Source organism: Luedemannella flava, from assembly GCF_039528515.1.
In the GTDB taxonomy this organism is placed as follows: Bacteria; Actinomycetota; Actinomycetes; order Mycobacteriales; family Micromonosporaceae; genus Luedemannella; species Luedemannella flava.
In genome coordinates this window covers 1-57,671 of sequence record NZ_BAAALT010000022.1, presented here as the reverse complement: position 1 = coordinate 57,671, position 57,671 = coordinate 1, and the positions used below count along the sequence as shown (strand labels likewise).

The following is a 57,671-nucleotide window of genomic DNA, read 5'->3' as shown; positions in this document are numbered from 1 at the left end:
AGTCGCGCTTCTCCTTGCACTTGACGCAGTAGCCGTTGTACGTCTGTGCCTTCTCGGCCACGGACTCCTCCTCCGACGGTTTCGTGTAACTCATGAAGTGTCGGGGTGGTATGCCCGAAATCGCCCGAGACACGCCGGTGGCCGAACGGTGGAATCTTTCGTCGAATAACCCTGCTAACCAGCTCATATAGGTTCAAGATCGCAGAGTTGCCCCTTGCGGAGGGTAGGCCACGGCGGGCTAGGTTGCCGAACGTGGGTGCTCATCCCCCGGTGCCCGCGCTGGCTCGCACCCTCGTGTCCGTGCCACGCCGGCCGGACGTAGAAGTGCGGCGCAGCCAGCGCCGCCGACGGACCGTGTCCGCCTACCGGGACGGCGAGCGCGTCGTCGTCCTCATCCCGGCCCAGTTCTCCGGGGCCGAGGAGCGCGAGTGGGTCGACCGGATGCTCGCCCGCCTCGACGCCCGCGAGCAGCGCAACCGCCGCACCGACACCTATCTGGCCGAGCGCGCCCAGCGCCTGATCGACCGGCACCTGTCCGACCAGCGCGCCGCCCAGGCGCCGATCTCGGTCCGTTGGGTCAACAACCAGCACGGCCGCTGGGGCTCCTGCACCCCCGCCGACCGCACCATCCGGATCTCCTCCCGGATCATGGACTTCCCCGAGTGGGTGCTCGACTACGTGCTCCTGCACGAGCTGTCGCACCTGGTCGTCCCGTTCCACAACGCCCGCTTCTGGTCGCTCGTCGCCCGCTACCCCAAGGCCGAGCGCGCCCGGGGTTACCTGGAAGGGGTGTCCGCCGCGGCCGGCCTCGGCATCAGCGAGGATTGACCCCGTGACCGAGCGCAGCGAGGGCATCATCGGGTCAGGTGTGGGTCATGTCGACGCCCCGCGAAGCGGGGCGTCGACATGACCCGCCGCGTCGCCGCCGCCGTGCTCACCCCGCCCACCTGGACCCCGCCCGGCATCGACCCGGTGGCCTGGCGCATCGCGCTGGCTGAGGACCTCCTCGACGTACTCGCCCTGATGGCCGAGGTCGAACCCGCGGTCGTCGTGCCGGCGTCCGAGGTCTGGTTGCGGTCCGAGGTCGGCTGGCCAGGACTTCCCTGGTACGCCGCGGCGAGCCCACGCCTGCCGGACCTGCTGCGGGCGGTGGCGGGCCCGCCCGTGCCGCCGGCCCCGAACCCGGCCGGCGCCCCGTCGGCCGCGGCCCCGCTGGATCAGGCCGCGCCCGCTGGCGGTGCGCCGGATCAGGTCGCGCTCATCGCCGCGGACGCGCCGGACCTGCCCGGTCTCGTCATCGCCAAGCTGCTGCGCCCCCTGACCACGCGCCCGTTCGCGGCGGCGCCGGCCGTGGACGGCGGCCCGGGCCTGCTCGGCGTCGCGTCCCGCCTGCCGGCCCCCGACTGGCTGCCCGACGCGGAGTTGGACGCCCTGGACGTGCTCACGGTCCGCCGCGTCGCCCCGCAGCTCACGGACGTCGTCTCGACGGCCGGCTGGCACCGCCTCCGTGGCCCCGAGGTCCTGGCCGCCCTGGACCCGCGCCTGGAGGGCTGGGACGCCACCCGGGCCCTGCTCAACGGATAGCGGCCGGCGACGCTAGCCCGCGTGCCGCGGTCCGACCCGCCCGGACGGACCTTGAGCGGCGAAGATCGCCGTTTGGGGATGCACAGTGCTGCTACAGCGCGGTCTGCATCCCCAAACGGCAATCATGCTCCCGCGGAACCCGACCCACCGGCACAGCCCGCCCGACATATCCGAAATATCCCACTCCCAGCGCGGGGCGCCAGGCAACAGGCCCGCCCGTTACGGCTTCGGGTCGGTGCCGGGTTCCGTGTCGTCGTCGGAGCGGTCGTCGGGAGGGGTGTTGAGGTCGAGGCCGCTGAGGTCGTCGGGGATGACGAAGTCGTCCTCGGCGGGGGTGCCGGCCGCGAAGCGCTCCGGGTCGGCGAAGTCGTCACCCGTGGGCAGCAGGTCGGGGTGCGCCCAGATGCCGTCGCGGCCCTCGACGCCCCGGGCGGCGGTGAGCGCCGTCCACAGGGCCGTGGCCTCGCGCAGGCGGCGGGGCCGCAGCTCCAGGCCGACCAGCGCGGCGAACGTCTGCTCGGCCGGGCCGCCGGCGGCGCGGCGGCGGCGGAACGTCTCGGCCAGGCGGACCGCGTCGGGCAGTCGGCCGGCCGCGGCCGCGTCCACGACGTGCGCGACCCAGCCCTCGACGAGCGCCAGGATCGTCTCCAGCCGGGCGAGCGCCGCCTGCTGGGCGGGCGACTCCTCCGGCGTGAAGATGCCCTCCAGCTGCAGGGTCTGCATCGACTCCGGGTCGGTCGGGTCGATGCGGCCCATGGCCTCCTCGATCGCCTCCCGGTCGACCTTGATGCCGGCCGCGTACGCCTCGACGGCGGCGAGGACGTGCCCGCGCAGCCACGGGACGTGACCGAAGAGGCGCTGGTGGGCGGCCTCGCGCAGGGCGACGTACAGCCGGATCTGGTCCTCGGGGATCTCCAGACCCTCGCCGTACTCGCTGATGTTCTTGGGCACGAGCGCCGCGGTGCCGGTCGGGCCGAGGGGGAGGCCGATGTCGCCGGCCGAGAGGACCTCGCCGGCCAGGGAGGCCAGGGCGGTGCCGAGCTGGCTGCCGAACACGGCGCCGCCGACCGAGGACAGCATCGCGGCCATCGGGCCGAGCTGGGCGCGCATCTCCTCGGGCACCAGGTCGCTCATGGCGTTGACCATGTGCTTGGCCACCGGGTCGCACAGCTTCTTCCACACGGGCAGGGTCTTGGTGAGCCACTCGGCCCGCCGCCACGCCTCGATGTGGCCGATGCCCGACGGCAGGGCCGACTGGGGCTCGAGCCACAGGTCGGCCAGCCGCAGCGCCTCGGCGGCCGCCTCGCGCGCCGGGCCGGCCACGGCCGGGTCGTCGGTGAGCTGCGACTGGGCGATCTGGGTGGCCAGGTCCCAGTTGACCGGGCCGCCCGATCCGGCCGCCATCAGCTGCTGGAGCTGGGCGAGGATGGCCTGCATCTGGGCCGGATCGTTCGGATCCGGCCCGCCCGGGCCGCCGGGGAGCGAGAAACCGAACGGCGGGTTGGTCACGCCGCCACCTCCCCGCGGTCGGCGTCGACATGACTGATTCGGTGCCAGCCGATTCCCTCGCTGCGCTCGGTCATGCCGTCCACCGTACTCGTCGAAGGCCCGTCCGACCCTGGCAGCAAGCTGTGTACGCCGCAGGCGAAACGCGAGCCGGCGCTGGGTAGGCTGGCTGACCATGAAGCGACGTACGACGACGGTAGTGGTCGGTGCCGTGCTGGTGGTGGCACTGACCTGGCTGGTGGGCAGCGCCGACGTGCCGTACGTCCAGATGGACCCGGGGCCGACCTACAACACGGTCGCGGCCAACGACTCGGTGATCTCGATCACCGGCACCGAGACCTCGAAGTCCGAGGGCCAGCTGCTCTTCGTGACCGTCCGCGTGCGCCCGCAGCTGACCCTGCTGGAGGCCCTGCGCGGCTGGTGGGACAGCGACTCGGCGGTGGTGCCGCGCGAGCTCGTCTACCCGCCGGACAAGACGGAGAAGGAAGTCGAGAAGCAGAACGCCGAGGACTTCGCGCGCTCCGAGTCCAGCGCCCAGCTCGCGGCGCTCGCCCAGCTCGGGTTCGCCGAGAAGGTCGCCGTCGACAAGGTGACCACGGGCGCGCCGGCCGACGGCGTGCTCAAGCCGGAGGACATCATCGTCTCGATCGACGGCACCCCGGTCACCACGACCGACAAGCTGCTCGAGCTGATCCGCGCGAAGCCCGTCGGCACCAGGCTCACGATCGAGGTCACCCGCGACGGCAAGCCGGTCACCGCGCAGGTCGCCACGGTGAAGGGCGAGGACGGCAACCCGCGGGTGGGCATCGTGCCCAAGCTGGTGCGGCCGCACCCGTTCACCGTGAAGATCCCGGTGGAGGACGTCGGCGGCCCGTCGGCCGGGCTCATGCTGAGCCTCGGCATCATCGACAAGCTCGACCCGGTCGACCTCACCGGTGGAAAGATCATTGCTGGTACGGGTTCCATCGACGAGAAGGGCGCGGTAGGCCCGATCGGCGGCGTGGCGCAGAAGGTGGTGGCCGCCAAGCGCGACGGGGCCGCCTGGTTCCTCACCCCGAAGGCCAACTGCGCCGAGGCGGTCGCCAACGCGCAGGAGGGTCTGCCGCTCGTCCAGGTGTCGACACTGACCGACGCGGTGACGGCGCTCAAGACCATCCGTGAGGGCGGTCAACCCCAGCTGTGTACTCGCTGAGAAAGGGCAATTCCCCGCGAGTCTGGACGGGTGGTGGAGGGGCCGGGGTAGCGGACACGCCGTAGTGTTGCCCCGTGGTGATGCGAAGCCCCCTGCCCCGAGTCAGCCGGCGCGGCCGGGTCACGATCGTCGTCCTGGCCGTGGTCCTGCTCGTCTTCATGTTCGCCGACCGGATCGTCAACCTGTGGACCGACTGGTTGTGGTTCGGCGAGGTCGGCTACACCAGCGTGTTCGCGGGCATGCTGCGTACCCGTCTGCTGTTGTTCCTGATCTTTGGCCTGGTCATGGCCGGGATCGTCTTCGGCAACCTCTACCTCGCCTACCGGACGCGGCCGCTGCTGCGCGCCAACTCGTTGGAGCAGCACGCGCTCGACCGCTACCGGGTGCTGCTCACGCCGCGCATCAAGCTGTGGACGGGGCTGATCGCCGGCGTCGTCGGCCTGTTCGCCGGCCTGGCCGCGCAGGGGCACTGGCAGCAGTGGCTGCTGTTCGCCAACGGCGGCAAGTTCGGGGTCACCGACCCGCAGTTCAAGGTGGACGTCGGCTTCTACGTCTTCGACTACCCGTTCTGGCGCTACCTGCTCGACTTCGGCTTCGCGGCGACCACGCTCGCCATCATCGGCTCGCTCGCCATGCACTACCTCTACGGCGGGGTGCGCCTGCAGGGCGCCGGCGACCGCATGACCACCGCCGCGCGGGTCCACCTCACCACGCTCATCGCCGTCTTCGTGCTGCTCAAGGCCGCGGCGTACGTGCTGGACAGGCGCGCGCTGCTGCTCGACTTCAACGAGGGCACCGACCTGTGGGGCGCCGGGTACACCGACATCAACGCGCTGCTGCCGGCCAAGGAGATCCTCGGCTACATCTCCGTGCTCGTCGCGGTGGCGATCATCGTCTTCTCCAACATGCGGGGCCGCAACCTCGTGTGGGCGGGCGCGTCGCTGGCGCTGCTCGGCATCGCCGCGGTCGCGATCGGCGGCGTCTACCCCGCGGCCGTGCAGTACTTCACGGTGAAGCCGAACATCCGCGACAAGGAAGCGCCGTACATCAAGCGCACGATCGACGGCACCCTCGCCGCGTACGGCCTCGACAAGGTGAAGACGCAGGCGTACGCGGCGAACACGCTGACGCCGCCGCCGTCGCTGACCACCGACACCACGATCGTGCCCAACATCCGGCTGCTCGACCCGGCGGTCGTGTCCGACGCGTTCACGCAGGCGCAGCAGATCCGCCCGTTCTACGACTTCAACGAGCAGCTCGACATCGACCGGTACACGATCGGCGGCAAGACCCAGGACTACGTCGTCGGCGTCCGCGAAATCAACTACAGCAAGCTGACCGGCCAGCAGACCAACTGGCAGAACCAGCACACGGTCTTCACCCACGGGTACGGTTTCGTGGCCGCGCCCGCGAACAAGACGGTCTGCAACGGCCTGCCGTTCTTCGTCTCCGGCGGCTTCCTGGGCGAGCAGACCACGGCGACCGGCGAGACCACGGGCTCGGGCTGCGCCTCGCCCAACGAGGTCATCTCGGCGCAGCAGCCGCGCGTCTACTACGGCGAGCTCGCCACCGACTACGTCGTGGTGGGCAAGCCCGACGGCGCGACGGGCGACAGCGAGTTCGACCGTCCGGCCGGCGAGAGCGAGCAGCACTACACGTACCAGGGCAAGGGCGGCATCGACGTCGGCTCGTTCGGCCGGCGCCTGCTGTACGCGCTGCACTACCGCGAGGGCAACTTCATCCTCTCGGACGTCTTCAACGACAACTCCAAGCTGCTCTACATCCGCGACCCGCGCGAGCGCGTCAAGAAGGTCGCCCCGTTCCTGCGCCTGGACGGCGACCCGTACCCGGCCGTGATCGGTGGGAAGATCGTCTGGATCCTGGACGGCTACACGACCTCGTCGACGTACCCGTACGCCCAGCGCACCGACCTGGCCGAGTCGACCACGGACGCGCTCACCGGCACCGGCGGCGTGGCCGCCCAGGCCAAGGAGAACATCAACTACATCCGCAACTCGGTGAAGGCCACCGTCGACGCCTACGACGGCACGGTGACCCTCTACAACTTCGACGAGTCGGACCCGGTCCTCAAGGCCTGGAACAAGGCGTTCGGCAGCGACCTGATCAAGCCGAAGTCCGCGATCCCGGCCGAGCTGGCGGCGCACTTCCGCTACCCCGAGGACCTGTTCAAGGTCCAGCGGGACCTGCTCTCGCGCTTCCACGTGAAGGACCCCAAGGAGTTCAACACCGGAGCGGACTTCTGGGCGGTGCCGGACGACCCGGCACGGCACGGCTCGACGACCGCGGCCGGCAAGCAGCCGCCGTACTACCTGCTCACCCAGTTCCCGGGCGAGGAGGCCACGACGTTCCAGCTCACGGCGGCGCTGACGCCCGCCCGGCGGCAGAACCTCGCCGCCCTCATGACAGGCCGGTACGTCAACGGCGAGCCACAGCTCGAGGTGCTCGAACTGCCCCGGGAGAACCGCATCCCCGGCCCCGGGCAGGCCCAGCAGAACATGGCCAACGACCCCAACACCCGCACCTCGCTCAACCAGCTCCAGGGCACGGGCAGCCAGTCCCAACTGGTCTACGGCAACCTGCTCTCCCTCCCGTACGGCGGCGGCATGCTCTACGTCCAGCCGGTGTACCTGAAGAGCAACGTGAGCAACTCCTTCCCGCTGCTGAAGAAGGTGCTCGTCAGCTACGGCGACAAGCTCGGCTACGCGGACACCCTCGACCAGGCGCTCGCGCAGCTGGTCAAGGGAGACACCACCGCCCCGACGACGCCCACGACGCCGACCACCCCGACGACGCCGACAACCCCGACCACGCCGCCGACGACGCCCACGGCCCCCGCCACGCCGCCGTCAGGCAACCTGGCGGAGGCGACGGCCAAGATGAACACCGCGATCCAGAAGCTGAAGGCCGCCCAGCAGTCAGGCAACTTCGAGGAGTACGGCAAGGCGCTCAGCGAACTGGACGCCGCCATCAAGGAGTTCGAGGCGGCCCAGGCGGCGGCGGGCGGCGGAACCCCCACGCGGTAACCGGTCAAACGGCGACAGATCGCCCGGCGGATCACTCCGCCGGGCGATCTTTATGTGGCCCCCGTCATCCTCTTTGCGGTTCCGGGGGTTCATGAGCTAGTGTTTCCGAGGCGACGCGGGGTGGAGCAGCTCGGTAGCTCGCTGGGCTCATAACCCAGAGGTCCTAGGTTCAAATCCTAGCCCCGCTACAAAATGAAAGCCCTGACCAGCATTTGCTGGTCAGGGCTTTCGCTTTTATCGATCTGGTTTTGAACCGCCCCCCGAAAACCCCCGGCTTATGCGATCTACAGTCAGGTTCGCGTCCAGACCGAAGCCAGCGTGGCCCGCTAGGCCGCTTCCTTGTCCCCGGCATCCTGACCGATGCCGACGCCCGTACCACCACGACCGGGTACGACTGGACGCTCCGCCAGCCGAACATCTCCACAGTCGACCCCTCCGGGCTGGCCCTGGCCACCCGCACCACATACGACTCCACGACCGGACTCACCACGTCAACCACCGCGCCAGCCGGCGGCACCAGCACCAACACGCCGGCCACCCGACAGTACGTCTACTACCGGGCGGGCACCGGATCCGGCTACAGCGAGTGCGACAGCCACCCCGAGTGGGCCAACCTCGTCTGCCGGACGCAACCCGGCGGTCAAGCGGCCAGCGGCCCCGAACTGAAGTGCCCTGAAGATTCCGGACAACGACCCCTAAATCGGGTCGTTGATCTTTCGGAGGAATCAGATGGCACGAGCGAAGAAGAATTTCACGTCGGCGTACCGGGACGAGGCGGTGAAGATGGTGATCGAGACGTCGCGTCCGATCGCGCAGGTCGCCCGGGAGTTGGGCATCAACGAGGGCACCCTGGGCAACTGGGTCAACACCTACCGGCGCCAGCATCCGGTCGACGAGGCGCCGCTGACGCTCAGCGAACGGGCCCGCCTGCGTGAGCTGGAGAAGGAGAACCGGGAACTGCGGATGCGCAACGAGTTCCTGGGAAAAGCGGCGGCCTTCTTCGCCCAGGAGTACCGGTGAGCAGCAAGTACGAGTTCATCGACGGCGAGAAGGCCCACTACCCGGTCGTGAAGATGTGCGCCTGGGCGGCCGTGTCACGGGCCGGCTACTACGAATGGCGCAACCGGCCGGCGTCGGCGACCGTTGAGCGCAGAACCGTTCTCGCGCAACAGGTCCGTGAGGTGTTCGCCGACCTCGACGAGACCTACGGTTACCGGCGGGTGTGGCACGAACTACGCCGCCGCGGCGTCGAGTGCGGCCCGGAACTGGTCCGCGACATCGTGCGCGAGCACAACCTCATCGCCTGCCAGCCACGCCCATGGCGCCTGACCACGGTGCCCGACCCCGACGCGCCGACCACACCCGACCTCGTCAGGCGCGACTTCACCGCGCAGGCGCCGGGCGTCAAGCTCGTCGGTGACATCACCTACATCGCGACGTGGCAGGGGTTCGTCTACCTCGCCACCGTCATCGACTGTCACACCAAGATGGTGGCCGGCTACGCCATCGCAGGTCACCTGAACGCGTCGCTGGTCTGCGACGCGATCACGATGGCCGCGCAACGGATCACCCTGGCCCCGCAGGCGATCTTCCATTCCGATCGCGGCTGCCAGTACACCTCGGCCCAGTTCCGTGCACAGTTGGCACGTCTCAACGTGCGGCCCTCCGTCGGGCGGACCGGTGTGTGCTGGGACAACGCCCTCGCCGAGTCGTTCAACGCCGCGTTGAAGAACGAGCGTGTGCACCGCACCGTCTACCCAACGAAGCGACACGCCGTCACGGACGTGACCCGCTACATCGAGTTCCACCGCAATAACCGGCGAATCCACTCAGGACTCGGATACCGGACACCCCAGGAAGTCCACGACGAGTACCTCAACCGGCAGCAAGCAGCCTAAATCCACAAATTCAGCTGTCCGGAATTGCCGGGGCACACCAAACTGCCTGTCGCTGTCACCACATACGACATGTTCAACCAGATGAGAACGCTTGTCGAGAAGACCTCCGCAGGCACCCTGCGCACCACAACCACCGCCTACGACGGCGCCGGACGGATCTACACCGTCGACGTCGCTGGCGCGTCCGGCACCGGTACCTCAGTGCCAACCCGCAGGACGGTGTACGACGCGGCCAGTGGTGTTGCCACTCGAACCCAGACCGTGTCCGGCGGCAGCGTGACAGCGGAAGTCGTGCGAACATACGACACCTGGGCCGGATGACCTCATACACCGATGCCGACGGCAGCACAGCGACGACGACGTACGACCTGGCCGGTCGAGTCGCCACCTCAGACGATGGCAAGGGCACCCGCACTTACACCTATGACGGTGGATCGGAGCGACGCGGTCTCGTGACCTCGGTAGCGGACTCCCAGGTAGGCACCTTCTCATCGGGTGTCTATGACTCCAACGGGGCGTTGATCTCCCAGACGTGGCCGAACGGCGTTGTTGTCGCCACGGCCCACGATGAGACGGGTGACCCGAGCGGGTTGACTTACACCATGGTCGGATGCGGTCAGACCGATTGCACCCTGTACGAGGAGAACGCCCAGCGGTCCGGGTCTACGGGTTCAATTCCGCCGGCGACCGCACGAGCCTCACGACTTACGCCGCCGCGTCTGATGGCGGCTGCCAGACGTCAACGGGAACCACGACAACGACGTCGTACGACACCGCCGATCGGATCACGGCGAGCGGGTTCGTCCACGACATTCTCAGCAGGGCTACCACCGTGCCAGCCGCATCCACCGGTTCTTCCGCGGGCGGCGACCTGTCCGTGACATACCACGTGACAGACCTCGTCCGCTCGCTGAGCCAGGCCGGCAGGACGACCACCTATACCTTGGACGGGAACGGCGACAGGGTTCGCAACTGGACCGACAGCGATGGAAGCACCACGACGACAAGAATCCATCACTACGCGGACGACACGGACAGCCCGGCCTGGACAAATGAGTCAGGCGGAGTAACGACCCGGTCCGTTGATGGCCTCGGTGGTATGGCAGCAATTGTTGCGACCAACGGAACCTCAAGCATCGGATGGCAGCTGTCAAACCTTCATAGCGACATCGTCGCCACCATGGAGAACGCTGATCTTGTGCCCGCCACCGTCGGTGAGACGACCGAGTACGGCCAGCCGCGGAATAACGATGACGTTGGGGCCCAGCGCTACGGATGGCTGGGGGAAAAGCAGCGAGCGGCCGATACCCCGTCGGGCGTCGTTCTCATGGGAGTCCGGCTCTACGCCACGGCCCTGGGCAGGTTTCTACAGGTGGACCCCGTCTTTGGGGGTAGCTGCAACGCGTACGACTACGCCTGTCAGGATCCTGCCAACAAGTTTGATCTCGACGGGCGTTGTGCGCATATGGGCTTGAAGGGCTTCCTGGTCCTTGGGTTCAAAAAATGCGTTCAAATAGCGGCCAAGGCTGCTGCGCCAAAGTGGGCCCGTGGATACATTAAGCTCAGCTGGGGTATCCGGAGTCTTCCGGGCGTCATATCCGCCACATATCGAAACTTCTGCGGCAAGTCGGCTGCGTACACCGTTCCTGTTGGCGCTGCCACCGGCGGATGGGTGAAGTGGCAGCAAGGCAAGGCGAGCAAGATGGTCAAGTCGGGGAGTACTTGGTCGATGGTTAATATGGGTCACAAGAAGCGTATTGCGCTGCGCCGTTTTGCTGGAATGGCCAGCGTCATCCTGGCGGTTATGGATCTCGGCTGCTTGTTCCTGTGAGGTGGATAGAGGATATGGTGGGGAGACCGCTGAAGGTTGGCTCAATTGTTCCGGTCGTGTTTGCGGTGGGTGTTGTCGTCGAGGTTTGCGTATTTCTGTTCGGCGGGGGCAATCATTTGATCTCCGGGATTTATTGGGCACTCGGTGCAGTGGCAATATTCACGTCTCCCACTATTGAGCGACTGTTGCATCGGCGGAACAGTGATCGTACGGAAGCGAACCGAAGCCAGCGGTTGGGCGACCACGATCTGAAATAGTGTTGAAGTGCCCCGGTGGCCCGACAGGTTGTTCGGGCTACCGGGGCAACTTCAGGCCGGCGTGTGCGCCACTTTTCTGACGCCGCCTGCGGGGCGACTGATCGCCCAGGTCGGCGCGCTGATCAAGGAGTTGGCCGGACGCGCCGCCGACGGCGACATCACCAAGTCGGTGGCCGCAAGAGCGAGCCCTCGCTTACCCCTCGGAAATGCCCTGAGCGCGACCCATCCAATGCAAGACGGATCTTTGAAGCTCTCCTTCGGCGCAGCTCAGGCACACTTCAGTGCAATTTGCCAGGCTGTCGATGGCGGCGATCTTCATCCAAGGATCCAGAGGTCCTAGGTTCAAATCCTAGCCCCGCTACTAGGAGAAACGCCCCCTCAGAGATCATCTGAGGGGGCGTTTTCATGCCTAGTGAAGCCAGAAGTGAAGCCAGCGCGGGTCCTTACGCGGCTTCCTCGTCCTCCTCCGGCGTCTCGGGCGCATGCCAGTCCTCGCCGAAGATCAGATCGGCGATCCGGGTGGCCGCGTCGCGGTCCCTGCCCACCGATCTGTGCGTGTAGATCTGCGCGGTGACGTTCATGTTGGCGTGCCCGAGGCGGTCACTGACCACCTTCAGGTCCTCGCCGTTATCGAGCGTCACCGTGGCGTACGTGTGCCGGACGTCGTGCAGCCTGATCCGTGGCACGCCCGCGCGGTCCACCAGCCGGTTGAACCGGCGCGTGATCGTGTCCGGATGGATCAGCCGGCCGTCCGGGTGGCAGAACAGCTTGCCGTGGTCCTGGTAGCTGTCGCCGAACTCCTTCCGCTCCTGGCGGAGCATCGCCAGGTGCCGCCGCAGGTACGCCACCGTCACCGGGTCGAGCGAGATCGGGCGAGAGAAGCTGCTGTCGGTCTTCCCGTCCGAGTCCTGAGCCTTGCCGTCGACCACCACGCGCGTGTCCTCCAGGGTTCGCTTTCATCTATCTGGTTGTGAACCATCCCCGAAACCCCTCGGCACGGGACCGTCATGTGGCCGCCTCGCGTCGCTGAACGAATGCGGAACCTGTGTCGCACTTTTTGTGCACCACGGAGTTTGCCGCGGCAGGCCACCTGGCCAGGTTCGCTCAGCTGGCGGCCGCGGTAGCTGGACCGTGGACGAGATCCGTCGCGGGGGGTGACCACCGCGATCCACAATCCACACTCACAACCGATCTTGGAGCTAATCGCGGGCTGTCTCGAAGTCGAGGTGGCAGTGCCCGTGGTTGGCTGGTCGGGAGGCGCTGTACCTGGCTCTTGATCGGCGTTTGGTGGGCGAAAGTGCAGGGTGCGCGCTCGTTGATCGCGATTCGTGTCCCGGAGTGGAGCTGGGCTACACCCTGGTACACGAAACGATGATGTTGACCACTGGGGCCCGTGACCTCGGAGTCGGGTACTTCGACACAGGCCCTAGCTCCAAGATCGACAGGCCGACGTCATGTGAGACAGGCTCTGACGCGGTCGGCAATCAGCACGCGAAGGTCACGTACTCCTTCGAGTACGGTGACGCGGAGTCACGGGGGCGAGGTAAACAGGTCCGGGGAGAGTATCTGAGGTTTGTGATGGGTCAGTTGACCGAGCTTTACGCCGCAGTGCGGGCTCTGTGGGCCGATGCGGAACTACTGTTTCCAGCTCCAGGCGTGCTCGCGGGTCTGATGCTGTCACCCGGGACGAACGCGACCCTGCGGCAGATCGGGATGCCCAGGGAGATGGGCGGTGGCGTGATGTTCGGTGCCCGCGAGCCCATGCTGCTCGAGTCCTCAACGGGGTCGCGGTATCTCCGCCTGGGAGTGGGTGCCCACGGGCAGTGTGACATCTGCATTGAGCTGGCGACCGAACGCGTCGTCTGCCCCTTCACGAATGGTGAGGACTCGGGTCCGGTCGGCTTCTATGTCAACCGCGACGTCACGACGTTCCTGGACTATCTCCAGTCCATGGAGACCTACTTCCGGGTGCTTGAAGACGGTGATGAGGATCTGATCGTCTCTGAGCGAGACCGGGTAAGGGCGCATCTGCGGTCGATTGACGAGCTCGCCCTTGGGCCGACAGCCTGGTGGACGGGCTACGTCGAGGAGATGGACATGGTGTAAGCGCCTGGTAGCTCATGTCGCGATAGCCCATAAGGAGAGCTTCGCGACTTCCCTACGCGAGAGAAGGCGGTTTAGGCCGGTCGCGGCGGTGCGGTGGACTGCCGCAGGATCAGGTCCGGTCGGAAGACCAGTTCGCGGTGGGTGTGGCCGTGGTCGTGTTCGGCGAGGAGCAGGTCGACGGCGGCGCGGCCGAGTTCGTGGCGGGGCTGGCGCACGGTGGTGAGCGCGGGTGACAGTTCTGACGCGAAGTCGACGTCGTCGTAGCCGACGACGGACATGTCCTCAGGCACGCGGATGCCGGCGCGGCGTAGGCCGCGCAGCACGCGGACGGCGGCGACGTCGTTGAAGCAGATGATGGCGGTGGGCCGCGGGTCTTGGTGGAGTAGCTGGGTTACGGCGGCTTCGGTGGCGCCACTGGACGTAGGTCGGCTCACGGGTAGGTCGATCAGGGCGCCGTCGGGGTCGAGACCGGCGGTGAGGCATGCGTGCCGTGCGCCGGCCTGGCGTTGGACGGTGGCGTTGACTGCCTCCGCGGTTCGCAGGAAGGCGATACGTGTGTGGCCGAGGGCGAGCAGGTGCTCGGCGGCGCGTTGCCCGCCGAGTGCGTTGTCCACGGTTACCGCGCACAGGGGTGCGCCGTCGGGCGGGTGATCCAGAAGGACCACCGGGACGCCGCGTCGGCTCAACTCGATGAGCGGGGTGAGGTCCTGGCGGACGGGGTTGACGATGATGCCCCGCACGCCGTGTTCCTCGAGCATATGCAGGTAGCGGCGTTCGCGTTCGGGCTGCACGTCGGAGCTGCACAGCAGGTGCATGCAGTCGGCCTCGGCGAGACGGTCCTCGATGCCGCGGGCCACCTCGGCGAAGAAGGTGTTGGCGGTGTCGAGGAGCACGCAGCCGATCACGGAGCTGGGCGCTCCCCGCAGCTGGCGGGCGGCCCGGTTGCGGACGAATCCGACGTCGTTCATCGCGCGTTCGACGCGCTCGCGGGTTGCTGGTGCGACGATGTGCGGATTGTTGAGGACGTTGCTCACGGTGGACTCGGACACCCCCGCCAGGTCGGCCACCTGCCGGATGCCGGCACGCCGGATGGGTCGCGGCGCGTCGACGGCCACAGACACCTCCTGTGCCGGGATCAGTGTGGCAGGGCGGGCAGGCGCCGAAGTCTATCGCAGGTTTTCGGGCGAATTTTGCTCGATCGACTGCGTGGCCGCTTCCGCTGGTAAAGCCGTGCGCGCGTCCGTTGTGTGGGAGGGCCACAGGAAGTCCTTCAGCTCGTCGGATCACCGTGGCGTCGGTGGCCGCGGGGACCGCGCCCACCGACGCGGCACTCAGCGCAGGTTGGGCACCTCATCGCGGGTGACGACGTAGGAGCTGTTGTAGACGGTGTTGACGAACGACGTCGGGTTGATGCTGGTGTCGCTGATGAACGTGGTGTGCCAGGTGTTGAACAGCACCCACCGGGAGCCGGCCGACTGCAGCTGGGCCGGGTCGGGGATGCGCCCGTTCTCATGCAGCGCGATCGGCATGCTGGTGCCGTAGACGTTTCGGCAGGCGTTGTACATCGACGTCAGGGGGCCGTGATCGCCGGCGTAGGTGTCGGCGCCGCCGATGTCGACATACTGCCTGCCCGGGTACCATGCGGAGTTCGGGGAGCCGTTGAACGGGTGCAGGTAGACCAGGTTGTGCACGCCTTGCGCCCGCATGTAGTTATAGGTGTAGATCCAGAGCCGGTTGTACAGGGCGGCGCCCTCCATGCTCCACCAGAACCAGGTGCCCGACGCCTCGTGCCACGGACGGAACAGGACCGCGCCGCCGCCGTTCTGGATGATCTTCAACTGGCCGATCCACTCGTTCAGCCGGGTGTTGAGCCGGCCGTTGTCGGCGGTACCGGCGGTGAGTGCGGCGGTGATGTTGCCGCGCATCCGCGAGCCGGAGTAGCCGTCCGTGCCCTGGTTCGTCGCGCCCATGTGATAGCCGACCATCGGGATGCCGCCAGCGTTCCACCAGGCCAAACCGCGTGAACCCCAGTCCTTCGAGTCCCCTTGGTCAGATCCTCGGATCGCGGGGAGTTTGCCACTGGCGCTGCGGATGATGTTCATCTCGTAGTCCGGACTGCCCATCCAGACCGACTCCTGCTGACCGGACAGGATGTGGTTGCCGTACTGGCTGTAGAGGTAGCACAGCAACCGCTTCGCTGACGCGGTCGCGTCCGGGTCGACCGGGTTCACCCCGCAACTGGAACCCGGACCGGCCGTGGTGGCGGGAGGTCGGCTCGTGGCCGGAGTTGTCGTGGTGGCCGGCGGGCGACTGGTCGGTGCCGCCGAGGTGCTGCCGCCTGTGGTGGTGCCGGTGCAGGTGGTGCCATTCATGGCGAAGCTGGTCGGAACAGGGTTGGATCCGTTCCACGCGCCGTTGAACCCGAACGCGGTGGTGGCGTTGGCGGCCAGTGTGCCGTTGTAGCTGACGTTGGTCACGGCCACCGCCGAGCCGGACTGTGACACGCTGCCGTTCCACAGTTGGGTGACCGTCTGCCCGGCCCCGAAGGTCCACGTGACTCGCCAGCTGGTCACCGGGTCGCCCAGGTTGGTCAGGTTCACGTTGGCGCCGAAGCCGCCCTGCCACTGGTTGGTGACGGTGTACTGGACCCGGCACCCGGTTGCCGCCCGCGCATTCACCGCCGTCACCACACCGGCGGTCACCAGCGTCGCGGTCGCCGTCACAAGGACGACCGCTCTACGTCTTGCTGTTCGCATGTGAACTCCATACAAAGTGGCGGAGTCAGGCAAGCCCGTACCTGGCTCGCATGCCAGACGGACATGGCGATGCCCGCAGCCGGCACAGGAATGGGAACCCAAAAACGATCTTCGAAACATCGACTCCCGCCGAAATGTTAAGCACGCCGATTCGACGCTCGCAACAGGCGGTTGCAGCGTCGCAATTCGATCAACCCGTCACGGTCGCTCGCGGCTGAACCTCGCGTCACCACGGTGTCTGGCAGTAAAAGAGCAGGTCATAAGGTGGCCGCACGGGCTCGGTGCGAATGACCGGCTCCGACCGACACGTGGTTGGTCGGGTGCTTCCCGCTTATGCCGGGCCACCGAGGAGCAATGGAAGTTTCAATTCCGGCCGATCGCCTTTCGAACGCGGTCTCTACTCGGTGGGGCCCTGGGGGCGTCCGGGCCCGGCGGCGCCGATCATACGTCGCTCTGAGCGCACCAATTAGCGAGGTGGGCCTTGCTATACAGTCCTGCGAGCACCCGGCGTGGTCGCTCACTGCATCGGGTCATCGACGCGACGCATACGCAAGGACGATCGTTGCGACGATGCAATTGCGCCCCGACGCTCACGCCTCCGCGGTTCCGTGGCCACGGTCGCAGGCGACACGTCAACCGTTGCAACGCGACCGGTGAGTCAGCCTAGCGAGTAAACCGGTTCGGCGGGCCGTGCGTCTTTCCTCGCCACTGTAAGCCTCGTGCGTCGGTGGTGTTACGAGAATGTTGACTGAACCGATTAAGTAGCCCACACTAGCCCGACGCATCGGAATTGGTCGATGCCATGAGGTGAGGAGATCGCGATGGTGCGTCGGATCGTGCTGCTCGCGGTGGCAGCGGTCGCTGCGGCGGCTACGACGATGGTCGCGTACACCGCGCACGCGGAAAACGCGTCCAACGGCTACCCGTACTGCGCCAACGGGTCGGCGAGTGACCCGGATGGTGACGGTTGGGGCTGGGAGAACAACGCGTCCTGCGTCGTGCGGGGCGGTAGGGCCGACCCGGGCGCGTCGAGCGGCGGTTCGGGCGGTACCGCGTCGAACGGTTACCCGTACTGCGTGAACGGGTCGGCGAGTGACCCGGATGGTGACGGTTGGGGCTGGGAGAACAACAGGTCCTGCGTCGTACGCGGCGGCAGGGCTGATCCGGGTGGCTCGGGCGGCTCCGGCGGCGGCAGCACCTCGGCATGCCCGAGCGGAATGTCGTGCGGCTCGTACACGGTCAGCGGCCTGGGCAACCGCAAGACTCAGGTCCGCAACGCGGGCGGGAACGTGCTCGATCTCGCGGTGGCGATGCTGGAGACCGACACCATGCGGGCCAACTACGCCTACGGGGACAACAAGTCCGGGGACGCCGCCAACTTCGGGATCTTCAAGCAGAACTGGCTCATGATTCGCACCGCGTGCAGTCAGTTCCGGGGACAGAGCGCCAGCCAGTACAACAACGGAGCGGCGCTCAACAGCAACCTGTCGGCCGACGTCTCGTGCCTGCACCAGAGCCAGAGCTACTACGGCACCAACACCTGGTTCGCCGGGCACCGCAACGGCTCCTCCGGCCTGGGCAACCCGAACACGACCGACATCAACAACTACCGCACCGCCGTGTACTGGATCCGCGACCAGCTCAACAGGAGTTCAGCCAACCTGAGCAACGACATTCGGTTCTGGGTGAGTGTGCCCGCGATCTGACCGTGGGTGCCCGCGGCTGGCTGAGCAAGCCGGCCGCGGGCGAACCGGGCAGGGTCGCGCTACCGGGTGTCAGTCGGGGGCGGGGCTGTGCTGTGGCGGACGACGAGGTTGGTGGGCAGTTCGACGCGGTCGTGCTCGAGGGCCTCGCCGGCGGTGACGCGGAGCAGGGTGGTCGCGGCGGCGGCGCCCATCTCCGCCAGCGGCTGGCGCACGGTGGTCAATGCCGGCGTCGACCAGCGGACGAACGGCAGGTCGTCAAAGCCCACGACGCTGAGGTCCTCCGGGATGCGTAGGCCGAGTTGGCGGGCGGCCTCATAGACGCCCAGGGCCTGCAGGTCGTTGCCGGTGAAGATGGCGGTCGGCCGATCGGGCCGGTCAAGGAGGCGACGCGCCGCCGCGATGCCGCCGTCGACGTACAGCGGCGCTGTCGCGACCAGGCTGGGATCGACATCCACACCGGCGGTCTCCAACGCGGCCCGGTAGCCGTCGAAGCGAGCCCGGCAACACAGGTAGCTGTCCGGTCCGTTGATCATGGCGATGCGGCGGTGGCCGAGGTCGAGCAGGTGGCGGGCGGCCAGCAGTCCGCCGTTCCAGTTCGTGGCACCGACCGACGGAATCGCGTGAGCCGGCTCGCCGGTGGGGTCCAGCGCGACGAGCGGAATGCCGCGGGCGCGCAGTTGAGCGTGCTGGCGCGTGGTCAGGTCAGCGGAGACGGCGATGACACCCAGGGGCCGACGGGTGAGCAGCTGCTCGGTCCACGCGCGGCCGGGAGTCTGGCGGCCCTGCATCTCGGTGAGTGCGACCGCGAGGCCACGATCGCGGATAGCCTGCTCCACGCCGCGGATGATCTCCAAAGCCCACAGGCTGTCGAGGGCCTGGAAGAGGATCTCCACGATCGGCACACTGACCGGCCCGGAGTCGGCGCGCTGGTAGCCGTGCTCGCGGATGATGTCCTCGATGCGTTGGCGGGTGTCGAGAGCGACGCCGGTATGCCCGTTGATGACCTTCGAGACCGTCGGCGCCGAGACGCCGGCGAGCCGGGCGATGTGCGCCACGGTCATCTCCCGTCGCGGTCGCCGGCTCGCGGGGGCGTCGGGGCTGGTCGCGCTCACGCACGCATCGTACGCGAGAACAGCCCTCCGCCCACCCAGCGATCGATCTTGGTCCTGGGTGCCGAATGGTTCGCGGAAATTTCAGAAACGTTCGTAGAGCACAGCCCTATGAACTGCAGAAATCTTATTGACACCTCGGATGTGATACCGCTGGCAACCGCCGGGGCCCAGGATCGGGCCTGCGACATTCACCGATCCCGATCACCCGCCGAGAAAGAGGACAACGTGAAACTCCACCTGACCCGCTTACGGCGACGCACGGTGGTCATCCCGGCCGCCGGCGCGCTGGCTGCCGCCCTGGTGTGCGCGATGCTGACCGCGCCGACCGCGGCCACCGCCGCGGACGCGTCAACGAAGTACCTCGGGGTGTTCCGCGAGACGAACCCCACCGCCATCGCGTCGGGCACGGCCAGCCGGTACGGGGTGACCCCGGCGAGCGTCTTCTGGTTCGATGCCTGGGCCACCGGCAACGCCTTCAACGTGTCGGAGGCCAAGGCGCTGTGGAGTCAGGGCATCATGACGCACTTCACCTGGGAGCCCTGGAACACGGCGCTCAGCGCGACCGACGCCAACCAGATCCACCTGCAGGACATCATCGACGGCAAGTGGGACACCTACATCAAGGCACGTGGCGCGGAGTTCGCCTCGGTCGGCGCACCGATCATGGTGCGCTGGGGGCACGAGTTCAACGGCAACTGGTACCCGTGGGGCATCGTCAACAATGGCAGCAACCCGGCCCTGTACGTCAGCGCCTACCGACGGGTGCACGACCTCGTCGTCGCGGCCGGGGGCACCAACGTGCAGTGGGTGTGGTGTTTCAACGCCAGTTCTACCCCCGATGCCTCCTACAACGAACCCGCGCGGTCCTATCCCGGTGATGCGTACGTCGACTGGGTCGGCATCGACGGGTACAACTGGGGTCTCGGTCCGTCCTGGGATCCGGCCGGTAACTACTGGACCGGCTTCGAGTCCCTGTACGCCAGCGCGTACGCGAAGGCACGTGCCGTCGCCCCCAAGCGCCCGGTGATGATCGGCGAGATCGCCTCCAGCGAGGACGGCGGCAACAAGGCGCAGTGGATCAACGACATGTCCACCGCCCTGCAGTCGGGTCGCTACCCCGACCTGAAACTGATCTCGTATTTCGACCAGGACAAGGAAGAGCTCTGGTCGGGCACCTCCTCGGCAGCCACCAAGACCGCCTTCACCACCTGGGTCAACCAGACCTACATGAAGGGAACGGGAACCGACCTCGCCCAGGTCGCCGCCCAGTACGAGGGAACAGCCACCACCGGACCGGCGGCCACAACGCGAGCCCCAGTGACAACCACCCGCCCGGTCACCACAGCCGCCGCGACCACCCGGCCGCCGGCCACGACATCGGCCGTCACAAGCCGGCCGCCCTCCACCACGACCGCGGTGACCACCCAGGCGCCGACGAGCATGTCGGCCGGTGCCTGCACCGCAACGTACGCGACGATCGGCTCCTGGCCAGGCGGTTTCCAGGGTGAAGTGACCGTACGCGCCGGCACCTCGACGATCGGCGGCTGGACGGTGCGCTGGACCCTGGCCGGCGGGCAGACGATCAGCCAGCTCTGGAACGGAACGCTGACCACCAACGGTTCCGCAGTGACTGTGAAGAACCTCAGCTGGAACGGCACCGTCAACGCGAACGCATCGACGTCTTTCGGGTTCCTCGGCAGTGGATCGCCATCGACGCCATCGCTCACCTGCACCAGCCCGTGACGCCGTAGCCGCCAACCAAGGCCTGTCTCGAAGTCGAGGTGGCGGCTCCCGCGGTTGGCTGGTCGGGAGGCGCTGTGCCTGGCTCCTGATCGGCGTTCGGTGGGCGAAAGTGCAGGTGCACGCTCGTTGATCACGAAATGATGATCTTGATTATCGCGCCGCGTGACGGCGGAGTCGGGTACTCCGAGACAGGCCTCAGGAATAGCGGCCCCTCAGGTGTTTGTCACGTGAGGGGCCCCTCCATACGGCTCGTCGGACTGACGGGGGCGATCGCCGCGTTTAGGGTGACGCTGTGAGCCTGGGTTTCGGACGGCACTGCGCCGAGATCGTGCAGCGGGCCGAGCTGATGCGGTCGCACATCGCCGGCGCCGACCTGTCGACGGCCGTCCCGACCTGCCCCGGCTGGACCCTCAACCAGCTGGTCCGCCATCTTGGCGGCGGGCTCGGGTGGGCTGAGGAGATCGTCCGCGACCGGGCACTCCAGCCGCCCTCGGACGCCCACTTCCGCGACCTGTCGCGGTACGTCGGTGAGGATCCGGCCGTCCTGGGCGACTGGCTCGTGACGACCGCCGGCCAGCTCGACCAGACGCTGCGCGCCGCCGGCCCCAGCGTCCGGCTCTGGACCCCGGTGACCAGCGGATACGCGGCCTTCTACGCCCGTCGCTTCGCCCATGAGACGCTGATCCACGGAGCCGACGCGACCCTGGCGCTCGGCAGGTCGTTCGCGGTCGATGACGACGTGGCCCGCGACGCGATCGACGAGTGGCTGGACCTCGTGTCGCCGCCCGAGATGCGGGAGTACCAACCGCGCTGGCGGGAGCAGCTCGGACCCCGCCGCACGGTCGCCCTGCACGCGACGGACGTGCGCGCCGACTGGCTCGTCGACCTGTCGGGCGGCGAGATCGTCTGGCGGCACGGCCCGGCGCTGGCCACGGTCGCCGTCGCCGCCCCGGTGGCCGAGCTGTTGCTGATGATCTACAAGCGGCGGCCCACATACGGCGACGGGATCGAGGTCACCGGCGACGCCGGCATGCTCGACTTCTGGCTGGACCGGGCCAGCTTCGGTTGACGCCGGCAGCTGACCAGGCTTTTGTGAGCTGTCGGCTTAGCGATGTATCTGGCCGCCGTCGCGGGCTCTCTGCACGGGTGGAGGCAGCAATCTGCCTCGACCAGTCACAGGGAGGTCAGATGTACCGGCACACCACCACGATCCTGACCGATGAGGTGCTCAGCCCGAAGGACGCCGCGGAGCGGTACAAGATCGAGGCCGATGTGATCATGACGGCCACGATCCTGGGCTTCACGGCCTCGCGGTTCGCGGTCGGGCACCCGGTCGAGTTCGCCGTCGACCCGACCCCGGCCCCGAACGAGGACCCCGAGGACAGGCTCGCCGAGCTGCGGGAGGCGTGCGACCGGATCAACGGGGCGCTGCACCACTACCGGTTCGGCGGCGAGGCGCGCGCGGTCTTCGCGCCGGACTGGCACAAGGGAGCGCTGATCACCGGGGCGGTCGGATCGTCGGCCCGGCCGTTCGCCGCCCGGCACGCGGTCGAGAGCGAGGCGACCGCCTCGATCCTGCGCGAGCTCGCGTCGGTCACCGGCGCCACGTCGATCGGGTACCAGGGCCGTGGCGCCTACACCGGCTTCGTCGACGACCCGGTCGGGAAGACCCCGAGCATCCAGTCCACGATGCGGTTCACCGTGCCGGACCGCCACCCCGAGCTGTACGGCGAGCGCTGGCTGCCGAGGCACTTCGCCTACAGGACCGAGCCGGACGCGCCGGCCCGCGACAACAGCAACACGCCGTGGGGCCTGATCGGCGGCCGGACGGAGATCGACGGCATGGTCGACCAGCCGGCCGGCGCGGGTGACGTGGTCGGCTACACGCACGGCATGATCCAGGCCATCTACACCTGCGTGCAGCGCGGCCCGTGGTGCACGCCGTTCGAGATCGCGGCCGGTTCCGAGACCACGAAGATGGCGTCGTGCTTCCCGTGCACGCTGCTCATGTACGCGGCCGGCTTCCCGCCGTCGGCGATCCACCTGGGCCGCGGCGAGTCGTGGGTGCCGTTCTACGAGCTGCCGCCGGGGGTGGAGACGGCCACCGGCAAGCACTCGCCGCGCATCGACGCCGCCATCAACACGGTCAACACCCGCTGGCGCATCGAGTGCGGCCAGCACCTGGACCTGGGCATCAGGATCCTGAGCCAGGGGGAGATGGCGAACGTGGCAAAGAGCCACCGGCCGGCGGTCACCCTGCTCGCCGGCTACCTGGCGCGGCGCGCGAACGACGTGTTCGTCGCCTCCGGTCTGATCCTGGACGCGGTCACCGTGCACGAGAGCGAGACCGCCCGGGTCACCCGCACGCTGCTCGGCGAGGACGTCGACTGACGCCTCAGCACGGCTCATGAAGGCCCTCGGGGATCAGCCGAGGGCCTTCATGAGTGGCTGAGCGCCCGGGCGAGCAGGTCGGCGTCGATCGTGCGGACGGCGATGTCGTGCGCCCCGTCATCCGTCACCAGAGTCAACGCGGTCATGCTGCGGAAGGCCGCCTTCCGGTCGGACGGCCGCAGCGCGGCTCCGGCGGGGATGGTCAGCTCTTCGGATCCGCCGGTCTTGCGCCAGACGAGGTCGCGGTCCTTCGTCAGGGAGAGCCAACCGCCCCTGGCGTTGGTCTTGCCGGGCGTCCAGAGGAGGCAGAGGACCTTGAGGGTCCGGCCTTCGTCGAAGGCGGCGCGGTCGGCGGCGGGATCGCGCCGCTTGACCCCCCAGCTGTGTAACCACCCCTCAAGCGGCGTGTACGAGCCAGCGGAACGACGAGGTTTGGCAGTCATAGGACAATTGTCGTACAAGACCCATAAGGGTCACCGGACGTTGGCGAGGGCGGCCAGCAGGGCCTCGGCGCGGTCGATGACCGGGCGGTCGCCCAGCTCGACGGCGATGGCCTGGGCGCCGCCCGCGTGGGTGCGCGCCTCGTCCGGCCGGTCGGTGGCGGCGCACAGCTCGGCGAGGCCCACGAGCGCGCTGGCCATCCGCCGGCGGTCGTTGACCTCGACGGCGATGTCGAACGCCGCGGCGAAGTCGGCTTCGGCGGCATCCGTGGACCGGGCGTCCCGGCGCAGTAGAGCGCGGACCTCCAGCGCCTCGGCCTCGCCCGGCCGGTCGCTGATCTCGCGGGCCACCGCGAGCGCCTCCTCGGCACAGCTCAGCGCCTCGTCCGCGCGGCCCATCAGGCGCAGCGAGTTGGCCAGCCGCGCCTGCGCCTGGCTCGCCAGGATGTGGATGCCGGTGACCCGGAACAGCTCGTACGAGCGTTGGCGCAGGGCGAGGGCCTCGGCGTGGCGGCCCAGGTGCTCGTACGTGGTGGCGAGGTTGCCCTCGGCGCGGGCGGCGGCCGGCTTGTCGTCGATCTCGACGGCGATGGCCAGGGCGCGCTCGCCGTACGCGGCGGCCTGTTCGTAGCGGCCCCAGTCGTTGTGCAGGCCGGTGAGGTTGGCCAGGGTGATGACCATGGCGCCGCGCTGGCCCAGCTCCTCGACCATGCGCAACGCGTTGTCCAGGTGCGGCAGCGCCTCGGCGAACTGGTTCTGTTGCCAGAGGAACGTGCCGAGCAGGTTCATCGCCTGCGCCATGGCCAGCCGGTCGCCGAGCCCGGTCGCGAGGTCCAACGCGCGGCGGGCGTGCTCGGCGGCGAGGTCGAAGCGCCGGATCCGGCCCCGGATCACCGAGAAGTAGCGCTCGCAGTTGGCCTCGCCGGCGCGGTCGCCGCGGGCGCGGGTGACCCGCAGCGCGTGCTGGTGCACCTCGACGGCCGCCTCGAAGTGCGCGCCGTTCTCGAGGAACCGGCCGATGATCGTGGCCAGCTGCGTCGCGTGCTCCGGCCAGCCGTTGTCCGCCGCGAAGCCCACCGCCGCCACGAGGTTGGCCAGGTTGGCGGTGAGCCACGCGCGCGACCCGGCGGCGTCCGCGACCGCCGGGTCGGGATTCTCGGGCGCCGTGACCGTGGGCCGGCGGGCCCACTCGGACGGGATCAGCACGTTCATGGCGAGCGCCGCGTGCGCGCGGTAGTGGTCGAGCAGCCGCGTCAGCGCCGCGCGGCGCTCGTCCTCGGCCAGCTCGTCGGCCCGTTCGGCGGCGTACGCGCGGAGCAGGTCGTGCATGTCGAAGCGGTCCGCGCCGACCGGCCGGACGAGGTGCCCGCGGATCAGGGCGTCGAGCTGGCGGGCGGCCCCGGCGGGCGGGCCGCCGAGCAGTTCCGCCGCCGACCGTCGGTCGAGGTCGACGCCGAAGTGGGCGCCGAGCAGGCTGAACGCCCGCGCCTGGTCGGGCGTCAGGCTCCGGTAGGACCAGGCGAAGACCGTCCGCAGCGCCGTCTGCTCGTCGCCGTCCGAGTCGAGGACGTCCAGCCGGCGTCGCTCGTCGCGCAGCTCGTCGGCGAGCGCGGCGACCGACAGGTACGGCCGGGCCACCAGGTGCTCCGCCGCGATCCGCAGCGCGAGCGGCAGGCCCGCGCACGCGGCCGCCACGGCGGCGGCCGCGGCGGCGTCGCCCGGAGCCGCCATCCGNGGCGGCGGCGCCCGGAGCCGCCATCCGGTCGCCGATGAGCGCGCCGAGCAGCCGCACCGACTCCGCCTCCGTCATCAGCTCCACGACGAGGCGCTGCGCGCCGTGCCGGGCCACGAGCGCCGCCAGGCTGTCGCGGCTGGTGACGACGACGCAGCAGGTCGCTGTGCCGGGCAGCAGCGGCCGGACCTGCTCCACGTCGGCGGCGTTGTCGAGCACCAGCAGGACCCGCCGGCGGGCGAGCATGCTGCGCAACAGCGCGGCCCGTTCGGCGACGTCCTCCGGCACGGCCGTCGGCTCGACGCCGAGCGACCGGAGAAAACCGCCCAGCACCTGCCCGGCCGGCACGGGCCGGTCCGGCCCGTACCCGCGCAGGTCGGCGTAGAGCTGGCCGTCGGGGAACCGGGCGGTCGCCCGGTGCGCCCAGTGGACCGCGAGCGCGGTCTTGCCCGCGCCGGCGGTGCCCGACAGCGCCGAGATGACGATGGCGGGCACGCCGCCCGACCCGGTACGGGCGGTGAGCGCGTCGAGCTGGGCCAGCTCCGCCGTCCGCCCGGTGAACTCGGCGACGTCGCCGGGCAGCTGTCGGGGCACCGCCACGACGCCCTCCAGCGCGCTGGCCCGGGTGCCGACGAACTCGCCGCGCAGGATCGCCGCGTGCACGGCGCGCAGCTCCTCGCTCGGCTCGACGCCCAGCTCGTCAACGATGCGACGGCGGGCGACCGCGAACGTGTTGAGCGCCTCCGCCGCGTGTCCGGACAGGTACAGCGCCCGCAGCAGCGCCGCGATCAGCGGCTCGGCCAGGGGATGACGCGCGACCGACGCGCGCAGGACCGTCACGGCCTCGTCGTGGCCGCCGATGTCGAGCTGCAGGCCCGCCCACGCGGCGGTCGCGTCGACCCGCTCGCCGGTCAGCGAGACGCGGGCGCGGTCGGCCCAGTCGCCGGGGACGTCGGCGAGCGGGTCGCCGCGCCACAGGTCGAGCGCGGCACCCAGCGACGCCGCCCGCGACGCCGTGTCGAGCCGGGTGTCGCGGCCGGCGGCGACGAGGCGACGGAACCGGAACAGGTCCACCCGGTCCCTGTCGAGCTCCAGGGCGTACCCACCGGATTGGCGGACGATCGCGGCCTGGACGCCGCTGGCGGACGCCGCGGTGGCGATGACGCCGCGCACGCGCGCCAGGTAGCTGTACAGAGCGTTACGGGCCTCTGGTGGTGGATCGTCCCCCCAGATCCGTTCCATGAGGGTCTCCGCCGTGACCGGCGAACCCGCGTCGACCAGCAGTGCGGCGAGAACGACGCGGTGTTTGGGCGGTCCGGTGGCCACCGGCTGGTCGTCAACGCTGACAACCACGGGCCCGAGCAGGCGAAACTCCATCGCCGGTTCCCCATTTCCCCCCGGAGTGTCCGACCACAAGGAATCTACAAGGCGCGATCAATACGGTCTGCCCGACGTATCGACAGTGACCGTGCGTGACGCGACGGGGCGCATGTGTGGTCGTCGATGGGGGACGCCGGCGGTCGAAGAACCGACGGCTGGAGGGGGATCACACAGATGAGTGCGAGACCAACGAGACGGGTCGCGCTGTGGCTGGGGGCCGCCGCCGTCCTGGCCGCCGGCGCGCTGGTGCCGGTGGTGCTGGCGCGGGCGGCGGACGCCGCGGCCGTGCCGGCCTGTCCGGCGGCCGTGGCCAAGCCGGACGAGGCGTCGAAGCGGGCCCGCGAGTGCCGGGGCAAGGTGGAGATCACCGACCTGACCACCGAGACGGCGTTGACGGTGGCGAACCCGGACGGTTCGTTCACGCTCCGGCAGGACCTCAGCCCACAGCGGGTACGCCGGGACAACGGCTGGGTGCCGGTCGACACGACGCTGCGGTTCGCGGCGGACGGCTCGGTGCGGCCGGCCGCGACCGGCACCGACATCCGGTTCTCCGGCGGCGGCGACGCGGCACTGGCCAGCCTCGGCAAGGACGGCAAGGAACTCGCCCTGGGCTGGCCGACCGCGCTGCCGAAGCCGACCCTCGACGGCGACACGGCCACCTACGCGGAGGTGCTGCCCGGCGTCGACCTCACGGTCACCGCCGACGCGCACGGCTTCTCCGAGGTACTCGTCGTGAAGACGCGGGCGGCGGCGAAGAACCCGGCGCTTGCCGCGCTGACGTTCCGGACAGCGACCAAGGGCGTGAGCCTGCACCGCCGCGCCGACGGCAACGTGGACGCGCGCGACAGCGCCGGGCGGACCGTGTTCGGCTCCTCCGACGCGCTCATGTGGGACTCGCCCCGGCCGGGCAGCGGCGCGCCGGACCGGCCGCACCGCACCGTGAAGATGCCGCAGAAGCTCGGCAAGGGCACGCTGACCGTGGTGCCGGACGCGGGCGTGCTGACCGACCCGCAGACCGTCTTCCCGGTCTACATCGACCCGTCGTTCAGCGCGAACCGGACCGGGTACACGGTGGTCAACAAGGCGGCGCCGGACACGTCGTACTACTCCTCGGGCTACCGCAACGCGCTGCGGGTGGGCCGGGAGTACGGCTCCAGCAACACGTGGCGCAGCTTCTTCCAGTTCGACATCTCCAGCCTGTTCGGCATGACGGTCAAGTCGGCCGGGGTGTTCCTCACCCTGGACCACTCCGCGTCCTGCACGGCGACGCCCGTGCAGCTGTACTCCTCCACGAAGGTCTCCGACTGGGCGCCGCTGACCTGGAACAACACCAAGTCGCGGATGGTCAGCCTGATCCAGACCAAGTCGATGCACGCCAACGAGTCGAGCTGCCCGCAGCCGGACCACCTGGCCGAGTTCGCCTCCTCGGGCGTGGCCAAGCTGGTGCAGAAGCAGGTCGACGCGAAGATCAACCGGGCCGCGTTCGCGCTGCGCGCGTCGGATGAGACCGACCAGACCCAGTGGAAGAAGTTCTACGAGGGCGCGGACCGGACCTTCCTGCAGGTCAGCTACAACCGGCCGCCGAACAAGCCGAGCCCGCTCAGCATCAGCCCGTGCGACTCCGCGTGTGCCAGCCCGGCGGTCGTCAGCAACCGGGCGCCGAAGCTCATGGCGAAGGTCTCCGACCCCGACGGCGGCACGCTGTCGGTGAAGTACGAGGTCTCCTTCACCTCGTCGGGGAGCGTCGTGCGCACCGCCACGGTCACCGGCGTCGCGTCGGGCGCCACGGCGGCGTGGACCGTCTCGCCCACGTTCAGCGGTGACGCGGGCTACCGGTTCCGGGTCCAGGCGTGCGACGCCTACGACTGTGGCGCCTGGTCGAACTACTTCAACTTCACCACCGACATGGTCAACCCACCGCCACCGAAGGTGGCCCCGGTGAACCCGGCCCTCTACTTCGAGGACGACGACTCGGGCGAGGCGTCGGGCGGCATGGGCGTCGCGGGCCAACTGCAGATCACGCCCAACGGCGGCAAGGACATCGTCGAGTACGAGTGGTGGCTCGACGACACGAAGAAGCACACCATCACGACGAGCCTGGACACCAACAAGGCCGCGAAGATCACCGTCAAGCCGGTGAAGGACGGGCCACGCACGCTCACCGTCCTCGGCCGGGACGCGGCCGGCCGCTCCTCGTCCGCGTCGACGTACACGTTCCGGGTGGCCAGCGCCGAGGTCTCGGCCGGCATCTGGAGCCTCGACGAGGCGGCGGGCGCGACGGTGGCCGTCAACGCCCTGCGTCAGCCCGAGGGTGAGACCGTCCCCGACCTGCGGTTCCTCAACGGCAGCGTGCTCGGCGGGGTCGCCTTCGGCACGGCCCGGGGCACCGAGGACCGGGGCGCCACGTTCGACGGCAGCACCGGCTACATCGCCACCTCCGGGCCGGTGCTGGCGACCGACGGCTCGCCGGACCCGTACGACACCACCGCGGAGCCCGATCCGCGCGGCTTCTCGGTGGCGGCCTGGGTCTACGCCGCCGACACCGCCGACCGGGTCGCCGTGTCGCAGAACGGCTCGCTGCACAGCATCTTCCGGCTGGGCCTGTCGGGCGGGAAGTGGTGCTTCACGGTGGACACGGCCGACACCTCGGCCGGCACCAGCGTGAAGGCGTGCTCCACCCTCGCCGTGAAGACGAACGCCTGGGTGCACCTGACCGGCGTCTACGACGCGGCGACCAAGCAGATCCGGATCATGGCCTTCGACGCCGACTGTACGGCCCCCAACGCGGCCGCGACCGCCTTCACCACGGCGCCGTGGCACGCCATGGGCGCGTTCGTGATCGGGCGTGGCCTCAACGGGAGCGGCGTGGCCGCCAACTACTGGAAGGGCGCGATCGACGAGGTGCACGCCTACGAGCGGGCCGTCCCCGAGGTCGAGGGCGTCAACCTCTGCCTGAACTGAGCAGGTCTGCCACCCGGGTCGGCGCCGTCGCCGGCCCGGGTGGCCCCGTCGCACGTACTCCTTGATTTCGATCTTCATTTTTTGGGGGAGCGCCATGGGCGCACACTCGCGCGGGGGTCCGCGCGACAGATCGGCTGGGCACGGATGGTTGCGCGGGCTCAGCCCGCTGACGAAATGGGTGGCCAGCGGCACCGCGCTGGCGGTCGTGGCCGGTGGCCTGGCCGTCGTGGTGGCGGTCAACCGGTGGCAGCCGCCCGCTGCCGGTCAGGTCGACGGCGTCGACGTGGTGCCGGTGGCGGCGCCGAAACGCGCCACCCCGACCGCGGACGGTTCGGCGTACGGGGGCGGGTCGGTGACGTGGCCCGCCGCCGGGACCAGCACCGTTGACGTGTCCGCCGGGGCGAAGGTCGGCGGCGCCATCACCGTGCGCGCCGGCCGGGTCACGAGCGCGTCGGGCGCCATGAGCGGCGCGTCCGCGGTCCGACGCGCGACCGTCGCCGACGTCGACATGGCCGCCGCGACGGCCGCCGCCGTCTCGGGCGTGCTCTTCTCGGTCGCCCGGGCGGCCGCGACCGCGGCTTCCGGGGACGTCGCCGTCGACGTCGACTACGCGGGCTTCGCCAAGGCGTACGGGGCGGACTGGGCCACCCGGATGCGGATCGTGAGCCTGCCGGAGTGCGCGATCACCACGCCCACGGTGGCCGGTTGCACCACGGCCACGCCGGTCGCCAGCACCAACAACGCCGCCAAGGGGACGGTCACCGCGCAGGTCACGCTCGCCGCGAGCGGCGCGGTCACGCTGGCCGCCGCCGCGGCGCCGGCCGGCGACAACGGCGACTACCGGGCGACCAGCCTGTCCGCCGCGTCCACGTGGCAGATGAACCAGCAGGCCGGCGACTTCAGCTGGAGCCTGCCGATCGAGGCGCCGCCGGGCGTCGGCGGGCCGGTGCCGGAGCTCGCCCTGTCGTACTCGTCGGGCGCCGTTGACGGGCTCACCTCCGCGTCCAACAACCAGGGCTCCTGGGTCGGCGACGGGTGGGACACGTGGCCCGGCTACATCGAGCGGCAGTACCGCGGCTGTGCCGAGGACACCGACGAGGTCGGCGGCAAGGCGCCGAACAACGCCAGCAAGAAGACCGGCGACCTGTGCTGGCACTCGTACAACGCGACGCTCTCCTTCGGGGGTTCCACGAGCGAGCTGATCAGCGTCGGCGACGGCCTCTGGAAGAGCCTCTCCGACGACGGCCTGCGCATCGAGCGCGTCCTGAACACGGGGCTCGGCAACGGCGACAACGACGGCGAGTACTGGAAGGTCACCACGACCGACGGCATGCAGTACTTCTTCGGGCGTAACCACCAGGTCGGCTGGGCGTCGGGCAACCCGGAGACCAACTCGGTCTTCACGGCGCCCGTCTACGGCAACCACCCCGACGAGCCCTGCTACAACGCCACGTTCGCGTCGGCGGTGTGCACCCAGGCGTGGCGGTGGAACCTCGACTACGTCATCGACACCCACGACAACACCATGACGTACTTCTACGCCAAGGAGACCGGCGCGTACGGCAAGGAGGCCGACCCCGCCAAGCGCGCCACGTACGTGCGCGGCGGTTACCTGACCAGCATCACCTACGGCACCCGGCAGAGCACCGAGTTCACCGCCACGCCGGCCGCCAAGATCGTCTTCGCCACGGACGACCGCTGCCTGTCCTCCTGCGGCACCGCGCCGAGTTCGCCCACGACGGCCAACTGGCCGGACACCCCCTGGGACCAGTACTGCAAGGCGACGCCCTGCACCGACCAGCTCAGCCCGACGTTCTGGACGGCCAAGCGGCTCACCGCGATCCGGGCGCAGATCGCCACCGGCACGAACGCCTTCCGCACCGTGGACACGTGGACGCTGCGCCACCAGTTCCTCGACGCCGGCAACAACGAGGGCAAGCCGATGTGGCTCAGCGGGGTCACGCACAGCGGCTCCGGCATCCTCAACTCGACGCTGACCGAGCCGGAGATCGTCTTCGCGCCCGGCGCCGACCCGAAGCCGAACCGCGTCGACGGGCCGGCCGACAACCGGACCGGGCTGAACCGCTTCCGCATGGCCTACATCACCACGGAGACCGGCAACCAGATCTCCATCACGTACGCCGGGGCCGACTGCACCCGCACCACGCTGCCGGACCCGGAGACCAACACCAAGCGCTGCTACCCGCAGTACTACGCGCCGCCGGACACGGGGCAGGACCCGAAGCTCGACTGGTTCCACCGGTATGTGGTGACCCGCCTCGACGTCTGGGACGCCACCGGCGCCTCGGACAACCAGCAGTGGAACTACGACTACCTCGACACGCCGGCCTGGCACTACACGTCGAGCCTGGTCACCATCCCGAAGCGGCGCACGTGGGACCAGTACCGCGGGTACTCGAAGGTGCGGGTCCGCAAGGGGCTCACGACCGGCACCCAGTCGGCCACGGAGTACCTGTACTTCCGTGGCATGGACGGCGACCACCGGTCGTCGGGGACCCGTTCGGCCGCCATCGTCGACTCGCAGGGCACCTCGGTGACCGACCGCGAGGCGCTCGCCGGCCAACTGCGCGAGACGACCGTGCTCAACGGGGCGGGCGGATCGTGGATCTCCGGCACCATCACGAGCTACTGGGTCAACGGGCCGACCGCGAAGGTCGGCGCGCGCGAGGCCTACATGGTGCGCCCGTCCCTGGTGCGCAACCGCACCAAGCTGGCGAGCGGGTCGACGCGGTGGACGCGCACGGACTACACGTACAACGCCGACGGCCTGGTGCTCACGGAGGACGACCTCGGCGACACGGGGACGGCCGCCGACGACATGTGCACCACCACCTCGTACACCCGCAACGAGACGCTGTGGATCCTCGACCGGCCGTCCAAGGTGGAGACCGTCGGGGTGACGTGCGACGACCCGCCGACCTACCCGGGCGACTCGTTGTCCCTGCTACGCCACTACTACGACGACGCGAGCAAGGCCTGGGGCACCGCCCCCACCAAGGGTGACGTCGTCAAGACCGAACGCGCCACGTTCAGCGGCAGCACCCCCAGCTGGACCACGACCAGCACCACCGCGTACGACACCAACGGCCGGGTCACCAACCTCGCCGACGCGCTCGGCCGGGCCACCTCGACGACCTACACGCCGTCGCTGACCGGGCCGGTCACCCAGGTGGTGACGAAGGACCCGGCGGGCTACAGCACGACCACCGTCGTGGCGCCCGCGTTCAACCAGCCCACGAGGATCACCGACGCCAACGGTGCCGTCACCGACCTCGTCTACGACAGTCTGGGCCGCCTCACCGGCGTCTGGCTGCCGGGTCGGACGATGGGCAGCCAGAGCGCGAACTACACCTACGCCTACGACGTCCGCAACACGGCGCCGACGGCGGTGACCACGAAGACGCTGCTGCCCACCGGTGACGCGTACCGCACGTCCATCACGCTCCTTGACGGGCAGCTGCGCACCCGACAGGTGCAGACGCAGGCGCCGGGGGGCGGTCGCACGCTGACCGACACCCTGTACGACTCGCGGGGCCTGCTCGTCAGCCAGTCCCAGCCCTACTACGACGCCTCCAACACCGCGCCGAACAAGACCCTGGTGACCGCCGTCGGGCAGCCCGTCGTGCCGGCCGTCACCCGGTACGTCTACGACGGCGCGGAGCGCCAGACCGCGCAGATCCTCGTCGCGCTCGGCCTGGAGAAGTGGCGCACCACCACCGCCTACGCCGGCGAGCGGACCAGCGTCACCCCGCCGGCCGGCGGCACGGCCACGACCACCGTCACGGATGCCCGTGGCCGCGTCACCGAGCTGCGGCAGTACCACGCCGCAGGGAACGTCGGCAGCGACACCGCGTCCACCTTCGACCGGACCCGCTACACGTACACCGTCGGGGGAAGCCTGGACACGGTGACGGACCCGGTCGGCAACGTCTGGAGCCACACGTACGACCAGTGGGGCCGGGAAACCACCTCGGTGGACCCGGACGCGGGCACGACGATCCGGACGTACGACAAGGTCGGCCAGCTCGTTACCACGAAGACGGGCGACACCACGCTCGCCTTCACCTACGACAAGCTGGGCCGCAAGACGACCGTCCGGGACGGCTCGACCACCGGCGCGAAGCGCACCGAGTGGTTCTACGACAAGAAGCCCGACGGCACGGCGTTGGCCAACGCGATCGGACGGACCACGGGGGTCGTCCGCTACTCGGGGTCGGCGACCGTCTACAGCGCCGCCACCACGTCGTTCGACGTGGCCGGGCAGCCCTTGACGGATCAGCTGGTGATCCCGGACGCGGAGACCGGCCTGGCCGGCACCTACACGACGTCCTACACCTACCGGGCCGACGGGCAGCTCGCCAGCAAGACACTGCCGGCCGTGGGGGACCTGACGTCCGAGAAGATCGTGTACGGCTACAACGACGTGGGCCTGCCGCTCTACTCGACGTCCGGTCTCACCTCGTACGTCTACGACTCCGTCTACGACAAGCTCGGGCAGCTGACTCAGCTCGCGCTGGGTGCCTACGGCAGCCGCGTCTTCGTGAACTACGGCATCGACGAGCCGACCCGTCGCCTCACGGGCACGACGGTCTCGCTGGAGAACAAGCCGACCCCGGCGAAGTACGCCTACACGTACGATCCGGCCGGCAACCTCACGAAGGTCACGGACTCGCCGTACCAGCAGGCGGTGGACACCCAGTGCTACCGCTACGACCACCTGGCCCGGATGACCGAGGCGTGGACCGCCGGTTCCGGCGACTGCGCGGCCGCGCCGAGCGTGGCCGGTCTCGGCCAGTCCGCGCCGTACTGGCACAGCTACACGTTCGACGAGACGGGCAACCGGACGAAGGAGGTCCAGCACGGCGCGACGGACATCACCCGCACCTACACGTACCCGGCCGCGAAGGCCGACCAGCCGCACACGCTCACGTCGGTGACGTCGGGCTCGGCAACCGTGGCGGAGTTCGACTACGACACGCGGGGAAACACCACGAAGCGCACGGTGGGCGGGACCGTCCAGACCCTGACCTGGGACGCGGAAGGCCATCTCGCCGAGCTCAAGGAGGGCACGACCAGCACGACGTACACCTACGACGTCGACGGCAACCGGCTGATCCGCAACGACGGCACCGGCAAGACGCTCTACCTGCCGGACGGCAGCGAGCTGCGCTACACCAAGTCGACCGGCGCGAAGAAGGGCACCCGCCACTACGAGGACTCGCGCGGCGAGACCATCGCGGTACGCACGGGAGCCGGGCTGCACTGGGTCGTCGGTGACCACCACGGCACCGCCGAGGTGACGGTCGCCAGCGGCGACCTGACGGCGAGCCGGCGCCGGACGCTGCCGTTCGGGGCGGTGCGGGGCACCACCTCGGCCACCTGGCCGGCCGCGCTGGACAAGGGCTTCGTCGGTGGCACGCTGGACCCGTCCGGCCTCACCCACATCGGAGCCCGGGAGTACGACCCGGCGATCGGCCGGTTCATCTCCGCCGACCCGGTCGTCGACGTCCACGACCCGCAGCAGATGAACGGGTACGCCTACGCCAACAACGCGCCGCCGAGCAAGGCGGACCCGACCGGCCTGCTGTTCGGATTCGTCAAGAAGATCGTCAGTCACGTGGCGGAGCACGCGGACCGCTACTCGTTGGCGCTCGGCATCGCGGCGATCTTCCTCGCCGGCGTGCCCGGTGTGGGCGTGGGCCTGATGTACGCCTCCGCCGCACTGGGCGCCTACGACGCGGGCAAGTCGTTCGCCAAGGGTGAGATCGTGGACGGGGTGATCGGCGTCGCGGCCATCGTCCCGGTTGTCAAGATTGCCCGGATCGGCAAGCTGCCGGAGAGGGCGCTGAACGCGGCTGACGAGGTGGCGGATGCCGCTAAACCGCTGACCTCCAATCCGGTCCGCAAGCTGCCCAAGGGCACGCCGGGGCGGCGGGACGCCAGAAAGGCTGCCTACCAGCAGAAGATGGAGAGGATGGAGAGGCAGACCTATCTGGACATTTCCCAGACCACGCACGCCTTCGGCACCAACATGAGCGGTGTTCGTGCCACCTGGGATGTCATGGGCAATAGCTTCCTCGCGGCGGATGGCCTGTTCCAGGGTTGCAGCTTCGCGGGAAGGTGCGCTGACTCGCTGCACACGCAGATCTTCGGCGCGCCGGCGTTCCAGCCGAAGCCGGCACCGCCGAAGCCGGCCGAGAAAGCCACGCCGCCCGAGACGAGGCCCTTGTTCAATCCGCCGGTGCCGGGCCTCAAGCCCAAGCCAAATAACGACTATCCCACCGTGCGGAAGAGCAACCCGTTCACGCCGCAGTACGTCTGATCGCCGCGACGGCTCCGGTGTGGATCTTTCAGCCACACCGGAGCCGTTTCGGCTCCGCGTTATCCTGGCGGCGGCAATGCCGTGATGTGCGTCGATGGGAGGCGGGCGTGCCGGTTCCTGGCACCGGGTCCGACGGGCGGCACGGACGGTCGGAGACCCGTCCCGGCGACCCGTACCGGTCGGTCACCATCGCGTTCATCGCGGAGCAGGCGGGCGTGTCGATCCCGACCGTGTCCAAGGTGATCAACGGGCGGTCGGGCGTCGGTGTGGAGACCCGCGCCCGTGTCGAGGCGCTCATCAACGAGCACGGCTACCAGCGCCCGGAGCCGACGAACCGCTCCGACATCATGGAGCTCGTCATGGGCGAGCTGGAGAGCCTGTGGGGCCTGGAGATCATCCGGGGCGTCGAGCAGACGGCCCGCGAGCACCAGGTCGGCGTGGTGCTGTCGGACTTCGACCAGCGGCCCAACGAGACGCGCGGCTGGGTCGAGGGCGCGCTCGCCCGCCGGCCGCGGTGCGTGGTCTCGGTGGCGCAACTGTCGAAGGCGCAGCGCGACCAGCTCATCGCCCGCAACATCCCGTTCGTGGTGTTCGACCTGGCCGCCGACCTGCCGGACGACGCCCCGTACGTGGGGGCAACCAACTGGATGGGTGGCCGCAGCGCGACGCGGCACCTGCTGGAGCTCGGCCACCGCAGGATCGCCATGATCAGCGGGCCGGAGCACGTGCTGTGCTGCCGTGCGCGGTTGGACGGCTACCGCTCCGCGATGGACGCGGCGGGCGTCCCGGTCGACCCGGAGCTGGTCCGCCGCGTCGACCTCAACCACGAGGAGGGCTACGCCGCGGGTCGCGCGCTGCTCGCCCTGCCCGACCGGCCGACGGCGATCTTCGCGGCCACCGACGTGCAGGCCATCGGGGTGTACCGGGCGGCCCGCGACGCCGGGCTGCGCATCCCCGAGGACCTCAGCGTGGTCGGCTTCGACGACCTGCCGGTCGTGGCCTGGGTCGACCCGCCGCTGACCACGGTGCACCAGCCACTGGCCGAGATGGCCGCCGCGGCGACCGAGCTGGCGCTCGCCCTCGGCCGTGGCGAACGGCCGGTCCAGCGCCGCATCGAGCTCGCCACGACGCTGACGGTCCGCGAGAGCACCGGTCCACCGCCCACGATCACGGGTTGATCGCGAGCACCAGAAAGGCCGCGAAGACCACGAGGTGCACCCAGCCCTGCAGCACGGTCGCGCGACCCGGCACGACGGTGAGGATCCCGACGACGACGGTGAGGGCGAACAGGCTCATCTGCGCGGGGCCCAGGCCGAGGATGAGCGGGCCCGTGAGCCAGAGCGACGCGAGCGCGATGGCGGGGATGGTCAGCCCGATGCTGGCGATGGCGGAGCCGAGCGCGAGGTTGATGCTGGTCTGGATCCGGTCGCGGCGCGCGGCGCGCACGGCCGCGATGGTCTCCGGCAGCAGCACCAGCAGCGCGATGACCACGCCGACCGCGCTGAGCGGCAGGCCCAGGAAGGCCACGCCCTTCTCGATCGCCGGCGAGACCGCCTTCGCGTCGCCCACCACGGCGACGAGCGCGACGAACAGCATCAGCGCGCTGACGGCGGCCGCCCGGGCGGGCGGCGGTGCGGCGTGGTCCTCCTCGACCACCGCCGCGTCGCCGTGCCCGGTCTCGTTGACCGGGAGGAAGTAGTCGCGGTGGCGCATGGTCTGGGTCATGACGAACACGCCGTACAACAGGATGGAGGCGACCGCGGCGAAGGTGAGCTGCCCGGTGGAGAACTGCGGGCCGGGCTTGCTGGTGGTGAACGTGGGCAGCACCAGCGACAGCGTCGTGAGCGTGGCCACGGTCGCCAGCGCCGCGCCCGAGCCCTCGGGGTGGAACACGGCGACGCGCCGGCGCACCGCGCCGACCAGCAGGGAGAGCCCCAGGATGCCGTTGCAGGTGATCATCACGGCGGCGAAGACCGTGTCGCGGGCCAGCGAGGCGGCCTTCTCCCCGCCGCTGGCCATGAGGGTGACGATGAGCCCGACCTCGATGACGGTGACCGCCACGGCGAGCACCAGCGACCCGAACGGCTCGCCCACCCGGTGCGCGATCACCTCGGCGTGGTGCACGGCGGCCAGCACGGCCCCGGCCAGCAGCACGGCGACCAGCAGGACCACCGGCCCGGCGAGGTGGCGTCCCCACACGAGGGCGAGCACCACCACCGCGAGCACGGGCACCACGACCGTCCACCGGGTGAGCGCCCGCCAGTTGTTCGTCATCCCGCCATTTTCTGGCAGAACACCCCGGTTAGCGCGGTTGGCGCGGCTTGCTGCCGAGTTCGACGGGCCGGCTGTCGTGGGTCAGCGACCCGTCGCGCGCCTTGCCCCGGCGCAGCAGCCGGGTGAGGAACCACAGCGCCCCGCCGAGCACCGTCACGTCGTCGAGGTAGATCGGGTCGGGCAGCACGTCGATCGGGAAGATCGTGTAGATCAGCGCGCCCCAGAACACCAGGTTGCCCTTGGCGCCCATGGCCTGCAGCGACTTGCGCACGGTGAACAGCCGCGACAGCAGGCGGATGGCCCACACGAGGGTCACCACGGCGACGACGACGGCGATCACACCAACGACGATCCACGCCTCCCGCGACATCGGCCGCTCCCTTCGTCTGTCCCCATGTAATACCCGCCCGCCCCGTCCGTCGAACACCAAAACTTTCGGGGTACGGGCGACCGCACGCAGGCCGGGCCGATCTCGCCGGCGCCGGAACTTCCGGGCACGCCGAATGTCATTTCGAAGCATTGAACGCCGCGAAAACATGTCGCTAACATCCCGGAATGGGTTCTGACGCAGCGGGCCCATCGACTACCTGCCGGGGCGACCGGGCGGGCCGCGCGGGCTCGTGGCCCGCCTGACCCTGGAGAGCATCCGCCGGAGGACCATGGACGCGCACTGGGTGGCCACCTGGGCGGCCATGCCGCAGTTCACCGAGCCCGACAACCTGCCGCCGCACGTGGCCGGCGGTCGCGCGTTCGTCGACGTCACCCTGCGGCAGACCGTCCGCGTCTCGGTGGGCGGCGAGCGGGTCCGGCTGCGGCTGACCAACGCGTTCGGCGACGTGCCGCTGGCGATCGCGGCGGTGAGCGTCGCGCTGCCGGCCGGCGGGGCGGCCGGCGTCAGCGCGATCCGGCCGGACACGGCCCGGGCCGTGACGTTCCACGGGCAGCGCTCGGTCGTCGTCCCGGCCGGCGCCCTGATGGTCTCCGACCCGCTCGACGTGCCCCTCGCGCGCGGGGCGAACCTGACCGTGTCGGTGCACCTGGCGCAGGGCCACCCCGCGGACGCGCTCACCTCGCACCCCGGCTCGCGCACCACGTCGTACGTGCTGGGCGGCAACCGGGTCGCGGACGCCGACCTGCCGGGGGCCGACCCGGTCGACCACTGGTACCTGCTCGGCGCCGTGGAGGTGTGGGCGCCGGCGACGACCGGCGCGGTCGCGCTGCTGGGCGACTCGCTGACCGACGGGCGGGGGTCCACCACCAACGGGAACGACCGCTGGCCCGACCGGCTGCTCGACCGTCTGCCCCCCGGCGTCGCGGTCATCAACCAGGCGGGCGGCGGCAACCGCGTACTCCATGATGGTCTTGGACCCAGCGCGCTGGCCCGGCTGGACCGCGACGTCCTCGCGCAGAGCGGCGTGCGCTGGCTCGTGGTCTTCGAGGGGGTCAACGACCTCGGCACGGCCGCGCCGACCGAGGCCGCGCAGAAGCAGGTCGCCGCCGACCTCATCGCGGCCTACGAGCAGCTCGTCGCCCGGGCGTACGCGCGCTGCGACCGCGTCTACGGCGCGACGATCACGCCGTTCGGCGGGAGCGACCCCTACGACGACCCGGACGGTCGACGCGAGGCCGCGCGGCAGGAGGTCAACCGGTGGATCCGGACCGGCGGCCTCTTCGACGGTGTCCTGGACTTCGACGCGGCCGTCCGCGACCCGGAGCGCCCGCACCGGCTGCTCGCCGCCTTCGACGAGGGCGACCACCTGCACATCAACCCGGCCGGCTACCAGGCGATCGCCAACGCGGTGCCGGACGGGCTGTTCCGTTAGGGAGACCGGCCTTCCTGTGGCGCGTGTCGCAGATCCATCTTGCCAAGATACATAGGGCGCCTATGTATCTTGGTGGACATGGCTCATGAGGACGCCGACCGGCTCGCCACCGAGCTGGTGATCTACGCGTCGCGGCTGGTCCGGGCCGTGCGTCGGCACGCGGGCGACGAGGTCGCGCCGGAGACGCTGCGGCTGCTGGCCCAGATCGACCAGCGCGGGCCCATCGGTATCACGCAGCTCGCCCAGGTGGAGAACTGCGCCCAGCCCACCATGTCGGCGGCCGTGCGCCTGCTCGCCGAGAAGGGCTGGGTCGAGCGGGCCGCGGACCCGCGCGACGCGCGCGCGTCGCTGGTGGCCCTCACCGCGGCGGGCGCCGCCGAGCTGCGGCGTGGACGCGAGCGCTTCGGCCGCGTCGTCGCCGGGTGGTTCGCCGTCGGTCCGCACACCGACGCGGACCTGCGCCGGGCCGTCGACCTCATGAAGTCCCTGGTCGCCCACGAGGCGGGCCAGTGAGCAAACCCCTGTGTCAGTGAGGAAGTCGCACCACCATGAGCACAACCCGAGTGGCCCCCGCGCCCGTGACGGCGCCGCCGAGAGCGTCCATCCTCAAGCAGCCCCGCGCCGTGTGGGCCGTGGCGTTCGCCTGCGTCATCGCGTTCATGGGCATCGGTCTGGTCGACCCGATCCTCAAGCCCATCGCCGAGGAGCTGCAGGCCAGCCCGAGCCAGGTCTCGCTGCTGTTCACCAGCTACATGGCCGTGATGGGCGTGGCCATGCTGATCACCGGCGTGGTGTCCACCCGCATCGGCGCCAAGCGCACCCTCGGCCTCGGCCTCGCCCTCATCGTCGTCTTCGCGGCGCTCGCCGGCTCGTCGGACACGGTCGGCGGCATCGTCGGCTTCCGCGCCGGTTGGGGCCTGGGCAACGCGCTGTTCATCGCCACCGCGCTGGCCACCATCGTGGCCTCGGCCAGCGGCTCCGTCGCGCAGTCCATCATCCTGTTCGAGGCGGCGCTCGGCGTCGGCATCGCGGCCGGCCCGATCATCGGCGGCCAGCTCGGCGAGATCTCCTGGCGGGCGCCGTTCTACGGCGTGGCCGTCCTCATGCTGATCGCGTTCGTGGCCACGGCCGTCTTCCTGCCGAAGACCCCGCCGGCACCGCGCAGGACGTCGCTGATCGACCCGTTCAGGGCGCTGCGCTACCCCGGCCTGCTCACCGTCGCGATCACCGCGCTCTTCTACAACGTCGGCTTCTTCGCGCTGCTGGGCTTCGCCCCGTTCCCGCTCAACATGACCGCCTCGCAGGTGGGCTGGATCTTCTGCGGCTGGGGCGTGCTGCTCGCGTTCACGTCCGTGGTCGTGGCCCCGTGGCTGCAGCGGCGCTTCGGCACCGTGCCGGTGATCGCGGCCGCGCTGTTCGGCTTCGCTCTCGACCTGGCCGCCATGGCCATCTTCACGGAGCACAGGCCGGTCCTGGTCGTGGGCATCATCGTGGCCGGCGCGTTCCTCGGTGTGAACAACACGCTGATCACCGAGGCGGTCATGGGCGCCGCGCCGGTCGAGCGGCCGGTGGCGTCGTCGGCGTACTCGTTCGTGCGGTTCTCCGGCGGAGCCGTCGCCCCGTGGGCGGCCGGCAAGCTGGCCGAGCACGTCAACGTGCACGCGCCGTTCTGGATGGGCACCGCGGGTGTGCTGGTCGCCGTGGCGACCATCCTCGCCGGCCGCCGCTTCCTGGTCGGCGCCCACGCGCCTGCACCCGGCAGCACCGCCGAGGCGGAGGCCATCGCCGTCGGTGACGCCGACTGACCGCACGACCCGCACTGGTGACGCGGCGGACGCCGCCACCCCGCCTCCTGGTGGGTGGCGACGTTCCGGATACACCACGTGTGCACATCTGGCGAGATATCCCACGCCGTGCCCGCCAGGTGTGCGCTTCTGGTGGCGCGGGGAGGTCGTGTCGTCGCCAGATGTGCACATGTGGCGGGCCCAGGGAGGTCGCGCCGCGCCAGATGTTCACATGTGGCGGGCCGGAGGCGCTTCAGGCTCGCCAGAAGTGAGCATCTGGCGGGCCGAGCAGCCTTCGACCTCGTCAGATGTGCACTTCTGGCGGTCGGGGCCGGTCTCGGGTCTGCCACATGCGCACTTCCGACGCGCGGGGTAGTGCACGGGTTCGGCGCGGGCGCTCCGGCACGCGTTCGCGCCCACGGCGCCGGAGCCGACGCGACCCCGACGGTCGTTACCGCAGCGACCGGGGAGCGGCAGCTGGTCGCCGCCGCCCCCCGGTCGTGACCTGTCAGGACTGTACGAACACCGCGACGGTGCGGGGCGGGACGGTGAACGTGCCGGTGGCGCGGTCGAACCCGGCCCCCGTCACGTGCAGCGCCGGGTGCACCGCGACCGTGGCGCCGGCCAGCGCCGGCACTTTCTGGGTCGCAACCGACGGCGTGGCGTTGAAGACCACCGTGATGGACCTCCAGCGCTTGTCCAGCCGCCCGCCCGGGCCCGAGTCCTTGAGCAGCATCGTGATGACGCCCGGGGTCTCGGAGGCCGTGCCCGACAGCGGGAACGACAGCCGGGCCTGCACCTGCCCGGCCGAGGAGAGGCTGAACAGCGGCGAGGACCTCTTGACCGCCAGCAGGTCGGCGTAGGCCGACGACGCCGCGTCGACCGCGGCGCAGTCCGGCACGATGGCCGGGTTCGCCAGCAGCGGCTGGGCGAACGACCACTTCGACCCGTTGTCGGCCGCCGGCGGCAGCCCGCGCCCGAACCCGTTCCCGGCCGAGCAGTCCCACTGAATCGCGTTGAACCAGTCACCCGAGTCGTACGAGTTGCGGTCGAGCGACTTGGACCGCAGCCGGTCCGACCCGCCGGCCGCGAACCCGACGCCCTGGCTGAGCGTCGCGAAACTCAACGCCAGCACCTGCATCTTCGCGCGGTCCGAAGCCGACGTGCCCGCCGGCAGCTTGTACGCCAGCGCGTCGAACAGGATCTCGTTGTCGTGCGCGTCGACGTACGTGACCGCCTCACCGGGCGCGCCGGTGTAACCGGCCGGCGAGCCGTTGTAGTCGACCTGCGACCCGGTCACCCGGTTGCCCGACGAGTCCACGAAGGAATAGTCGGCCAGGTTCCCGGCCAGCCCCACCTTGATCAGGTCGCTGTAGTGCAGCAGCCGGTCGCGTTGCGCGGCGGCGGACCCGTTGACGGGGTCGCCGTTCGGGTCGGTGTAGAGGCCGGACGCGAAGCCCTGCAGGCGCGGGTTGCCGTCGAACGGCCCGCCCCCACGCACCGCGTCGCGGAGCCGGTCGTTGAACGTGCCGATTCCGGTGCCGGCCAGGTTGGCCTGGGTGGCCTGGACGAAGCGGGCGTTGCCGGCCACCTCGCCGAAGTCCCAGCCCTCCCCGTACACGTAGATCTTCCTACCGTCGACGCCGTCGCGAGCGAGCGTCAAGGAGTCCAGGGCTGAACGCACCGCCAGGATGTTCTCCCTGGGGTGGTGGCCCATCAGGTCGAACCGGAAGCCGTCGACCTTGTAGACGCGAGCCCAGGTCACCACCGAGTCGACGACCAGTTTGCCCATCATGGCGTGTTCGGGCGCCGTGTTGGCGCAGCACGTCGAGTTGGCAGGAGTGCCGTCGTCGAGCAGCCGCTGGTAGTAGCCCGGCACGAGCTGGTCGAGCACCGAGTGCGCGTCGGTGCCGGCCGCGCTCGTGTGGTTGTAGACCACGTCGAGCACCACCCGCAGCCCGGCGCCGTTGAGCCCGGCCACCATCTGCCGGAACTCCCTGCTCCGCGCGGCCGGGTCGACCGCGTAGGAGCCCTCCGGCGTCGTGTAGTGCCACGGGTCGTAGCCCCAGTTGTAGCCGTCCCTGGCCGCGATGTCCGCCACGCACGCCTGCTGCTTGTCGGAGTCGGCCGGCAACGCCGCCAGGTCACACCCGGGCTGAGCCTGGTCGGACCGCTTCTCGGGCGCCGACGAGAAATCAAAGACAGGCATCAGGTGTACGTGCGTGAGCCCGGCCTTCGCGAGCGAGGAGAGGTGGGTCATGCCGGCCGCGCCCGGCCTCGCGAACGCGAGGTAGGTGCCGCGCTCGGCCGCCGGGACGGTGGTGTCCGCGATGGAGAAGTCCCGTACGGACAGCTCCTGGATCTGGATCTGACCCGGCGCCGTCGCCTTCGGCTTGGCCAGCGACGCCCAACCGGCCGGCGCCGTCGCGGCGTCGGTGAGGTCGACGAGCTGGCTGTGGGTGGAGTTGACGGCGAGCGCCACCGAGTAGGGGTCGGTGACCGACGCGGTGACGACCTTGCCGGCCGCCGGCTGCCAGACGCTGACCCTGAACCGGTAGAACTTGCCCTTCCACGACGCCGGCCCGCTGATCCGCCACACGCCGCTGGCGTCGTCGCGGGACATGGTTTTCACGGTCGGGTCGGCGCTCGGGCTGTCGAACAGCTCCAGCTCGACCGACGTGGCCGTCGGCGCCCACACCGCGAGGTTGGCCTTGCCGCCGCTGAACGTCGGCCCGAGAGTCGCCTTCGTGGCCGCGGCCGCGTAGATGTCGTCGAGCACGCCCGGCAGCTGCACCGAGGTGGCCGACAGCAGCTTGCCGGCGTCGTCGCGCTCGACGGCGACCACCTGCGAGCGCAGCGCCTCGCGCAGCTTGGCGACGTCGCGCGGGTCGACCGCGAAGGTCGGGTACTGCCACAGGTGCGGGAACGTCTTCCGCTGCGCCTCGGTGAGCCCGTTGGCGTTGGCGGACAGCCGGATGACCCGCTGGTCCCCGGTGAGCTGTCCGTCGGAGATCTTCAGGTCGCCGTCGGGGGAGTAGACCAGCGAGTAGGAACGCCCGTCCGTCGGACCGGCCTTCCAGGCGACCGTCGAGCGGTCGATCCACTGGGCCTTGGCCTTGCTCAGGTCGAGGTCGGCGGTGACCTTCTTCGCCTGGGGGAGCAGGTACCCGTTGACGCCCGAGAGCAGCCAGACCTCCCGGCCGGTGCCCACGAGGTCCAGCGACTGGTCGGCCGGCAGGTCCTTGGTGTCTCCCTTGTGGACGATGTAGGACAGGCTAGTCGCGCCCGCGGCGAGCGGCACCCGGTAGACGGCCCCGAACGCGTCGATGCTCGTCGGCAGGAACGGGGAGCCCCAGTCGGTGCCGTTGGCGGCCCCGGTCCACAGGTGCAGGCCCCAGCCGTCGTAGTCGCCGTCGGCCCGGTGGTAGTGCAGGACGGCGACATTCGGGTCAGGCGCCGGCGGGGCCTGGCCGGTGGCCTCCTGGTAGGACGTGTAGACCTTAGGGTCGCCCTGCTTGAGCCAGATCTCCCCGTGCGCCGTGGGGTCCACGGACCGGTCGGACTCGACGTCCTTGGTCCCGAACTTGTCCACGACCAGGAAGCCGACGCTCTTCGCGCCCGGCTTGAGCTTGATCCAGGAGAACCGGCCGTAGGCGTCCTCGCCGCTGAACGGCGCCCCGCTGGGCCAGCTCATGCCGGCCTCGATGTCGCCCCACGCGTAGGTGCTCCACGGGTCGTAGGAGCCGTCGCCGCGCAGGTAGTGCACCACCAGGTTGTCCGGCGCGCCGCCGGCCAGCGGCGGGGTCGCCACCGTGGCCGTCGACGTGGTCGACGTCAGGCGGCCGGCCGGGTCGCGGACCACCGCCTTGTACGTGAGCTTCGCGCCCGCCGGCAGCCCGGTCAGGTCGTGGAACACCCGGTACGGCGCCCGGTCGGCGGTGCCGAGCAGGCGCCAGCCGCCGTCGCCCACCTTCACGGCGAAGGTGACCTGCGCCGGGGCGTCGGTGCCCACGGCCGCGACCACCTCGGCGCGCGAGGCGACACCGCCCGTCGGTGAGGTGATCTTGATACTCGGTGACGCGTCGGCGGCGCCCACCGGAGCCGCGGCCTTGAGGGCCACGGCCGACAGGGCCGGGACGGTGACGGTCAGCTTCTTGTCCGCGTCGGTGGACGCGGTTCCCCCGCCGGTCGGGTAGACCTGCGCGAAGGACATGCCGGCCGAGAACGTCGGCACGGACACCGTCTGTGCAGTTGTGGCGTTGTTGACGGCCACCACGTACTCGACGGGGTTGGCCGGATCGAAGCGGCTGGCAGCAAAGACACCTGGTCCATCGGCGGCGAACCGGGTGACCTGAGCCCCGTCGGCCAGGACGGGGTGCGCGCTGCGCAGCGCCGCCAACTCGGCGATCGCCTGGTAGATCGGGTGGGACGTGGTGTAGTTGGCCACCGCGTGCGTGCTGCTCGTGCCGATGAGCGGCTGCGACAGGTAGTCCGCCGTCTTCGACGCGAACATGTCCTGCCGCGAGTCCTTGTCGCCGCCCGCGCCGGTGAAGCCCTGCTCGTCGCCGGAGTAGACGACCGGCTGCCCCCGGGTGAGGAACATCAGCTGCTCGGCGAGGATCGCCCGCTTGAGCTGGGCTTGAGGGTCGGTGCCGGCCACCCCGTTGCGGATGAACATGCCGATGCGGCCCATGTCGTGGTTGCCGAGGAAGGTCGGCAGCCGCTCGGCGCTTGACGACGCCGTGGTGTAGAGGTCGTCAGCCGCGTAGACGGAGGCGAGCCGCTGCGCCGACGCGCCGTTGGACACGAAGGCGTTGGCCGCGTCCTGGAAGCCGAAGTCCAGCGTCGCCGGGAGCTGACCCTGGCGGACGTAGGACGAGGACACCTCCGGGTCGGCGCTGTAGACCTCGCCGAACATGAAGAAGTCCGGCTTGCCGTGCGTCCTGGCGTAGCTGTTGATGCCCGACGTGAACTGCGGCCAGAACGCCATGTTCACGTGCTTGGTGGTGTCGATGCGGAACCCGTCGACGCCCGTGCTGCCGATCCAGTCCTGGTAGATCCTCGTCAGGCCGCGCACGACCTCGGGACGCTCGGTCCACAGGTCGTCGAGCCCGAAGAAGTCGCCGTACTCGCTGTTCTCGCCGCTGAACGTCGAGTCGCCCCGGTTGTGGTACATGGTGGGGTCGTTGAGCCACGCGGGCGCCTTCAGCTTCGCGTCGGCCGGGCTCTCGAACACCGGGGTGTACGGGAACGAGCCCGTGTTCACCTTGGGGAACCCGTTCGTCCCGGCCGCGTAGTTGCGGTCCTCGAACGGCTGCCCGGAGGCGTCCTCGTAGGGGGAGTCGGCCTTGCTGACGTAGCCGTACCTGTCTTCCTTGTAGCGGATGACGTCGGCCGTGTGGTTCGTGATGACGTCGAGGTAGATCTTGATGCCGCGCTTGTGCGCCGCCTCGACGAGCTTGCGCAGGTCGGCGTTCGTGCCGAAGTGCGGGTCGACCTGCGTGAAGTCGGTGATCCAGTAGCCGTGGTAGCCGGCCGAGGCGTTCGCGCCCTCGCCCTGCACCGGCTGGTTCTTGAAGACGGGCGCGAGCCAGATGGCGGTGGTGCCCAGGCCCTGGATGTAGTCGAGCTTGTTGAGCACGCCCTTGATGTCGCCACCGTGGTAGAAGCCCTTGTCGGTGGCGTCGTAACCGGTGCTGAGCCGGTCACCGGACAGTTTGCCCTTGTCGTTGCCGGTGTCGCCGTTGGCGAACCGGTCGGGGAGTACGAAGTAGAACTGCTCGTTGCGCGGCCGCTGCGGCGCGCGGGCCGCGAGCTGGGCGTCGCTGGGCTCGGTGGTCCAGTCGACGGGCTGTGCGGCGATGGTGGGCTCGGGGAGCGGGTCGGGACGGTTGGCCAGGGAGACGCCGATGGCTCCGAGACTGGCGGCGACCGCGACGGACAGCCCGATCACGTACGGGCTACGGGGACGTTTCAAGAGATTCATGGAGGCCTCTCCTGAGGGGGATGGCCGGACGGTACTCCTTCCAGAAAGTTGCAGCAAGGTTTTGCAAGGCTAGGGTATGGGCGTGCGTGTCGGATTCGGACTGCCCGTCGCGGGCGCCTGGGCCACCCCGGCCAACGTCGCCCGCTTCGCCGCCCGGGCGGAGGAGCTGGGCTACGGGTCGCTGTGGACGTTCCAGCGACTGATCGTTGGAGAGAACGAGCAGGTCCTGCCCGTCTACCGGGCGGTGCTCGACCCGCTGATCGCGCTGAGCTTCGCCGCCGCGCACACGTCGACCGCGCGGCTCGGCGTCGCCATCGTCAACGCGCCGTTCGTGTCGCCCACGGTCCTCGCCAAGCAGGCCGGCACCCTGGACCTGCTCTCCGGCGGTCGCCTCGACCTGGGCCTGGGCACCGGCTGGTCGCCCGCCGAGTTCGTCGCCACCGGCGCGTCGATGGAGCGCCGTGGCAGGCGCGTCGAGGAGTACGCCGCCGTCCTGCGCACCCTGTGGGCCGACGAGGTCTCCTCGTTCGACGGCGAGTTCTACGCCGTCCCCGCCGCGCGGATGGATCCCAAGCCGGTGCAGCGACCCGGCCCGCCGCTGCTGTTCGGCGGCTCGGTGCCGGCCGCGCTGCGCCGGGCGGGTCGCCTCGGCGACGGTTGGATCAGCCGCAGCGCCCAGGACCTCTCCGCGATCGCCGCGGACGTCGCCGAGGTGAGGCGCGGCGCGGTTGAGGCGGGCAAGGACCCTGCCGCGGTACGCATCGTGTGCCGGGGCGTGGTCCGCCCCGGCGAGCGCGGCCCGCGCCTGTCCGGATCGCCGGACGACATCCGCGCCGACCTCGCCTGGCTGGCCGACCAGGGCGTCACCGAGGTCTTCCTCGACCTCAACTGGGACCCCCTGATCGGCAACCCCGCCACCGACCCCGACGAGGCCACCACCCGCGCCGACACCCTCCTCACGGCACTCGCGCCCTAGAGCGCCACTTACTGCGGAAGTCGACTTCTGGTGGCTTGGCGGGCCGGCAGGGATCCGTGGGCGCCAGTAACGGTTACGCAGCGCGGCTCGCCACCGTGGCCGCTTGGTGTCACTATGTTGCGCAGCCCGACTCCACCACCCCCTCAAGGAGCGACATGGCCAGGCGGGAAGACGGCAGCAAACTGGTGCTGCGCGGCGTACTCATCTCGGTCGTCACCGTCGCGATCCTGGTGCTGCTCGCGGCCTTCCACACCGCGGTGTTCGACGCCGTCGCGGGCGCCTGGAACTTCGTCGTGGACCGGATCCCGGACGACGGGGCGCAGCGGACGGCGGTCCTGGTCTACCTCATCGTCTCGGTCCTCATCGGGATCATCTTCTCCAGGGCCGGCCACTTCACCGCCTACGGCGTGGCGATGGGCCTGATCCCGCTGCTGTGGGTGCTGTTCTGGGAGGGCTTCCCGCCGCTCGGGCTGAACCCGGGGTGGACCGACAGCCTCGGCGTCGGGCACATCGGCCCCGGCATCGTCTCGACCTGGGCGTTCGTCGCCGTCATCCTGATGACGCTGGTGTTCGTGCCGCTGGAGCTGTGGGAGAAGGCGCGCCGCCGCGGGCGTGCCCGCAACGACGACTGACCCGCGTAGCGTGACCGACGTGATCGACGTCGCGGCGGACCACCCGTTCGGACTTTCGGCCCTGCCGTACGGCAGTTTCTCCGTCGGCGGCGGGCCGCGTCGGGTCGGCGTCAGATTCGGTGGGTACGTCCTGGACGTCGCCGCGCTGGCCGACCGCCTGCGGTGGGCGCACGCGGACCTGTTCGCCGGCCCGGTGCTCAACCCGTTCATGGCCGCCGGGCCGGACGCGTGGGCGACGGTGCGCGCGGACCTGCGCGGCTGGCTCGCGGCCGACCCGGATCCGGACCTGTTCACGCCGTTGGCGGACGTGGCGCTCCACCTGCCGGTCGAGGTCGCCGACTACGTCGACTTCTACGCGTCCGAGCAGCACGCGACGAACGCCGGCCGGATCTTCCGCCCGTCGGGTGAGGCTCTGCTTCCTAACTGGAAACACCTGCCCGTCGGCTACCACGGGCGCGCCGGCACGGTCGTCGTCTCCGGCACGGACGTCACCCGCCCCGTCGGGCAGTTCCGCGACCCGGAGGTCACCTTCGGCCCGTCGCGGCGGCTGGACTTCGAGGCCGAGGTCGGGTTCGTCGTCGGCGTGCCCACGGCGATGGGCGACCGGGTCGCGGTCGCGGATTTCGAGCGGCACGTCTTCGGGGTGGTGCTGGTCAACGACTGGTCGGCGCGCGACATCCAGGCGTGGGAGACCGTGCCGCTCGGGCCGTTGCTGGGCAAGTCGTTCGCCACGTCCATGTCGGCGTGGGTGCTGCCGCTGGCCGCGCTCGACCACGCGCGGGTCGCGCCGCCGGCCCGGGACGTGCCCGTCCTGCCCTATCTGGCCGGCGACGACCGGGCCGGGCTGGACATCGCGATCGAGGTGACGATCGGCGGGCACGTGGTCAGCCGCCCGCCGTTCGCCACGATGTACTGGACGGCCGCCCAGCAGCTGGCCCACCTGACGGTGAACGGCGCGAGCCTGCGCACCGGGGACCTGTTCGCCTCCGGCACGGTCAGCGGCCCCGACCGCGACCAGTGGGGCTCGCTGCTGGAACTCAGCTGGAACGGGCGCGACCCGGTCACGCTCGCGGACGGCGCGACGCGGACCTTCCTGGCCGACGGCGACGAGGTGGTCATGACGGCCACCGCGCCGGGCCCGGGCGGGGTGCCGATTGCGCTCGGTGAGGTGCGCGGCACGGTGCGTCCAGCGCAGGTGTGATCTTTCGGGCCGTCGGCTCGGACAAACGGCTAAAGGTCGCCCACCCGCGGTCGACGGGGCGACCGGGCGGCGTCCGTTCGCCGTAGAGTGCGGTGCTCGTTATCCCCGCTTCACCCCGGCAGGAGTCACCCACGGTGGGAATCCCCCTCAACCGTCGTGCCCTCACGCTGACCGCCCTCGTGGCCGCCCCGGTTATCGCCGCGGCCGCTGGCGTCGCCGTGCTGGTCACACGACCCGCACCCGTCGCGTCGCTGGTCGCGGCGAACGGCCCGACGATCCAGGTAGGCGACAACGGTCTCGCCCGGTACCTGACGACGTCCCCCGACCGTCCGATCGCGCCGCCCGCCGACCTGCCCAGGGACGCCACCCCGGAGCAGGCCGCCCGCGCGCACCTGACGTCGTTCGGCACCGCGTTCGGCGTGGCCGACCCGGCGAAGGAGCTCACGACCGTCCGCTCGTTCGGTCAGGGCGCCGCCGAGGTCGTGCGCTTCCAGCAGACGTACGGCGGCCTGCCGGTCATCGGGGGTCAGCTCGCCGTCACCGTGAACTCCGCCGGTGGCCTGCTCGCCATCAACGGCGAGGCGGGCGCCACCGGGGGCGCCACCACGAAGGCGACCATCTCCGCGGCGGACGCGAAGAAGTACGCCGTCGCCTCCACCGCCCGCAAGCTGAAGATCGCCGCGAGCAAGCTGCGCGCCGGTACGGCGACGCTGTCGCTCTACGACGCCTCGCTCGTCGCCCCGAACGGCGTCCCGGGCGCCCGCCCGGTGTGGCACGTCGAGGTCACCGCGCCCAGCCGCCGCAACGTCGACCAGTTCGTCCTCGTCGACGCCCGCAGCGGTCACATCGCACTGACGTTCTCGCAGGTGGAGACGGCCAGCGAGCCCAACCGTTCGGTCTGCGACCTGGCCAACAACCCGAACCTCGCCGACCCCATCTGCCTGTCGGCGGCGAACAACCCCGTACGCACGGAGACCAGCGGGCCGTCGGGCATCGCCGACGCGGACTACGCGTTCGAGCTGACCGGCGCCGTGCACCGGTTCATGCAGAGCCTCGGCCGCGACGGCATCGACGGCAACGGCGCACTGCCGCTGATCTCCACGACGCGTTTCTGCCCCGCGTCGTACGACACGTCGAGCGGCTGCAGGTACCCCAACGCGTTCTGGGACGGCGACGAGAAGCAGATGGTCTTCGGCGACGGGTACGTCGTCGACGACGTGGTCGGGCACGAGCTCACGCACGGCGTGACGCAGTACACGTCCAACCTCCTGTACTACTACCAGTCCGGCGCCATCAACGAGTCGATCTCGGACGTGCTCGGCGAGCTGTTCGACCTCTCCTTCGACGGGGAGTCGCTCGCGACGCCGACCACGACCGCCCCGGCCACCTCGGCCCCGGCCACCTCGGCCGCCCCGACGACCGCGGCGCCGACCACGTCGGCTCCCGCAACGTCGGCACCGGTGACCTCGGCTGCCGGGACGTCCGCGGCGGAGACCCCGGCCCCGGAGGACTCCGCGCCGCAGACCTCGGCCGCCGAGACGTCCGCGCCGGTCACCAGCGACGCACCGACGACGTCCGCCGCTCCGCAGACCTCGGCCGCCGAGACGTCCGCGCCGGTCACGAGCGGCGCCGCGCCGACGAGCGAGTCGGCCGGACAGGGCGTCAAGCCCGGTACGCCGCGTCTCGTTCCCGGCGCCGACGGCGACGACATGCGCTGGCTCGTCGGTGAGGATCTGCCGATCGACCCGACGCGCCCGCGGCCGCCGAACACGGGTGGTGCCATCCGCAGCATGAGCAACCCGTCGCTGTTCTCCCAGCCCGACGCCATGGCGGAGACCGGCAACGACCCCACTGTCAACAGCGAGCTGTGGAACCCGCTGTGGTATGACGCCGGCGGCGTGCACATCAACAGCGGCGTCGGCAACAAGGCCGCCTACCTGATGACCGACGGCGGCACGTTCAACGGCGTCACCGTCGCGGGCATCAAGGACCTCACCAAGGTCGGCAGGATCTGGCTGGGTGCGGAGCAGCTGCTCACCTCGGGCGCCGACTACGGCGACCTGGCGTACGCGCTCCAGCAGGCCTGCGCGAACCTCGGCTACACCAGCGAGTGCGTCTCGGTCACCAACGCGGTGACGGCGGTCCGGATGACCGTGCAGCCGGCCAAGGAGGCCGCGATCAAGCACGCCCACGCCTGCCCGGCCGGCCAGGGCCCGAAGAACCTGTTCCTCGACAGGTTCATCAACGCGGACGCCTGGACGGTCAGTTCGACGGTCAAGCTCGACGGCACGGTGAAGCCGAGCACCATCGCGGGCAACGCCCTGTACATGGACGTTCCGTACCCGGACACGGCGTCGCGCACCCTCACCGCGACGCTCAAGACCGGCATCACGTTGCCCGCCACGGGCACGGTCTACGTGCGTTTCGACCACCTGGACGCGTTCGACTGGTGGGGCCCGATCCCGGAGGACCCGGAGGAGATCTTCCTGGACGGCGGGTTCTTCGGGGCCACGACGAGCACGGCGACCAACCCGAGCTTCCCGGCGCCCAAGGGCACCTGGACGAACGGCCCGAACCGGTCGATCTGGGCCACGGGCACGACGGGCTTCGGCGGCGACAGCCGCGGCTGGACGTCGTCGAAGATCGCGCTCGACCAGGCGACGTACCAGGGCAAGAAGCTCCGGCTCCAGTTCAAGGTCGTGACCGATGGCCTGTTCACGCCGGACAGCGCCGGCTACGGCTGGTGGCTGGACAACGTGCGGGTCTACACGTGCGCGGCCAGGAACCCGGTGCACTCCGACTACAACGGCGACGGCATCAACGACGCCGCGATCGGCGCGCCCGACCGCGACCTCGGCGGCCTGGCCGACGCCGGCGCGGTGACGGTCAGCTACGGCGGCAGCAGCGTCGGCCTCCCGCCGGCGAGCGCCCGGATGCTCACGGCCGGCATGGGCGCGTACGGCGCCGTGCCGGTGGTGGGCCAGCAGTTCGGTTCCTCGGTGGCCAGCGCGGACTTCAACGGCGACGGCTACGCGGACCTGGCGGTCGGCGCGGCGGCCAAGGGCAGCACGGCGGGGACGGTCTCGGTGTTCTACGGCTCGTCCGAGGGCATCACCACCCGCGGCGCGCGGGTCTTCGCCAGCAACACGTTCGCCACCGCCGCCAGCGGCTTCGGTAGGACGCTCGCCGCCGGCGACGTCAACAAGGACGGGTACGCCGACCTCGCCATCGGCGTGGAGGGCGCCGACGCGGCGAAGGGCGGCGTGGGCCTGCTCCGCGGCGCGTCGGGTGGTCTCACCACGACCAACAAGCAGTGGTTCACGCAGGACTCGTCCGGGGTGCCGGGCGCCGGCGAGGCGGGCGACCGCTTCGGCAACGCGGTGGCCTTCGGCGACTTCAACAGGGACGGGTACGCCGACCTCGCCGTGGGCGTCGCCCACGAGGGCATCGGGACGCAGGCGAACTCGGGCGCCTTCGTGGTGCTGCCGGGCACGTCGTCCGGCCTGACCGGCACCGGATCGAAGGGCATGTCGCAGGACAGCTCCGGCGTGCCGGGCGCGGCCGAGGCCAACGACCTGTTCGGTGCCGCGCTCGCGGTCGGTGACTTCAACAGGGACGGGTACGCCGACCTCGCGGTCGGCGCGCCCGGTGAGGCCATCAGCGGCACGGGCGCCGGCGCGGGCGCCGTGACGATCCTCAAGGGTTCGTCCGGCGGTATCACCGCCTCGGGCTCGACGGCGTTGTCGCAGAACACCTCGGGCGTGCCGGACACCGGCGAGACCGGCGACCTCTTCGGCGGCACGCTGGCCACGGGCGACGTCACCGGTGACGGGTACGTCGACCTGGCCGTGGGCGCGCCGGGCGAGGCGGTCGGGACGCAGGCGTTCGCCGGCACCGTGGCCGTGCTCAAGGGCGGCTCGGGCGGTCTCACCGGCTCCGGCGCGGTGGCGATCGGCCAGACCACGGCGACGGGTGGCAACGAGACCGGTGACCGGACCGGGGCGGCGCTGGCGATCATCAAGATCAGGTCTGGTACCGGGGCCAACCTGCTGGTCGGCATCCCGGGCGAGGACAATGGCACCGGTGCCCTGATGGTCTACGCCGCCGGGCCCACCACCACCGGGCTGCAGGTCCAGACGGGCAACCAGTTCGACGGCAGGGCCGAGGTCGGCGCGCTGTTCGGCGCCGCCATCGGCTGACGGCCGACATGACGGCGGGGGCCGCGACCGGAGACGGGTCGCGGCCCCCGCTCCATGTCTGTGCCGGCTGGACCCGATGTGGCAGGGTCGGCACGTGACGGATGAAGGTCAAGGACCGCTGGCCGGTCTGCGTGTGGTTGAGCTGGGCGGCATCGGGCCGGCGCCGTTCTGCGGAATGATGCTGGGCGATCTGGGGGCCGACGTGATCCGCGTGGCGCGGGTCGAGGAGGCCGGCGCCCCGGCGCCCGACGCCGTGCTGCACCGCAACGCCCGTTCCGTCGCCGTCGACCTGAAGCACCCCGACGGCGTGGCCGCCCTGCTGCGCGTCGTGGACGGCGCGGACGCGGTGATCGAGGGGTTCCGGCCCGGGGTCGCCGAGCGGCTCGGCCTCGGCCCCGACGTGTGCCTGGCCCGCCGTCCGGCGCTGGTCTACGGCCGGATGACCGGCTGGGGCCAGACCGGCCCGGCGGCCCACACCCCGGGCCACGACATCAACTACGTGGGCCTCGCCGGCGTGCTGGACGCGATCCGGCCGGCCGGCGCCGTGGACTGGGCGCCCGTGCCGCCCGCGAACCTGGTGGGCGACTTCGGCGGGGGCGGGATGCTGCTCGCCGTGGGCCTGCTCGCCGCGCTGCTGCACGCCCGGACGACCGGTCAGGGACAGGTGGTCGACGCCGCCATGGTGGACGGCTCGGCGCTGCTGCTGGCCATGGCGTACGGCGCGTGGCGGCCGGGGGTGTGGCAGGCCGTCGGCGGCATCGACATCGTCAGCGGCGGGGCGCCGTTCTACCGGTCGTACCGGTGCGCGGACGGGGGGCACGTCGTGGTGGGCGCGCTGGAGCCGCGCTTCTACGCCGAGCTGCTCGCCGTGCTGGGGCTCGCCGGCGACCCCGACTTCGCCGCGCAGTACGACCGGTGGGCGTGGCCGGCGATGCACGCCCGGCTGGCCGAGATCTTCGCGGGGCGGGCGCGGGACGAGTGGGCCCGGCTGTTCGACGGCACGCAGGCGTGCGTCACGCCCGTACTCGGCATGGATGAGGCGCCCGACCACCCGCACCTGGCCGCGCGCGGCACCTACCGGACCCGCGACGATGGGACGGTGGAGCCGGCGCCCGCCCCCCGGTTCGCGGCCACCCCGGCCGGTCCGGTCCGGGCGCCGCGGCCGCTCGGCGCGGACACCGCGGCGGTCCTGGCGGCCGCCGGGCTCGCCGAGGACGACGTGGCACGGCTGGCCAAGGCCGGTGTCGTGGCCGTGGAAGTTCCGCCGTCGAAATAGCTCCGACCTGGGGCCTCTCGCCCTGCATCGACGTTGATTTCATCGATGATTGCTGCTGGATACACTGAACCCGGCCCTTTATCCAGCGAAGTTCATCGATTGAATCCCCGGCGCTGGGTGGGGCGGAGAGAGGATCGGCACACCCATGTGGATCTCACGATGGCGGTCGCGTCGCGGCCGCACGGTGGCGGCGGCTGCCGCCCTGGCGAGCGGGCTCGCGGCCACGGCCGTGGCCCTCGTCATCGCCCCCGGCGCCAACGCCGCGACGGGCTGCCAGGTCACGTACGCGCCCAACTCCTGGCCCGGCGGCTTCACCGCCAACATCCGCGTCAGCGGCGGTGACCAGGCCCTGAGCGGCTGGACGGTCACCTGGAGCTACAGCGGCGACCAGCGGATCACCAACGGCTGGAACGCCACCGTCAGCCAGAGCGGCACGTCCGTGACCGCGACGAACATGTCGTACAACGGCAACGTCGCCGCCAACGCCGCCACCGAGTTCGGGGTGCAGGGCACGTACTCGTCGAGCAACCCGACGCCGACCGCCTTCGCGGTCAACGGCGTCGCCTGCGGCGGCACGACCACCACGTCCGCCGCGGTCACCTCCCGCGCGGTGACGTCGGCGCCGGTGACCTCGCGCGCGGTCACCTCCGCGCCGGTCACGTCGCGCGCGGTGACCTCCGCCCCCGTGACGTCGGCTCCCGTCACCTCCGCCCCGGTCACCTCGGCCCCGGTCACGTCGGTTCCGCCGGCGGGCTGCTCGGGCGCGAGCATCTGCGACGGCTTCGAGAGCCTCGCGGCGGGCACGCCGTCGGGCGCCTGGAGCGTCCAGAACCCCAACTGCTCCGGCTCGGGCACGGCGACGATCGACACGACGACCGCGCGGTCGGGCTCGAAGTCGCTGAAGGTCAACGGCACCGCCGGCTACTGCAACCACGTCTTCGTCCAGTCGGCCACCGCGCTGACCGGCAACACGTGGTACGCCCGGTTCTACGTCCGGCACACCACCGCGCTGCCGTCCTCGCACGTGACGTTCCTGGCCATGAAGGACACCGCCGACGGCGGCCGGGACCTGCGCATGGGCGGCCAGGGCAACAAGCTGCAGTGGAACCGCGAGTCCGACGACCAGACCCTGCCGGTGCAGAGCCCGGTCGGCCTGTCCTACTCCGTCGACCTGCCCACGAACACGTGGACCTGCGTGGAGTTCATGGTCAGCGGTGCCAACGGCCAGATGCAGACGTGGATCAACGGCGCCGACGTCGCCGGCCTGCGCGAGGACATGGTCGCCACGGCCGACATCGACTCCCAGTGGGTCAACAGCCGGCCGAACTGGCGGCCCGCGCTGAGCAATTTCCGCATCGGTTGGGAGAGCTACGGCGAGGGCGCCGACACCCTCTGGTACGACGACGTGGCCGTCGGCGCGAGCCGCATCGGCTGCTGACATGCCGCACTCTAGTTGATCACCAAAGTCGATCTTGGCACGAAACACGCGGACATCCGCGTGCTCGACTTTCGCACTTTTCGTGATCAAGTGGTGGGGT

The 57,671-nt window shown here is 70.3% G+C and carries 36 protein-coding genes, 1 tRNA gene and 1 pseudogene (1 of these 38 running past the window's edge); 26 read left to right on the top strand and 12 right to left on the bottom strand.

Going from position 1 to position 57,671, the window contains the following annotated elements; genetic code table 11:
• Window positions 1-61: the 5' portion of a DUF5679 domain-containing protein gene (locus ABD211_RS05305; RefSeq protein WP_344087548.1), read on the bottom strand. The gene continues 101 nt to the left of window position 1, outside the view; only the first 61 of its 162 coding nucleotides appear in the window; the start codon lies at window positions 59-61; the stop codon falls past the left edge of the window.
• Window positions 62-294: 233 nt separating this feature from the next.
• Between ABD211_RS05305 and ABD211_RS05300 the strand changes: the two genes are divergently transcribed.
• Together ABD211_RS05300 and ABD211_RS05295 are read left to right on the top strand one after the other, a co-directional pair.
• A complete protein-coding gene (locus ABD211_RS05300) occupies window positions 295-828 on the top strand; it encodes a M48 metallopeptidase family protein (protein WP_344126825.1) in 534 nt (177 codons plus the stop codon).
• Window positions 829-906: 78 nt separating this feature from the next.
• Entirely contained in the window at window positions 907-1,584 is a 678-nt protein-coding gene (locus tag ABD211_RS05295) for a hypothetical protein (protein ID WP_344126800.1), read from the top strand.
• Window positions 1,585-1,803: 219 nt separating this feature from the next.
• On the opposite strand, the gene ABD211_RS05290 is transcribed toward ABD211_RS05295, so the two are convergent.
• On the bottom strand, window positions 1,804-3,093 hold the full coding sequence (locus ABD211_RS05290; RefSeq protein ID WP_344126798.1) for a zinc-dependent metalloprotease: 1,290 nt from the start codon (window positions 3,091-3,093) through the stop codon (window positions 1,804-1,806).
• A 172-nt stretch (window positions 3,094-3,265) separates the two neighbouring features.
• On the opposite strand from ABD211_RS05290, the gene ABD211_RS05285 reads away from it, so the two are divergent.
• The 6 genes from ABD211_RS05285 (at window position 3,266) to ABD211_RS05260 (ending at window position 11,055) form a co-directional block, all read left to right on the top strand.
• A complete protein-coding gene (locus tag ABD211_RS05285) occupies window positions 3,266-4,282 on the top strand; it encodes a YlbL family protein (RefSeq protein WP_344126796.1) in 1,017 nt (338 codons plus the stop codon).
• A gap of 80 nt (window positions 4,283-4,362) precedes the next feature.
• Window positions 4,363-7,326 carry a UPF0182 family membrane protein gene (locus tag ABD211_RS05280; protein WP_344126823.1) on the top strand — a complete coding sequence of 988 codons (2,964 nt, stop codon included), beginning with the start codon at window positions 4,363-4,365 and terminating at the stop codon, window positions 7,324-7,326.
• 114 nt (window positions 7,327-7,440) lie between these two features.
• Window positions 7,441-7,514: transfer RNA gene (locus tag ABD211_RS05275), tRNA-Met, on the top strand.
• Window positions 7,515-8,055: 541 nt separating this feature from the next.
• A protein-coding gene (locus ABD211_RS05270; RefSeq protein ID WP_344126794.1) for an IS3 family transposase occupies window positions 8,056-9,224 on the top strand; the annotation gives its coding sequence in 2 pieces (ribosomal slippage) (window positions 8,056-8,308 and window positions 8,308-9,224; 1,170 coding nt in all).
• Window positions 9,225-9,293: 69 nt separating this feature from the next.
• Window positions 9,294-9,545, top strand: coding sequence for a hypothetical protein (locus ABD211_RS05265; RefSeq protein ID WP_344126792.1), 252 nt, complete (start codon window positions 9,294-9,296; stop codon window positions 9,543-9,545).
• Between the two features lie 511 nt (window positions 9,546-10,056).
• Window positions 10,057-11,055, top strand: coding sequence for an RHS repeat-associated core domain-containing protein (locus ABD211_RS05260; protein WP_344126790.1), 999 nt, complete (start codon window positions 10,057-10,059; stop codon window positions 11,053-11,055).
• Between the two features lie 700 nt (window positions 11,056-11,755).
• On the opposite strand, the gene ABD211_RS05255 is transcribed toward ABD211_RS05260, so the two are convergent.
• Window positions 11,756-12,244, bottom strand: coding sequence for a tyrosine-type recombinase/integrase (locus ABD211_RS05255; RefSeq protein WP_344126788.1), 489 nt, complete (start codon window positions 12,242-12,244; stop codon window positions 11,756-11,758).
• 406 nt (window positions 12,245-12,650) lie between these two features.
• Here ABD211_RS05255 and ABD211_RS05250 point away from each other — a divergent pair, with 406 nt between their 5' ends.
• Window positions 12,651-13,418, top strand: coding sequence for an SUKH-4 family immunity protein (locus ABD211_RS05250; RefSeq protein ID WP_344126786.1), 768 nt, complete (start codon window positions 12,651-12,653; stop codon window positions 13,416-13,418).
• A 71-nt stretch (window positions 13,419-13,489) separates the two neighbouring features.
• Here the strand turns inward: ABD211_RS05250 and ABD211_RS05245 are convergent, their stop codons facing one another.
• Both ABD211_RS05245 and ABD211_RS05240 read right to left on the bottom strand, forming a co-directional pair.
• Window positions 13,490-14,533, bottom strand: a complete 1,044-nt coding sequence (locus ABD211_RS05245; RefSeq protein ID WP_344126784.1) for a LacI family DNA-binding transcriptional regulator — start codon at window positions 14,531-14,533, stop codon at window positions 13,490-13,492.
• 216 nt (window positions 14,534-14,749) lie between these two features.
• A complete protein-coding gene (locus ABD211_RS05240) occupies window positions 14,750-16,174 on the bottom strand; it encodes a glycosyl hydrolase (protein WP_344126783.1) in 1,425 nt (474 codons plus the stop codon).
• A gap of 821 nt (window positions 16,175-16,995) precedes the next feature.
• On the opposite strand from ABD211_RS05240, the gene ABD211_RS05235 reads away from it, so the two are divergent.
• Complete coding sequence (locus ABD211_RS05235; protein WP_344126781.1) at window positions 16,996-17,880, top strand: carbohydrate-binding domain-containing protein; 885 nt, start codon at window positions 16,996-16,998, stop codon at window positions 17,878-17,880.
• 59 nt (window positions 17,881-17,939) lie between these two features.
• On the opposite strand, the gene ABD211_RS05230 is transcribed toward ABD211_RS05235, so the two are convergent.
• A complete protein-coding gene (locus tag ABD211_RS05230) occupies window positions 17,940-18,992 on the bottom strand; it encodes a LacI family DNA-binding transcriptional regulator (protein WP_344126779.1) in 1,053 nt (350 codons plus the stop codon).
• Window positions 18,993-19,217: 225 nt separating this feature from the next.
• Here ABD211_RS05230 and ABD211_RS05225 point away from each other — a divergent pair, with 225 nt between their 5' ends.
• The 3 genes from ABD211_RS05225 to ABD211_RS05215 all read left to right on the top strand — a co-directional run bounded on the left by ABD211_RS05225 (window position 19,218) and on the right by ABD211_RS05215 (window position 23,126).
• On the top strand, window positions 19,218-20,735 hold the full coding sequence (locus tag ABD211_RS05225; RefSeq protein WP_344126777.1) for a cellulose binding domain-containing protein: 1,518 nt from the start codon (window positions 19,218-19,220) through the stop codon (window positions 20,733-20,735).
• 292 nt (window positions 20,736-21,027) lie between these two features.
• Window positions 21,028-21,804, top strand: a complete 777-nt coding sequence (locus tag ABD211_RS05220; RefSeq protein ID WP_344126775.1) for a maleylpyruvate isomerase family mycothiol-dependent enzyme — start codon at window positions 21,028-21,030, stop codon at window positions 21,802-21,804.
• A 119-nt stretch (window positions 21,805-21,923) separates the two neighbouring features.
• Window positions 21,924-23,126, top strand: coding sequence for a hypothetical protein (locus ABD211_RS05215; RefSeq protein ID WP_344126773.1), 1,203 nt, complete (start codon window positions 21,924-21,926; stop codon window positions 23,124-23,126).
• Between the two features lie 47 nt (window positions 23,127-23,173).
• Here ABD211_RS05215 and ABD211_RS05210 read toward each other — a convergent pair whose 3' ends face one another.
• Both ABD211_RS05210 and ABD211_RS05205 read right to left on the bottom strand, forming a co-directional pair.
• Complete coding sequence (locus tag ABD211_RS05210; RefSeq protein WP_344126771.1) at window positions 23,174-23,569, bottom strand: hypothetical protein; 396 nt, start codon at window positions 23,567-23,569, stop codon at window positions 23,174-23,176.
• A 30-nt stretch (window positions 23,570-23,599) separates the two neighbouring features.
• Window positions 23,600-25,297 (bottom strand): tetratricopeptide repeat protein, encoded by a 1,698-nt coding sequence (locus tag ABD211_RS05205; protein ID WP_344126769.1) that lies wholly within the window; start codon window positions 25,295-25,297, stop codon window positions 23,600-23,602.
• Window positions 25,298-25,335: 38 nt separating this feature from the next.
• Between ABD211_RS05205 and ABD211_RS05200 the strand changes: the two genes are divergently transcribed.
• Window positions 25,336-25,683 (top strand): hypothetical protein, encoded by a 348-nt coding sequence (locus tag ABD211_RS05200; protein ID WP_344126767.1) that lies wholly within the window; start codon window positions 25,336-25,338, stop codon window positions 25,681-25,683.
• Between the two features lie 320 nt (window positions 25,684-26,003).
• Here the strand turns inward: ABD211_RS05200 and ABD211_RS33845 are convergent.
• Window positions 26,004-26,540 (bottom strand): annotated as a pseudogene (locus tag ABD211_RS33845) (AfsR/SARP family transcriptional regulator); the annotation flags it as partial.
• A gap of 312 nt (window positions 26,541-26,852) precedes the next feature.
• Between ABD211_RS33845 and ABD211_RS05190 the strand changes: the two are divergent.
• From ABD211_RS05190 to ABD211_RS05180, 3 genes are all read left to right on the top strand, one after another.
• Window positions 26,853-29,639, top strand: coding sequence for a DNRLRE domain-containing protein (locus ABD211_RS05190; RefSeq protein ID WP_344126763.1), 2,787 nt, complete (start codon window positions 26,853-26,855; stop codon window positions 29,637-29,639).
• 148 nt (window positions 29,640-29,787) lie between these two features.
• The gene (locus ABD211_RS05185; RefSeq protein WP_344126761.1) at window positions 29,788-35,982 is read left to right on the top strand and encodes an RHS repeat domain-containing protein; all 6,195 of its coding nucleotides are present in this window, start codon (window positions 29,788-29,790) and stop codon (window positions 35,980-35,982) included.
• A 107-nt stretch (window positions 35,983-36,089) separates the two neighbouring features.
• Window positions 36,090-37,160, top strand: a complete 1,071-nt coding sequence (locus ABD211_RS05180) for a LacI family DNA-binding transcriptional regulator (RefSeq protein WP_344126759.1) — start codon at window positions 36,090-36,092, stop codon at window positions 37,158-37,160.
• Here ABD211_RS05180 and ABD211_RS05175 read toward each other — a convergent pair.
• Together ABD211_RS05175 and ABD211_RS05170 are read right to left on the bottom strand one after the other, a co-directional pair.
• A complete protein-coding gene (locus ABD211_RS05175) occupies window positions 37,150-38,256 on the bottom strand; it encodes a calcium:cation antiporter (protein WP_344126757.1) in 1,107 nt (368 codons plus the stop codon). The two genes, ABD211_RS05180 and ABD211_RS05175, sit on opposite strands and share 11 nt — an antisense overlap.
• Window positions 38,257-38,284: 28 nt before the next feature.
• On the bottom strand, window positions 38,285-38,626 hold the full coding sequence (locus tag ABD211_RS05170; RefSeq protein ID WP_344126755.1) for a DUF1232 domain-containing protein: 342 nt from the start codon (window positions 38,624-38,626) through the stop codon (window positions 38,285-38,287).
• 289 nt (window positions 38,627-38,915) lie between these two features.
• On the opposite strand from ABD211_RS05170, the gene ABD211_RS05165 reads away from it, so the two are divergent.
• The 3 genes from ABD211_RS05165 (at window position 38,916) to ABD211_RS05155 (ending at window position 41,884) form a co-directional block, all read left to right on the top strand.
• Window positions 38,916-40,079, top strand: coding sequence for an SGNH/GDSL hydrolase family protein (locus ABD211_RS05165; protein WP_344126753.1), 1,164 nt, complete (start codon window positions 38,916-38,918; stop codon window positions 40,077-40,079).
• A gap of 78 nt (window positions 40,080-40,157) precedes the next feature.
• Window positions 40,158-40,592 (top strand): MarR family winged helix-turn-helix transcriptional regulator, encoded by a 435-nt coding sequence (locus ABD211_RS05160; RefSeq protein WP_344126751.1) that lies wholly within the window; start codon window positions 40,158-40,160, stop codon window positions 40,590-40,592.
• A 35-nt stretch (window positions 40,593-40,627) separates the two neighbouring features.
• Window positions 40,628-41,884 carry an MFS transporter gene (locus ABD211_RS05155; RefSeq protein ID WP_344126749.1) on the top strand — a complete coding sequence of 419 codons (1,257 nt, stop codon included), beginning with the start codon at window positions 40,628-40,630 and terminating at the stop codon, window positions 41,882-41,884.
• Window positions 41,885-42,371: 487 nt separating this feature from the next.
• Here the strand turns inward: ABD211_RS05155 and pulA are convergent, their stop codons facing one another.
• Complete coding sequence (gene pulA, locus ABD211_RS05150; RefSeq protein WP_344126747.1) at window positions 42,372-47,849, bottom strand: pullulanase-type alpha-1,6-glucosidase; 5,478 nt, start codon at window positions 47,847-47,849, stop codon at window positions 42,372-42,374.
• Window positions 47,850-47,925: 76 nt separating this feature from the next.
• Here pulA and ABD211_RS05145 point away from each other — a divergent pair, with 76 nt between their 5' ends.
• From ABD211_RS05145 to ABD211_RS05120, 6 genes are all read left to right on the top strand, one after another.
• Window positions 47,926-48,825: a TIGR03619 family F420-dependent LLM class oxidoreductase gene (locus ABD211_RS05145; RefSeq protein WP_344126745.1), complete on the top strand. Its 900-nt coding sequence runs from the start codon at window positions 47,926-47,928 to the stop codon at window positions 48,823-48,825.
• A gap of 155 nt (window positions 48,826-48,980) precedes the next feature.
• Window positions 48,981-49,457 carry a hypothetical protein gene (locus tag ABD211_RS05140; protein ID WP_344126743.1) on the top strand — a complete coding sequence of 159 codons (477 nt, stop codon included), beginning with the start codon at window positions 48,981-48,983 and terminating at the stop codon, window positions 49,455-49,457.
• Window positions 49,458-49,476: 19 nt separating this feature from the next.
• Window positions 49,477-50,658: a fumarylacetoacetase gene (fahA, locus tag ABD211_RS05135; RefSeq protein ID WP_425560349.1), complete on the top strand. Its 1,182-nt coding sequence runs from the start codon at window positions 49,477-49,479 to the stop codon at window positions 50,656-50,658.
• Between the two features lie 134 nt (window positions 50,659-50,792).
• On the top strand, window positions 50,793-54,857 hold the full coding sequence (locus ABD211_RS05130; protein WP_344126739.1) for a M4 family metallopeptidase: 4,065 nt from the start codon (window positions 50,793-50,795) through the stop codon (window positions 54,855-54,857).
• Between the two features lie 94 nt (window positions 54,858-54,951).
• Complete coding sequence (locus ABD211_RS05125; protein ID WP_344126737.1) at window positions 54,952-56,133, top strand: CaiB/BaiF CoA transferase family protein; 1,182 nt, start codon at window positions 54,952-54,954, stop codon at window positions 56,131-56,133.
• Window positions 56,134-56,278: 145 nt separating this feature from the next.
• Window positions 56,279-57,571 carry a cellulose binding domain-containing protein gene (locus ABD211_RS05120; protein ID WP_344126735.1) on the top strand — a complete coding sequence of 431 codons (1,293 nt, stop codon included), beginning with the start codon at window positions 56,279-56,281 and terminating at the stop codon, window positions 57,569-57,571.
• Window positions 57,572-57,671: the final 100 nt, after the last annotated feature.

Coding starts and splice junctions, on each gene's coding strand:
- ABD211_RS05210 (WP_344126771.1), bottom strand. CDS start 23,569: ATGACTGCCAAACCTCGTCGTTCCGCTGGCTCGTACACGCCGCTTGAG.
- ABD211_RS05280 (WP_344126823.1), top strand. CDS start 4,363: ATGCGAAGCCCCCTGCCCCGAGTCAGCCGGCGCGGCCGGGTCACGATC.
- ABD211_RS05155 (WP_344126749.1), top strand. CDS start 40,628: ATGAGCACAACCCGAGTGGCCCCCGCGCCCGTGACGGCGCCGCCGAGA.
- ABD211_RS05145 (WP_344126745.1), top strand. CDS start 47,926: ATGGGCGTGCGTGTCGGATTCGGACTGCCCGTCGCGGGCGCCTGGGCC.
- ABD211_RS05235 (WP_344126781.1), top strand. CDS start 16,996: ATGGTGCGTCGGATCGTGCTGCTCGCGGTGGCAGCGGTCGCTGCGGCG.
- ABD211_RS05265 (WP_344126792.1), top strand. CDS start 9,294: ATGTTCAACCAGATGAGAACGCTTGTCGAGAAGACCTCCGCAGGCACC.
- ABD211_RS05215 (WP_344126773.1), top strand. CDS start 21,924: ATGTACCGGCACACCACCACGATCCTGACCGATGAGGTGCTCAGCCCG.
- ABD211_RS05170 (WP_344126755.1), bottom strand. CDS start 38,626: ATGTCGCGGGAGGCGTGGATCGTCGTTGGTGTGATCGCCGTCGTCGTC.
- ABD211_RS05285 (WP_344126796.1), top strand. CDS start 3,266: ATGAAGCGACGTACGACGACGGTAGTGGTCGGTGCCGTGCTGGTGGTG.
- ABD211_RS05190 (WP_344126763.1), top strand. CDS start 26,853: ATGAGTGCGAGACCAACGAGACGGGTCGCGCTGTGGCTGGGGGCCGCC.
- ABD211_RS05240 (WP_344126783.1), bottom strand. CDS start 16,174: ATGCGAACAGCAAGACGTAGAGCGGTCGTCCTTGTGACGGCGACCGCG.
- ABD211_RS05205 (WP_344126769.1), bottom strand. CDS start 25,297: ATGGCGGCTCCGGGCGACGCCGCCGCGGCCGCCGCCGTGGCGGCCGCG.
- ABD211_RS05120 (WP_344126735.1), top strand. CDS start 56,279: ATGTGGATCTCACGATGGCGGTCGCGTCGCGGCCGCACGGTGGCGGCG.
- ABD211_RS05175 (WP_344126757.1), bottom strand. CDS start 38,256: ATGACGAACAACTGGCGGGCGCTCACCCGGTGGACGGTCGTGGTGCCC.
- ABD211_RS05200 (WP_344126767.1), top strand. CDS start 25,336: ATGAGCGCGCCGAGCAGCCGCACCGACTCCGCCTCCGTCATCAGCTCC.
- ABD211_RS05140 (WP_344126743.1), top strand. CDS start 48,981: ATGGCCAGGCGGGAAGACGGCAGCAAACTGGTGCTGCGCGGCGTACTC.
- pulA (WP_344126747.1), bottom strand. CDS start 47,849: ATGAATCTCTTGAAACGTCCCCGTAGCCCGTACGTGATCGGGCTGTCC.
- ABD211_RS05165 (WP_344126753.1), top strand. CDS start 38,916: ATGGACGCGCACTGGGTGGCCACCTGGGCGGCCATGCCGCAGTTCACC.
- ABD211_RS05295 (WP_344126800.1), top strand. CDS start 907: ATGACCCGCCGCGTCGCCGCCGCCGTGCTCACCCCGCCCACCTGGACC.
- ABD211_RS05160 (WP_344126751.1), top strand. CDS start 40,158: ATGGCTCATGAGGACGCCGACCGGCTCGCCACCGAGCTGGTGATCTAC.